58 protein-coding genes (2 of these 58 cut by a window edge) are annotated in these 57,671 nt (G+C 42.8%); 49 read left to right on the top strand and 9 right to left on the bottom strand.

Annotated features, from left to right (window positions below):
* The 18 genes from hisC to D1151_RS05465 all read left to right on the top strand — a co-directional run.
* A protein-coding gene (gene hisC, locus D1151_RS05550) for a histidinol-phosphate transaminase (protein ID WP_161908241.1) crosses the window boundary here: on the top strand, positions 1-372 show its 3' portion. 687 nt of this gene lie to the left of the window's left edge; 372 of the gene's 1,059 nt are visible here — the last part of the coding sequence; its start codon lies off the left edge, out of view; the stop codon is at positions 370-372.
* A 4-nt stretch (positions 373-376) separates the two neighbouring features.
* A complete protein-coding gene (gene hisB / locus D1151_RS05545; protein WP_161908240.1) occupies positions 377-964 on the top strand; it encodes an imidazoleglycerol-phosphate dehydratase HisB in 588 nt (195 codons plus the stop codon).
* Positions 965-1,582, top strand: coding sequence for an imidazole glycerol phosphate synthase subunit HisH (hisH, locus tag D1151_RS05540; protein WP_161908239.1), 618 nt, complete (start codon positions 965-967; stop codon positions 1,580-1,582).
* A gap of 22 nt (positions 1,583-1,604) precedes the next feature.
* A complete protein-coding gene (gene hisA / locus D1151_RS05535) occupies positions 1,605-2,372 on the top strand; it encodes a 1-(5-phosphoribosyl)-5-[(5-phosphoribosylamino)methylideneamino]imidazole-4-carboxamide isomerase (RefSeq protein ID WP_160202681.1) in 768 nt (255 codons plus the stop codon).
* Complete coding sequence (hisF, locus tag D1151_RS05530) at positions 2,369-3,127, top strand: imidazole glycerol phosphate synthase subunit HisF (RefSeq protein ID WP_160202680.1); 759 nt, start codon at positions 2,369-2,371, stop codon at positions 3,125-3,127. Before hisA ends, hisF begins: the two co-directional genes overlap by 4 nt.
* Before the next feature lie 340 nt (positions 3,128-3,467).
* Positions 3,468-4,124, top strand: a complete 657-nt coding sequence (gene hisIE, locus D1151_RS05525) for a bifunctional phosphoribosyl-AMP cyclohydrolase/phosphoribosyl-ATP diphosphatase HisIE (RefSeq protein ID WP_161908238.1) — start codon at positions 3,468-3,470, stop codon at positions 4,122-4,124.
* The gene (locus D1151_RS05520; RefSeq protein ID WP_161908237.1) at positions 4,121-4,909 is read left to right on the top strand and encodes a histidinol-phosphatase; all 789 of its coding nucleotides are present in this window, start codon (positions 4,121-4,123) and stop codon (positions 4,907-4,909) included. Before hisIE ends, D1151_RS05520 begins: the two co-directional genes overlap by 4 nt.
* An 88-nt stretch (positions 4,910-4,997) precedes the next feature.
* Positions 4,998-6,047, top strand: coding sequence for a BMP family ABC transporter substrate-binding protein (locus D1151_RS05515; RefSeq protein ID WP_161908236.1), 1,050 nt, complete (start codon positions 4,998-5,000; stop codon positions 6,045-6,047).
* Positions 6,048-6,137: 90 nt separating this feature from the next.
* A complete protein-coding gene (locus tag D1151_RS05510) occupies positions 6,138-7,679 on the top strand; it encodes an ABC transporter ATP-binding protein (protein WP_161908235.1) in 1,542 nt (513 codons plus the stop codon).
* On the top strand, positions 7,676-8,749 hold the full coding sequence (locus D1151_RS05505) for an ABC transporter permease (RefSeq protein WP_161908234.1): 1,074 nt from the start codon (positions 7,676-7,678) through the stop codon (positions 8,747-8,749). Before D1151_RS05510 ends, D1151_RS05505 begins: the two co-directional genes overlap by 4 nt.
* 1 nt (position 8,750) lies before the next feature.
* Positions 8,751-9,704 carry an ABC transporter permease gene (locus D1151_RS05500; protein ID WP_201759531.1) on the top strand — a complete coding sequence of 318 codons (954 nt, stop codon included), beginning with the start codon at positions 8,751-8,753 and terminating at the stop codon, positions 9,702-9,704.
* Between the two features lie 133 nt (positions 9,705-9,837).
* Positions 9,838-10,926, top strand: coding sequence for a trigger factor (gene tig, locus D1151_RS05495; protein ID WP_160201297.1), 1,089 nt, complete (start codon positions 9,838-9,840; stop codon positions 10,924-10,926).
* A 319-nt stretch (positions 10,927-11,245) separates the two neighbouring features.
* Positions 11,246-11,683, top strand: coding sequence for a hypothetical protein (locus D1151_RS05490; protein ID WP_160201296.1), 438 nt, complete (start codon positions 11,246-11,248; stop codon positions 11,681-11,683).
* Between the two features lie 137 nt (positions 11,684-11,820).
* Positions 11,821-12,063 carry a PRC-barrel domain-containing protein gene (locus D1151_RS05485; protein ID WP_160201295.1) on the top strand — a complete coding sequence of 81 codons (243 nt, stop codon included), beginning with the start codon at positions 11,821-11,823 and terminating at the stop codon, positions 12,061-12,063.
* Positions 12,064-12,241: 178 nt separating this feature from the next.
* Positions 12,242-12,697, top strand: coding sequence for a transcriptional regulator NrdR (gene nrdR, locus D1151_RS05480; RefSeq protein WP_160201294.1), 456 nt, complete (start codon positions 12,242-12,244; stop codon positions 12,695-12,697).
* Positions 12,698-12,713: 16 nt separating this feature from the next.
* Positions 12,714-13,367, top strand: a complete 654-nt coding sequence (gene cmk / locus D1151_RS05475; protein WP_160201293.1) for a (d)CMP kinase — start codon at positions 12,714-12,716, stop codon at positions 13,365-13,367.
* Complete coding sequence (locus tag D1151_RS05470; RefSeq protein WP_160201292.1) at positions 13,367-14,608, top strand: DUF1015 domain-containing protein; 1,242 nt, start codon at positions 13,367-13,369, stop codon at positions 14,606-14,608. Before cmk ends, D1151_RS05470 begins: the two co-directional genes overlap by 1 nt.
* A 74-nt stretch (positions 14,609-14,682) precedes the next feature.
* Entirely contained in the window at positions 14,683-16,269 is a 1,587-nt protein-coding gene (locus D1151_RS05465; protein WP_161908233.1) for a penicillin-binding protein 2, read from the top strand.
* Here D1151_RS05465 and sigK read toward each other — a convergent pair.
* Both sigK and D1151_RS05455 read right to left on the bottom strand, forming a co-directional pair.
* Entirely contained in the window at positions 16,263-16,889 is a 627-nt protein-coding gene (gene sigK, locus D1151_RS05460; RefSeq protein WP_160201290.1) for an RNA polymerase sporulation sigma factor SigK, read from the bottom strand. The genes D1151_RS05465 and sigK overlap by 7 nt on opposite strands.
* 99 nt (positions 16,890-16,988) lie before the next feature.
* Positions 16,989-17,153 carry a DUF1540 domain-containing protein gene (locus tag D1151_RS05455; protein WP_160201289.1) on the bottom strand — a complete coding sequence of 55 codons (165 nt, stop codon included), beginning with the start codon at positions 17,151-17,153 and terminating at the stop codon, positions 16,989-16,991.
* A gap of 181 nt (positions 17,154-17,334) precedes the next feature.
* On the opposite strand from D1151_RS05455, the gene radC reads away from it, so the two are divergent.
* The 7 genes from radC to D1151_RS05420 all read left to right on the top strand — a co-directional run bounded on the left by radC (position 17,335) and on the right by D1151_RS05420 (position 25,139).
* Positions 17,335-18,015, top strand: coding sequence for a DNA repair protein RadC (radC, locus tag D1151_RS05450; protein WP_160201288.1), 681 nt, complete (start codon positions 17,335-17,337; stop codon positions 18,013-18,015).
* Between the two features lie 28 nt (positions 18,016-18,043).
* Positions 18,044-19,087 carry a rod shape-determining protein gene (locus D1151_RS05445; RefSeq protein ID WP_160201287.1) on the top strand — a complete coding sequence of 348 codons (1,044 nt, stop codon included), beginning with the start codon at positions 18,044-18,046 and terminating at the stop codon, positions 19,085-19,087.
* Between the two features lie 12 nt (positions 19,088-19,099).
* Positions 19,100-19,918 (top strand): rod shape-determining protein MreC, encoded by an 819-nt coding sequence (gene mreC / locus D1151_RS05440; RefSeq protein ID WP_160201286.1) that lies wholly within the window; start codon positions 19,100-19,102, stop codon positions 19,916-19,918.
* Positions 19,915-20,415, top strand: a complete 501-nt coding sequence (mreD, locus tag D1151_RS05435) for a rod shape-determining protein MreD (protein WP_160201285.1) — start codon at positions 19,915-19,917, stop codon at positions 20,413-20,415. The genes mreC and mreD overlap by 4 nt, the downstream gene beginning before the upstream one ends.
* Positions 20,412-23,141, top strand: a complete 2,730-nt coding sequence (locus tag D1151_RS05430; protein ID WP_160201284.1) for a penicillin-binding transpeptidase domain-containing protein — start codon at positions 20,412-20,414, stop codon at positions 23,139-23,141. The genes mreD and D1151_RS05430 overlap by 4 nt, the downstream gene beginning before the upstream one ends.
* Before the next feature lie 23 nt (positions 23,142-23,164).
* Positions 23,165-23,902, top strand: coding sequence for a septum site-determining protein MinD (minD, locus tag D1151_RS05425; RefSeq protein ID WP_161908232.1), 738 nt, complete (start codon positions 23,165-23,167; stop codon positions 23,900-23,902).
* A 211-nt stretch (positions 23,903-24,113) separates the two neighbouring features.
* Positions 24,114-25,139 carry a uroporphyrinogen decarboxylase family protein gene (locus D1151_RS05420; protein ID WP_161908231.1) on the top strand — a complete coding sequence of 342 codons (1,026 nt, stop codon included), beginning with the start codon at positions 24,114-24,116 and terminating at the stop codon, positions 25,137-25,139.
* A gap of 176 nt (positions 25,140-25,315) precedes the next feature.
* Here D1151_RS05420 and D1151_RS05415 read toward each other — a convergent pair whose 3' ends face one another.
* Positions 25,316-26,419 (bottom strand): FtsW/RodA/SpoVE family cell cycle protein, encoded by a 1,104-nt coding sequence (locus tag D1151_RS05415; protein ID WP_161908230.1) that lies wholly within the window; start codon positions 26,417-26,419, stop codon positions 25,316-25,318.
* A gap of 173 nt (positions 26,420-26,592) precedes the next feature.
* On the opposite strand from D1151_RS05415, the gene rny reads away from it, so the two are divergent.
* The 11 genes from rny (at position 26,593) to D1151_RS05360 (ending at position 39,516) form a co-directional block, all read left to right on the top strand.
* A complete protein-coding gene (gene rny, locus D1151_RS05410; protein WP_160201280.1) occupies positions 26,593-28,134 on the top strand; it encodes a ribonuclease Y in 1,542 nt (513 codons plus the stop codon).
* Between the two features lie 130 nt (positions 28,135-28,264).
* Positions 28,265-29,614: an MATE family efflux transporter gene (locus tag D1151_RS05405; protein ID WP_161908229.1), complete on the top strand. Its 1,350-nt coding sequence runs from the start codon at positions 28,265-28,267 to the stop codon at positions 29,612-29,614.
* Between the two features lie 17 nt (positions 29,615-29,631).
* Entirely contained in the window at positions 29,632-30,768 is a 1,137-nt protein-coding gene (locus tag D1151_RS05400; protein ID WP_161908228.1) for a cysteine desulfurase family protein, read from the top strand.
* Positions 30,769-31,162: 394 nt separating this feature from the next.
* The gene (gene thiI / locus D1151_RS05395; RefSeq protein WP_161908227.1) at positions 31,163-32,347 is read left to right on the top strand and encodes a tRNA uracil 4-sulfurtransferase ThiI; all 1,185 of its coding nucleotides are present in this window, start codon (positions 31,163-31,165) and stop codon (positions 32,345-32,347) included.
* A 72-nt stretch (positions 32,348-32,419) separates the two neighbouring features.
* The gene (spoIIAA, locus tag D1151_RS05390) at positions 32,420-32,749 is read left to right on the top strand and encodes an anti-sigma F factor antagonist (protein ID WP_160201276.1); all 330 of its coding nucleotides are present in this window, start codon (positions 32,420-32,422) and stop codon (positions 32,747-32,749) included.
* A complete protein-coding gene (gene spoIIAB, locus D1151_RS05385) occupies positions 32,739-33,179 on the top strand; it encodes an anti-sigma F factor (protein ID WP_160201275.1) in 441 nt (146 codons plus the stop codon). The genes spoIIAA and spoIIAB overlap by 11 nt, the downstream gene beginning before the upstream one ends.
* Positions 33,169-33,903: a sigma-70 family RNA polymerase sigma factor gene (locus D1151_RS05380; RefSeq protein ID WP_160201274.1), complete on the top strand. Its 735-nt coding sequence runs from the start codon at positions 33,169-33,171 to the stop codon at positions 33,901-33,903. The genes spoIIAB and D1151_RS05380 overlap by 11 nt, the downstream gene beginning before the upstream one ends.
* 211 nt (positions 33,904-34,114) lie before the next feature.
* Positions 34,115-35,257 (top strand): acyl-CoA dehydrogenase, encoded by a 1,143-nt coding sequence (locus D1151_RS05375; RefSeq protein WP_161908226.1) that lies wholly within the window; start codon positions 34,115-34,117, stop codon positions 35,255-35,257.
* Between the two features lie 20 nt (positions 35,258-35,277).
* Entirely contained in the window at positions 35,278-36,084 is an 807-nt protein-coding gene (locus D1151_RS05370) for an electron transfer flavoprotein subunit beta/FixA family protein (protein WP_160201272.1), read from the top strand.
* An 18-nt stretch (positions 36,085-36,102) separates the two neighbouring features.
* On the top strand, positions 36,103-37,386 hold the full coding sequence (locus tag D1151_RS05365) for an electron transfer flavoprotein subunit alpha (RefSeq protein ID WP_160201271.1): 1,284 nt from the start codon (positions 36,103-36,105) through the stop codon (positions 37,384-37,386).
* 747 nt (positions 37,387-38,133) lie between these two features.
* Complete coding sequence (locus D1151_RS05360; protein ID WP_161908225.1) at positions 38,134-39,516, top strand: MATE family efflux transporter; 1,383 nt, start codon at positions 38,134-38,136, stop codon at positions 39,514-39,516.
* On the opposite strand, the gene D1151_RS05355 is transcribed toward D1151_RS05360, so the two are convergent.
* The gene (locus D1151_RS05355; RefSeq protein ID WP_161908224.1) at positions 39,513-40,091 is read right to left on the bottom strand and encodes a nucleoside triphosphate pyrophosphatase; all 579 of its coding nucleotides are present in this window, start codon (positions 40,089-40,091) and stop codon (positions 39,513-39,515) included. The two genes, D1151_RS05360 and D1151_RS05355, sit on opposite strands and share 4 nt — an antisense overlap.
* An 81-nt stretch (positions 40,092-40,172) precedes the next feature.
* On the opposite strand from D1151_RS05355, the gene spoVAC reads away from it, so the two are divergent.
* From spoVAC to spoVAE, 3 genes are read left to right on the top strand one after another with little or no spacing between them, the layout of a single operon-like run.
* Positions 40,173-40,649: a stage V sporulation protein AC gene (spoVAC, locus tag D1151_RS05350; protein WP_161908223.1), complete on the top strand. Its 477-nt coding sequence runs from the start codon at positions 40,173-40,175 to the stop codon at positions 40,647-40,649.
* 34 nt (positions 40,650-40,683) lie between these two features.
* Entirely contained in the window at positions 40,684-41,766 is a 1,083-nt protein-coding gene (gene spoVAD / locus D1151_RS05345; protein ID WP_161908222.1) for a stage V sporulation protein AD, read from the top strand.
* Between the two features lie 36 nt (positions 41,767-41,802).
* Entirely contained in the window at positions 41,803-42,156 is a 354-nt protein-coding gene (spoVAE, locus tag D1151_RS05340; protein ID WP_160201267.1) for a stage V sporulation protein AE, read from the top strand.
* A gap of 2 nt (positions 42,157-42,158) precedes the next feature.
* On the opposite strand, the gene D1151_RS05335 is transcribed toward spoVAE, so the two are convergent.
* On the bottom strand, positions 42,159-43,238 hold the full coding sequence (locus D1151_RS05335; protein WP_161908221.1) for a serine/threonine-protein kinase: 1,080 nt from the start codon (positions 43,236-43,238) through the stop codon (positions 42,159-42,161).
* Positions 43,239-43,324: 86 nt separating this feature from the next.
* Between D1151_RS05335 and D1151_RS05330 the strand changes: the two genes are divergently transcribed.
* On the top strand, positions 43,325-43,765 hold the full coding sequence (locus D1151_RS05330) for a helix-turn-helix transcriptional regulator (RefSeq protein WP_161908220.1): 441 nt from the start codon (positions 43,325-43,327) through the stop codon (positions 43,763-43,765).
* A 390-nt stretch (positions 43,766-44,155) separates the two neighbouring features.
* Here the strand turns inward: D1151_RS05330 and D1151_RS05325 are convergent, their stop codons facing one another.
* The gene (locus D1151_RS05325; RefSeq protein ID WP_160201264.1) at positions 44,156-44,386 is read right to left on the bottom strand and encodes a helix-turn-helix transcriptional regulator; all 231 of its coding nucleotides are present in this window, start codon (positions 44,384-44,386) and stop codon (positions 44,156-44,158) included.
* 105 nt (positions 44,387-44,491) lie between these two features.
* Here D1151_RS05325 and D1151_RS17325 point away from each other — a divergent pair, with 105 nt between their 5' ends.
* From D1151_RS17325 to D1151_RS05285, 8 genes are all read left to right on the top strand, one after another.
* A complete protein-coding gene (locus tag D1151_RS17325; RefSeq protein WP_202620386.1) occupies positions 44,492-44,866 on the top strand; it encodes a TM2 domain-containing protein in 375 nt (124 codons plus the stop codon).
* Between the two features lie 13 nt (positions 44,867-44,879).
* The gene (locus tag D1151_RS05315) at positions 44,880-45,863 is read left to right on the top strand and encodes an SPFH domain-containing protein (RefSeq protein ID WP_160201312.1); all 984 of its coding nucleotides are present in this window, start codon (positions 44,880-44,882) and stop codon (positions 45,861-45,863) included.
* A 35-nt stretch (positions 45,864-45,898) separates the two neighbouring features.
* Positions 45,899-46,477 carry an Ltp family lipoprotein gene (locus D1151_RS05310; protein ID WP_201759529.1) on the top strand — a complete coding sequence of 193 codons (579 nt, stop codon included), beginning with the start codon at positions 45,899-45,901 and terminating at the stop codon, positions 46,475-46,477.
* 580 nt (positions 46,478-47,057) lie between these two features.
* Complete coding sequence (locus D1151_RS05305) at positions 47,058-47,864, top strand: ABC transporter permease (protein ID WP_160201263.1); 807 nt, start codon at positions 47,058-47,060, stop codon at positions 47,862-47,864.
* A gap of 14 nt (positions 47,865-47,878) precedes the next feature.
* Positions 47,879-48,655, top strand: coding sequence for an ABC transporter ATP-binding protein (locus D1151_RS05300; RefSeq protein WP_160201262.1), 777 nt, complete (start codon positions 47,879-47,881; stop codon positions 48,653-48,655).
* 15 nt (positions 48,656-48,670) lie between these two features.
* Positions 48,671-49,987, top strand: a complete 1,317-nt coding sequence (locus tag D1151_RS05295) for an LCP family protein (RefSeq protein WP_161908219.1) — start codon at positions 48,671-48,673, stop codon at positions 49,985-49,987.
* 27 nt (positions 49,988-50,014) lie between these two features.
* Positions 50,015-51,760, top strand: a complete 1,746-nt coding sequence (gene thrS / locus D1151_RS05290) for a threonine--tRNA ligase (protein ID WP_161908218.1) — start codon at positions 50,015-50,017, stop codon at positions 51,758-51,760.
* Between the two features lie 2 nt (positions 51,761-51,762).
* Positions 51,763-52,038: a DUF2007 domain-containing protein gene (locus D1151_RS05285; RefSeq protein WP_161908217.1), complete on the top strand. Its 276-nt coding sequence runs from the start codon at positions 51,763-51,765 to the stop codon at positions 52,036-52,038.
* 71 nt (positions 52,039-52,109) lie between these two features.
* On the opposite strand, the gene D1151_RS17240 is transcribed toward D1151_RS05285, so the two are convergent.
* The 3 genes from D1151_RS17240 to D1151_RS05270 all read right to left on the bottom strand — a co-directional run bounded on the left by D1151_RS17240 (position 52,110) and on the right by D1151_RS05270 (position 56,529).
* Positions 52,110-52,496 carry a transposase gene (locus tag D1151_RS17240; RefSeq protein ID WP_334296734.1) on the bottom strand — a complete coding sequence of 129 codons (387 nt, stop codon included), beginning with the start codon at positions 52,494-52,496 and terminating at the stop codon, positions 52,110-52,112.
* 302 nt (positions 52,497-52,798) lie between these two features.
* Positions 52,799-55,285, bottom strand: coding sequence for a transglutaminase domain-containing protein (locus tag D1151_RS05275; protein ID WP_160201258.1), 2,487 nt, complete (start codon positions 55,283-55,285; stop codon positions 52,799-52,801).
* Positions 55,286-55,296: 11 nt separating this feature from the next.
* The gene (locus tag D1151_RS05270; protein ID WP_161908216.1) at positions 55,297-56,529 is read right to left on the bottom strand and encodes an aminoacetone oxidase family FAD-binding enzyme; all 1,233 of its coding nucleotides are present in this window, start codon (positions 56,527-56,529) and stop codon (positions 55,297-55,299) included.
* Positions 56,530-57,163: 634 nt separating this feature from the next.
* Here D1151_RS05270 and D1151_RS05265 point away from each other — a divergent pair.
* Positions 57,164-57,671, top strand: the 5' portion of a protein-coding gene (locus D1151_RS05265; RefSeq protein ID WP_161908215.1) for a hypothetical protein. Its footprint extends 122 nt past the window's final position; the window shows 508 of its 630 coding nt (coding positions 1-508); the start codon lies at positions 57,164-57,166; its stop codon lies off the right edge, out of view.

The following is a 57,671-nucleotide window of genomic DNA, read 5'->3' as shown; positions in this document are numbered from 1 at the left end:
GCGGATCTTGAAAAAATCAAGTTTTCCACTAATCCGTACAATGTCAATAGAATGACCAGCGCTGCTGGTATTGCAGCCCTTTCCGAAAATGAATACTATATGGAAAACTGCAGGCGTATTATGGAAACCAGAGCCTATACTGCAGAAAAGCTGATTGCTATGGGCTTTGAGGTGGTGCCGTCTAAGGCCAATTTTCTCTTTGCAAAATCTCCCGATGTGGACGGTGGGGTTCTTTATGAAAAGCTGCGGGAAAAAAGCATTTTGATTCGTCACTTTGACAAAGAGGCAATCAGCCAGTACAATAGAATTACCATTGGAACAAGAGAAGAGATGGATTGCTTTTTAGAAGCAGTATCAGAAATTTTGAGGTAAAAAGATGAGAACAAGTGAAATCAATCGAAATACAGCGGAAACCCAAATCAGTCTGAAGCTGAATATGGACGGCAGAGGGGAAAGCGCTGTTCATACAGGCTGTGGATTTTTAGACCATATGCTGACCCTCTTTGCAAGGCACGGCAGATTTGACCTTACAGTCAGCTGTCAGGGAGATACAGACGTGGATTACCACCACACCGTAGAAGACATTGGAATCGTACTGGGAAGCGCTTTTTCTGAGGCGCTCGCAGACATGCGGGGAATCTGCCGCTTTGGTGATATGATTCTGCCTATGGATGAGACTTTGATGATATGCGCAGTGGATATTTCCGGAAGAGATTATCTGGGCTTACAGGTAGAAATGCCATGTGAGAAAGTGGGAGATTTTGACACGGAACTGGTGAAAGAATTTTTTCTTGGTTTTGTAAGAAAGGCGCAGGTGACTTTGCACTTTAAGCAGCTTGCAGGGGAGAATACCCACCACATCATTGAAGCCATGTTCAAAGCTTTCGGCAGAGCTATGGCAAAAGCAGTAAAAATTGACGAGGAATATAAAGACGAAATTCCTTCCACGAAGGGAGTGCTGTAAATGATTGCCATCATAGATTACGGCGTAGGAAATATTTTTTCTCTGGAAAGTTCTTTCCGTTATATCGGACAGGAAGCGGTATTAACCAGCGATCCGGCGGTGATTGAAAAAGCAGATAAGCTGATACTTCCCGGTGTCGGCGCTTTTGGTGATGCGGCTTTAAAACTGCGGGAAAGCGGTATGGCTGAGGTGGTGCTTTCGGAAGTTTCCAAAGGAAAACCACTTCTTGGCATTTGTCTCGGTATGCAGCTGCTCTTTGAGAAAAGTTATGAATACGGTGAGCATGCAGGTCTGGGTTTAATCCCCGGTGAAATTGTCACCATGGAGGGTGTGGTGCCTTGCGGTTACAAGGTGCCTCATATTGGCTGGAATGGGCTTCATTTCCCCAAGGACAAAGAAAAAAGCCCGATATTCAAATATCTGGAAGAGGGCGATTTTGTGTATTTTGTCCATACCTATTATGGAAGTGAGTGCGAGGAAGCGACCATTGCAACGACAGAATACGGGGCAGAACTGACGGCGGCAGTTGCAAAGGATAACGTTTACGGCGTTCAATTTCACCCGGAAAAAAGCGGCGAAATCGGTATGAAGATTCTGCGTGCATTTTGCGAGCTATAAAAGAGAGAAAGGAAGTTTGGTTATGAAAATTTTTCCTGCCATCGATTTGCGTGATGGCAAGGTGGTACGCCTGCTAAAAGGCGACTACGACCAGATGACAGTATACGGAGACGACCCGGTAGCCTATGCCAAGGAGTTTGAGGCGAAGGGGGCAGAGTTTCTCCATGTGGTAGATTTAGACGGCGCAAAGGACGGCGATACCCCGAATTTTCAGGTGGTAAAACGCCTAGCGGCAGAAACCGGTCTGAAAGTAGAAATCGGCGGAGGAATCCGCAGCGAAGAGACCATCAAGCGGTATATTGACGCCGGTGTGTACCGGGTGATTCTCGGCACTGTTGCTGTAAAAGAGCCGGAATTTACTACAGAAATGATTAGGAAATATAAAGAAAAAATTGCGGTAGGCGTGGATATTTCGGAAAGGCATGTGGCAATTCATGGCTGGAAAGAAGTGTCTCAGATTACCGTAGATGAGATTTTTGAAAAGCTGGCAGATGACGGCGTCAGCTGCATTATCTGTACGGATATTTCAAAGGACGGCGCTATGCAGGGAACGAATCAGGCGCTTTACAAAGAGCTTTCAGAGAAGTATCCCGTCGATATTGTAGCTTCCGGCGGCGTGTCTTCTATGGCGGATGTGGCGGCGCTTCTTGATATGGGCGTTTACGGCGCTATCATCGGAAAAGCGATTTATAACGGCGCAATCGATCTGCAAAAAGCTATCGCTTTGGCGAAATCTATTGAGCAGGCAGACGTCTTTGCTGCCCTCTTTGATGAAGGAGGAGCAAAATGATTACCAAAAGAATTATTCCCTGTTTGGATGTGCGAAACGGCAGAGTGGTAAAGGGTGTGAATTTTGAAGGATTGTCAGACGTCTCTTCGCCGGTGGAGCTTGGCAAATATTACAGCGAAAACGGTGCGGATGAGTTGGTATTTTATGACATTACCGCTTCTTTTGAAGAGCGGGCGCTGTTTACGGAGATTCTGAAGGAAGTGGCTTCCAAAGTGTTCATTCCCCTGACTGTTGGCGGAGGTATCAACACCATTGCAGACTTTGACCGGGTGCTGAAATGCGGCGCGGATAAGGTTTCTGTCAACTCTGGCGCTATCAAAAATCCAGGACTTATTGCAGAGGCTGCCAAGAAATATGGTGATCAGTGCGTAGTGCTTTCTGTCGATGTGAAACGTGTTGACGGCAGTTTTCATGTTTTTGCAAAAGGCGGCAGAGAGGATACCGGGCTTGACGCATTGGAATGGATTAAGCAGGGTGAAGCCAGCGGCGCAGGTGAGATTGTAGTCAACAGTATTGACACTGACGGCGTAAAGAAAGGCTTTGATATTGAGCTTCTGCGCGCGGTAAACGATTTGGTGTCCGTGCCTGTGATTGCTTCAGGCGGTGCGGGCAGCATTTCTGATTTTATAGATTTATTCAGAGCGATTCCGGCCATTGATGCAGGATTGGCAGCATCTATTTTTCACTTTGGAGAAGTTGCGATTTCAGATTTGAAGAATCAGCTGGCAGCTGCCGGTATTCACGTGAGGAAGTAGATCGGTATGGATATTGGAATTTTCGTACCTATTCCGGATTTTTGTGAAAAAGGTACTAAGATTCGGAGTGATATTATGTTAATCGAAGTTTTTTTGAAGAAGTTATTTGGAATTTGACGGAGATTTATCACGTTTTTTTGCTTATGATACATTTATCCATGAATAATTCTTTCATTATGTGGGGATTTATTCTTTGATTTCCATATAATGCGTACGATGATTGGGGTGTGTTAGTACCTTTTTTACAAAAACAGCAGTTAGGTACTAAAACATGGTTTATGGCTTTCATGGGCTTGACACAAAAAGTAAAATATATTAAAGAAGACAGCAGGAGAAGATTATGGTAAAAATAGAAGAATTGAAATTTGATGAAAAGGGACTGATTCCTGCCATTGTGGTGGATGCACAGTCCAAGAAGGTGCTCACTCTTGCTTATATGAACAGAGAGAGCCTTGCAATCAGCATGGAGGAAAAGAGAACCTGCTTCTGGTCTCGTTCCAGACAGGAACTGTGGAGAAAGGGCGAAACCAGCGGCAATGTGCAGCATATCGTCAGCATTACGGCTGATTGCGACCGTGACGCACTGGTTGTCATGGTCAACAAAGAGGGACCTGCCTGCCATCTGGGCGGCGATTCCTGCTTTGAATTTCCTGTAATGGGAGAGCTGGAAATAGAAGAAACCGAGGGATTCTCTGTAAAAGGTCTCTACAAAATGCTGCAGGGCCGCAAGGAGGAAATGCCGGAGGGCTCCTACACTTCCTACCTCTTTGAAAAGGGAATGGACAAGATTTTGAAGAAGGTCGGCGAGGAGTCCACCGAAGTCATCATTGCAGGAAAAGCGGATGACAAGGCGGAGACGATTTACGAAATTGCAGACCTTGCGTATCATGTGATGGTACTTATGGTAGAAATGGGAATCACTGTAGATGACGTGATGAGTGAACTGGCTTCCCGTCATATTATAGACCATAAAGTGAAACAGGAGAAAATGAAATGATTGTGTTAAACCCAAAAGGGAATCTCAATTTGCATACCCATACCTGTTTTTGCGATGGAAAAGATGAGCCTGAGGAGATGGTAAAAAAAGCCATCGACCTCGGGTTTTGTGCCCTTGGGTTTTCCGGTCACGAGTATTCGGTCAACGATGAGGAGTTTTGCATGAGCAGGGCAAACACCTTGCGCTACAGAGAGGAAGTCCTGCGTCTAAAGGAGGCGTACCGGGGACAGATTGACATTTATCTGGGAGTCGAGCGAGATTACCTTGGAGAAGGAGACGATTATCCGTATGATTATATCATCGGCTCTGTTCATTATGCCCTTGCAAAGGATGGTACACCGGTATGTGTGGACAAGTCCGAGCAGGATATGGTAGCTGATGTACAGAAGTACTTCGGCGGTAACTACAGAGCTTATGTAGAGAGCTATTTTCAGTCTGTAGCTGACGTTGTAGATAAGACCGGCTGCGATATTTTAGGACATTTTGATCTGGTGACCAAGTTTAACGAAGGCTATAAATACTTCGATGAAGAGGCGGACTGGTACAAGGCGGCAGCCCTTTCGGCGCTGGACCAGGTGCTGGCTTCTGAAAAAAAGCCGATTATCGAAATCAATACCGGTGCTATGGCGAGAGGTTATCGCAGTGTGCCGTATCCGGCGGCCTTTATTTTGCGGGAGCTTGCAAAGAGCGACTGTTCTGTGATTCTGGGGAGTGACTGTCACGATAAGGAGCAGCTGAATTTTGGGTTTAAAAAGGCAGAAATGATTTTGTATACATTTGTTTAATCTGCGGAATTGTGTTGATAATATGAAATAGTTGTGGTAAAATCTAGTCAAAATATTTATTACAAATATGATAAAACGGAGGATGAAGATGAAGAAATTTATTTCATTAACCCTGGCTGCCGTAATGGTACTGTCCATGTCCTTATTTATGGCAAGCTGCGGCTCAAGCGATGATGGCGGAGATGCTGACGCGCCAGAAACAAAGGCTGTTAAAATTACTGGAGTTATTGCAACGCAGCTGGGCGACATGTCTTTCAACGACTCTGCAAATGCAGGTCTGAATGAGTTGAAGGAACAGGGTTTCGAGGTAAAAGTTACTGAATGTAATACTGACGAGACTTTATACGAGCAGAGCCTGAGAACTGCTGCAGAATCTTCTGATGTAGTAATCGGTGTAGGCTCCGAACTGCTTATGATTGGCACTGTAGCAAAAGAGTATCCGGATACTAAGTTTATTTGGGTTGACAATGTGGTTGATGATTATGCTGACATTCCTAACCTGACTTGTATCTCCTACAAGCAGAACGAGGGTTCTTATCTGGTAGGATATATCGCAGGTTCCATGACCGAAAGCAATGTAGTTGGCTTCATCGGTGGTGCTGACATTCCTGTTATCAACGACTTCTACGTTGGTTACAAGCAGGGCGCAGAGCAGGCTGGCAAAGACCTGAACAAGGATGTTAAGGTAATCAAGGGTTACACTGGCGACTGGTCCGACACGAACCTTGGCGCTGAACACGCACAGGATCAGGCATCCAAGGGTGCTGACATTATCTTCTGTGCAGCAGGCGGTTCCGGTAACGGCGCTATCATGAAAGCAAAAGAACTGGGCATTAAGTGCATCGGCGTTGACCAGGATCAGAGAATCACTATGTCCAAGTATGCAGACGAGATTCTGTGCTCCATGATTAAGAACGTACAGAAGTCTATCGTTGACTACGTAAAGGATTTCACTTCCGACGATTCCAAGTGGATTGGCGGACGGGTATTCTACGCTGGTTCCGATGGCGAATATGTAAAGGTTGCATATGGTCCGGAAGATGCGGATATGCTGGTTCCTGAAGATGTCATCAAAGCTTTGGATGAACAGATGGCTAAGATTACTGCAGGAGATATCGTAGTAGATACCGTATTCTAAATTTTAAAAGCAATAAACCATTTAGGGCGTGGCGTTTTAACGCCGCGCCTTATTTCATTTATGTAGACTAAGAAATGTGAGGAAACAATTTTGCAGGAGACGATTGTAAAGTTTGAAAATGTGACCATGCAGTTTCCGGGCGTACTGGCAAATGATAACGTTTCCTTTGATATCAGGAAGGGCGAAATTTTCGCGCTGGTTGGAGAAAATGGTGCAGGCAAGAGTACTCTGATGAATATTCTTTACGGTATTAACACACCGACCAGCGGCAATGTCTATATCAAAGGCAGCAAGATGGAAAAGCATACGCCGACAGAATCAATTGAACATGGCGTAGGCATGGTGCACCAGCACTTTATGCTGGTTCCCTCTTTTACTGTGGCGCAGAATATCGTGCTCAGTAAAGAACCGAGGAAGAACAGATTTTTTTATGACCTAAAAGGTGCCGAAAAGGCGGTATCGAATCTAGTGGAGGATTATGGTCTGGTAGTTGACCCAAAGGCTGTGGTTGAAGAAATTAGCGTAGGACTGCAGCAGAGAGTCGAAATTTTAAAAACGTTGTACAGGGGTGCTGATATTTTGATTCTGGACGAGCCCACGGCAGTACTGACCCCGCAGGAAACAGAGGAATTATTTGATGTAATCAGACGTATTGTCAAAGAAAAAGAAATGACCGTTATTATCATTACCCATAAGCTTAACGAGGTTATGGCTATTTCCGACAGAGTCGGGGTAATGCGTCAGGGTCAGCTGGTAGGCGTGGAGCAGACTAAAGATGTCAACGAAAAGATTTTGGCTTCCATGATGGTAGGTCGTGACGTACTCTTTGATAAACTGGAGAAGAAAGGAACGCCGGGCGATGTGATGATTGAAGTAGAGAATCTTCAGGTTGCAGATAATCGCGGTCTTCTTGCTGTTCGCGGCGTAGATTTGCAGGTACATGCAGGTGAGATTTTGGGCATTGCAGCAATTGAAGGTAATGGTCAGAGTGAGCTTCTTGAGGCGATTACAGGTATGCGCCATATTGAGGCAGGTACAGTAAAAGTATCAGGCACAGATATTGCTCGTCTGCGTCCGGGACAGGTTCGTGATTTAGGCCTTGCTCATATTCCGGAGGACAGAATTGCCACCGGTGTATCTACTAAGTCCACCATTACGGACAACCTGATTATCGGCAAGGAAACGTTGCCTGAGTTTTCCAAATATAAGATTCACCTAAAACGATCTTCCATTGTTAGGTATGCCAATGAGCTGTTTAGAAAGTTTGATATGAGAGGCGCTGGTGTTAACACAGAGGTTGGCTCTTTGTCCGGCGGCAATATGCAGAAAGTTGTCGTCGCCAGAGAATTTTCCTTTGATACGCCGATTGTTATCATTGCTCAGCCGACTAGAGGCGTGGATGTAGGCGCCATTGAATTCATTCATCAGTGTATCATCGACAAGCGTAACGAAGGTTGTGCAATTTTGCTGGTCAGTGCAGATTTGGACGAAGTATTCCGTCTCAGTGACCGGATTATCACCATGTACGAAGGTGAAATCACAGGAGAGTTCAAAGAAGGCGAAATTGATAAGATGGGTATCAGTTACTACATGACCGGACACCGAAATGAAGAAGCGGAGGTGCAGGCATGAATCAGCTAAAGGAAAAAATTAATGTAAGATATATCGGAACGTTGGCAGCCTGCATTATCGCAGCGCTGCTCATCGGCGCAGTGCTGATGGTACTGACAGGATTTAATCCTTTTGAAGCTTACGGAGCGATGATTGAAGGTGCTCTGGGAAGTCCCCGTTTTATCGGTAATACCTTAGAGCGCGCTATGCTGCTTTGCCTTTTGGGACTTGCTACGGCAATCGGTGCAAAGGGCGGACTTTTTAACGTCGGCGGTGAAGGGCAGCTGTTTTTTGGCGCTTTGACTTCGACCATGATTGGTCTTTGGTGCTCCAATCTCCCGACTATTGTAGTAGTGGTACTTTCATTTATTGGTGCCGTTGTAGTAGGCGGTTTTTATGCATGGATTCCGGCGCTTTTAAAAGTAAAGCTTGGTGTCAGCGAAGTCATTACGACTATTATGTTAAATACCGTGGCAATCAAGGTTTGTACATATCTTGTAAATGGACCATGGAATGCACCTAGTGCGGCTATTGCAAAGGGTACAGAGTATCTTCCGGATACGCTTCGCTTTACAAAGCTGATTCAGGCATCCAATTTGACCACTGGTTTTATCGGCGGTGCAGTAGTAGCATTTTTTATCTGGTATGTGATGAAGATGACCAGCACAGGTCTTCAGATTAAGGTAACCGGTGAGAATGAAAGATTTGCAAGATTTGCAGGACTTCCAAGCAGTAAGCTGATGATTGGGTCTATGGTTGCTTCTGGTGCAATCTGCGGATTTGTAGGTATGTTCCTGGTTTATGGATCTCAGGGCCACATGACCGAAGCTGTCAGCAACGAATTCTATTTCGACGGTATGCTGGTTGCTATGATTATGAACTATAACCCGATTGGTATTATCATCATGAGTTTCTTCTTTGCGATTATGAGCGTAGGCGCAGCTTATATGGATATGATGGTCGGCATTTCCACCCAGATTTACGATATCATTTTCTCCATTATCATCTTCCTGATGGCAGCAGAAAAGGGTATCAACGCATGGTTGGAACATAGAAAACTACAGAAAAAAGCAAGAAAGGAGCTGAAATAAAATGTGGGATCAAATTTTAGGATTATTCAGTGTTGGATTATTCCAAAACACCATTCGTAATGCAACTCCGGTACTTCTTGCTGCTCTGGGCGGGCTTTTTACTGAGCACGCCGGCATTATGAATATCGGCATGGAAGGCATGATTTTGATGGGGGCGTTCTTTGCTGTTGCATTCAGTTTTATGTTTGTCAGCGCACCGATGGGCATTCTCGCGGCGGTTCTTGTAGGAATTCTGGTGGGGCTATTCTTTGCGTTGTTTGTTGTAAAGCTGAAGAGTGATGAATTTATCATCGGTATGACGATTAACACCTTTGCAGGGGGTCTGACTATCTTCATGCTCCGTTCCGTGTTCGGAAAGGTTGGTACCTGGACTGACGCAAACATCAAGGGGCTTGACCCGATTGAAATTCCTCTGATTAAGGATATTCCTGTACTGGGAGATATTCTCAGCGGATACTCTCTGTTTGTCTATCTGTCTTGGCTCTTTGTGATTCTAGTATGGATTTTCCTTTATAGAACCCCTTACGGTTTCTGGCTGCGTGCGGCGGGAGAACATCCGGAAGCGCTGGAGACAGCAGGTATCAGTCCAGTTAAGATGAAAGTGATTTCCAGTATTTTATGCGGTATTTTCTGTGGTTTTGCAGGAGCACATCTGTCTCTAGGATTCCTTAACTGCTTCACAGAGGGTATGAGCGCAAGCCGCGGCTTTATCGCATTTGCATGTGTGGTATTCGGTATGGCAAATCCGCCGAAAGTATTCGGTGCTGCCTTGCTCTTTGGCTTCCTGCAGGCACTGGGTATCAGACTGCAGTCCGTGGGCGTGCCGAGTGATTTGACGGCGGCAGTTCCGTATCTGGCAACCGTCCTCATGTTGGTATATATTACAGTGTCCGCAACAGCAAGGAAGAGAAACAGAGCGAGAAAGGCGGTCGAAAGACTGGAAGCACAATCGTAATCTTTTGACCATGTGAAAAATTGTGTATTTTATGTGAATTCTCGTGATAACATTTGAAAACTGCTGATAGCCGTGTTAGAATGTGTATAGTCTGGTAACGGACAAAGTATTATAGATTAGAGGATGGAATGACATGAAGAAAAAACTATTATCAAGCAGTCTGATTGCAGTGCTTTGCCTGGCGTCAGTTTTTGCGATGACTTCCTGCGGTGAAAGTGAACCTTACAGCGATTACGATCTGTCTGAATACGTGACTGTAGGAGAATATAAAGGACTGGAATATGAGAAGGTTTCTGTTTCTGTATCCGACAAGGAAGTAGAAGAGGAAATTCAGAAGAGACTGGAAGCCCATAAGACTTCTGAAGACGTAACTGAGGGTACTGTAAAGGACGGAGATACTGTTAATATCGACTTTAAGGGCACCATGGATGGCAAGGCATTTGACGGCGGCAGCGCTGAGGGTCAGAGCTTGACTATTGGTTCCGGAAATATGATTCCGGGCTTTGAAAGCGAACTCATTGACAAGAAAGTTGGCGATACCGTAACTTTCGATATCACTTTTCCAGATCCTTATGAGAACAATCCGGATATAGCAGGCAAAGAAGCAACCTTTGAAGTAAAGATTAACAGCAAGAAGGTTGAGAACGTACCTGAATACAACATGGACTTTGTCAAGGAGTACTACAGCGATTATAAATCCCTGGACGAATTCGAAAAGGGAGTAAAGGCTGACTTGACTGAGACTAAGACTACAGAAGCTGAGAACCAGATGAAAAGTGGTCTGTGGCAGCAGATTGTGGAAGCTTCCGAAGTAAAACAGTACCCTGATGAAAAGGCTGAGAGGATTGAGAAAGAAAAGGAAAATCTCAAGAAAGTCGCAAGCGACTATAACATGGAATGGGAAGATTATTTAGAAACCATCGGTTATGAAGAGAAAGATTTAAACAAGACTATTGAGACTTATGCGGAATCTATCGTCAAAGAAGAGATGGTGCTTTACAGCATTGCTAAGACTGAGGGACTGGAAGTCAGCGACGATGAGTATGCGGAGTATCTGCAGAGCCTGCTGAAATCTGCTAATATGGACGAAGATGCATTTAAGAGTGCATATAACATGACCATAGAGGAGTGGGGCGAAGAAAACAACGTCCGTACTTCCCTCCTTTTAAATAAAGTCATGGATAAAGTCATCGAGTATGGCAAAGAGGTCAGCAAGAAATAACTGAATATTATTTGTGAATTTTGAGGGAACCGCCTGTATGAATGGAAAATAGCCGTTCATGAGGTGGTTCTTTTTTCTATATGTAAAATGTATTTTGCTAAAAATTTATAAATAAAATGATTTTAATATTATATATTATAAAAACAAATCATAAATTGACGAATTTGAGCAAATATGCTATCATATAGAAAAGTCAGAAAAGTTAACAATCCTACAGCAGGACCATATGCTTATAAATCGGGTTTTAAAGCAGAAGCGTTTCCGAAACATAATCCGTTTAATGATTAAGGGAAAATAGAATCGAAAGGGGTAAAGTCTTGTGAGTTACAAAAAAGTGTATTACATCTGGACTATGTTTATAGTAGCTATGCTGATATATGTATTGACTTTTCACCATGACATTGTTAGTGGACCGTCTTTTTTGTCGAAAGGTTTTTCGATAAATGAATGGGGTGAACTGCTACAGCAGTATCAGAATCAAAGGAATATCACGGGGCTGAGAACCTTAATCGAAGGAATTAGTAGAATTAATGTCTTTGTGATTATTGCAGTTTACTTCATTGTTTTTAAAAGCATAAAAGAAATTGTAATGAAAAAGAAAGTGAAAATGATTATTGCAAATGTGATATGCTGCGCTATTACAATTGTTTTCATGGCGTTTATGAAAGAGTCCTTCAAATTATATTTATCCATTGCAGCAATGATTCAATTTAATTTTTGCCAATGCTATATGCTTGGAATAATTGGCAATGATTAACCATATATAATATTGACTAAAATAAAAAGGTTAAAAGGCAAAACAAAGCGGTCCCTGAAGGGGATCGTTTTGCATATTCGGAAAACTTTTGCATATAGTGAATTATACGACTATGGTCAGATCAAAGGGGGAAAAATATGTTAAGTACGGACAAACTGAAGAATAAGGAAGTCATCAATATGCGGGACGGCAGGAGCCTTGGCTTTATCTATGATATAGAAGTAAATCTGGAGAAGGGAACGATTGATGGTGTGATTATACCGGCAGAGCGGGGGTTATTTCGATTTTTTGGAAACAGGGAGGATGATTTTGTCATAAAATGGGACAGGATTAGAACGATTGGAGACGATGTAGTGCTGGTAGATTTAGAGGGGTATTGAGTTGGACAAAACTAAGGGAAAGCTGTGCAGGGTGATAGTCACCGGCGGATGTTTTCTAAAATGGAAAATTACTAAATATAGGTGCAGTCTTCTGAAGAATTTTCTTTGCAAAAACTACAATATGTAGTAAAATGGAAAAGTAAACTGTTTCCAGAGAAAGATCAAGGAGGAATGCCAGATGAAATGCCCATACTGTGAGAATCCGGATACGAAGGTAATCGATTCCAGACCGACAGAGGAAGGACATGCAATTAGACGGAGAAGAGGCTGCGAAAAGTGCGGCAAGCGCTTTACAACTTACGAAAAAGTAGAAGAATCTATCATCATGATCATTAAAAAGGACGGACGCAGGGAGTCTTTTGATCGCAATAAAGTGATGAACGGCATTGTTAAGGCATGCGAGAAACGCCCGGTTTCTATGGCGGATATTGAACGAATCGTCAACGAAATTGAGCGGGGGCTGAACAATTTGATGGAGAAGGAAGTCGAAAGCACTTTTATCGGAGAACTGATTATGGAGCAGCTGAAAAAACTGGACGAGGTTGCTTATGTCAGATTTGCGTCAGTATACCGTCAGTTCACCGATGTGAATACATTCATCAAAGAAATTGAGAAACTCATTGGAAACAAGTAAAAAACAGGAGAAATACATGAAAGAAATCATTAGAATTGCGGTGGATGGACCTAGCGGTGCAGGAAAGAGCACCATCGCCAAAGCCATTGCAAAGAAACTTTGCATAGACTATATTGACACAGGCGCAATGTACAGAGCTGTGGGATATAAAATGCTGCAAAAGGGTATCGCTATGGATGATATTCCTGCGATTACCGAAATGTTAAAAGAAACCGAAATTGACTTCTCCAGTGGAAACATCTATTTGGATGGGGAAAATATCAACGACAGAATTAGAACAGAGGAAATTTCCAAGCAGGCTTCTGATTGCTCTGCCCTTGGCATTGTCAGAGCTAAGCTTACAGAACAGCAGCAGAAGATGGGTGAGAAAAAAAGCGTTATTATGGATGGCAGAGATATCGGTACAGTGGTATTTCCAGATGCGGAGTATAAGTTTTATATTACGGCGACAGCAGAAGAGCGTGCAAACAGACGATTTAAGGAGCTGATTGCAAAGGGCGAAGAGGTGACTTATGAGAAAGTTCTTGCAGATATCAAGCAGAGAGACCATAATGATTCTACCAGAGAAATAAATCCTCTTAGAAAAGCGGATGACGCATTGGAACTGGACACCACAGAGATGAAAATTGAAGAAGTAATAGATTTTATCAGCAAGGAGATGAACAAATAATGTCGATTGTCAGACCTTTTCGGGCTGTCAGACCTGCAAAAGAAAAAGCAGAACGCGTCATTGCACTTCCTTATGATGTAATGAACAGAGAAGAAGCGGCAGAAATGGCAAAGGGAAATCCGGATAGTTTTCTTCATATCAGCAGAGCCGAAATTGATTTGCCCGGGGAAATTGATCCCTATAGCAGAAGTGTTTACGAAAAAGGCAGAGATAATATCCAGGCATTTCTAAAGAGCGGAGTGCTGCTAGAGGAAGAAAAGCCTGCCCTTTATATCTACAGACAACAGATGGATGGCAGATTTCAGACCGGAATCGTAGGATGCTGCAGTATTGACGCCTATGCAAATAACGATATCAAGAAGCATGAACTGACCAGAGTTGAGAAAGAGCAGGACAGAATTAATCACTTTGATGTCTGCAGCGCCAATACGGAACCGATATTTTTGACTTATAGGGACAGCAGCGACATTGATGCTGTAATCGATGGTTATACGAAAAGCCATGAACCGGTGTACGATTTGACAACGGCAGAAGGTATTGGACATGCACTTTGGGTTGTTGAGGAAGAAGTTGTGATAGCAAAACTTTGCGAAGCCTTTGAAGAGGTACCTGCCCTTTACATCGCTGACGGACACCATAGAAGTGCATCTGCTTACAAGGTTGGAATGAAGCGGCGGCAGGATTGTCCTAATTATACTGGTGAAGAGGAATTCAATTACTTCATGGCGGTGATTTTTCCGGACAGTCAGCTGAAAATCTTTGACTATAATAGAGTCGTAAAAGACTTAAACGGTTATACAGAGAAAGAACTTCTTCAGAAAATTGAAGAAGCAGGTTTTGTGATTATAGAAAAGGGTGCGGAGAGCTATAGACCGCAGCATATTCACGAGTTTTCTATGTATTTGAGTGGCACGTGGTATGAACTGCGGGCGAAAGATGAGCTGGTGCCGGACGATGTAATTGGTGCGCTGGATGTTTCTATTTTGCAGAATCATCTCCTTGGACCAATCCTTGGAATTTCTGATCCGCGTACAGACAAGCGAATTGACTTTATCGGAGGAATCAGAGGACTTGAGGAACTGAAACGCCGTGCGGACAGTGATATGAAACTGGCATTTGCTGTATATCCGGTGACTATGGCAGAGCTGATGCATATTGCTGATTGTGGTCAAATTATGCCTCCGAAATCCACTTGGTTTGAGCCGAAGCTTGGGAGCGGTCTGTTCATGCATCGCATTTAAAACACTTGAAAATGTATAACGAGAGACTTTGCGGAAAAACTATCTGCAAAGTCTTTTTTATGGGAGGAAGCGACATGGTGAAGCGGTATGGAAAGCGGATTAGAATCATTGGGATTGTAGGATTGGCTTTATTTCTAGCGCTGATTGGCAGGCTGTATTATATTCAGATTTTGTGCGGGCAGGAACTGGCGGCAGGCGCTTTGGGGCAGCAGATTATAAAGGTGCAGTCTGTCAATAATCGCGGCACCATTTATGACAGGAATATGCTTCCCCTTACAGACAGCGGATGCAGTTATTATTATCTCGTGGCGGAAGAAAGGTGCGACGCGGGATTTACTCTTTTGATGAGGAAGGTGCAGGCAGAAGTGGCAGGCTCCAAAGGGGAGGGTTATACGGTATATAAGACTGCCGTGTACGATGAAGAGGTGAATGAAACGCTGCTTACCCGCTATGGCGCTTATGGATTCTGCCTTGGAAGCAGGTACGAAGATACGCAGACTGCTGCTCACTTAATCGGCTATCTCAGTGGGGAGGATAGAACCGGTGCAGCTGGTCTTGAAAAAATGTTCCAATATCGTCTCTCTGCTTCTTCTGCAAAGCTTCTGATGGTAGGCAATGGCATAGGGGCACCGGTTCCTGGAATTGGAGTAAGTCAGAGCCAGGACTGCACTGTGATTGATCCGGCAGCAGTGGTAACAACTGTTGACAGCAGTCTGCAAAAGAAAATTGAAGAAATTTTGAAAGAAAAAGAAATTTCTGGTGCGGTAGTGGTGATGAAACCGGGATCAGGACAGATTTTGGCAATGGCCAGTACGCCGGGGTTTAATCCCAATCAGGTGGAGAATTACCTTAACTCCGGACAGGGAGAGCTTGTCAACAAAGCGGTGCAGGGAGTATATCCGCCAGGTTCAGTGTTTAAAATTGTAGTGGCTGCCGCTGCTCTTGAAAGCGGTGCAGCTGATTTGACGGAAACATATAATTGTACTGGAAAGACAGAAGTTAACGGTGTAACACTGATTTGCGATGATCATCCGAGCGGACATGGGGAAGTGGATTTTGAAGAAGCTTTTGCGCTGTCCTGCAACGGCTTTTTTGCCCATTTAGCAGAAAAGACTGGATCCGAGACCATTGTTGAGATGGCACAGCGGATGGGTCTTGGAAAGACTGTCATTTCCGGCTTTCCTGATGAAGAGTCTGGAACTTTTCCGGAGGAAAGCGAGAGAAGGGATAGAGGGCTATCAAATTTTGCCATTGGTCAGGGAAGTCTCTTGGTTACACCGGTGCAAATCGCAAAAATGACCAATATTATCGCCTCTGGCGGAGTGGATTATCAGGCAACTCTTGTTATGAGTATAGAAGGCCAGTCACCGGAGGGAACTAGAGTAATGACTGAAGTGACTGCCAAGGAGATTGCCCACATGATGGAGGCGGTCTGTGAAAAGGGAACGGCTTCCAGTGCAAGTCTGCATAGGAAATCTGCAGGAAAAACCGGTTCTGCCGAGGCGGGGTCAGATGAAAGTTATACAGTGCATGGCTGGTTTACAGGATATTTTCCTGCGGAGAACCCTGAATATACAGTGACTATAATTGCTGAAAATGGAAAGACAGGAAGCCGTTCAGCACTTCCTGTCTTTGAAGAGATTGTAAATTTTCTCTACTGATGAAATCCGTCTCGCAGCTTTTCCAGCGCACGCTTTTCGATTCTGGAAACATAGGAACGGCTGATATTCATAGAAGATGCGATTTCCCTCTGAGTTTTTGCCTCTCTTCCCGAAAGTCCGTAGCGAAGACAGATGATTTCCTTTTCTCTGGGTGTCAGCACTTTTTCTATGATTTCGTAAAGTTCTTTGATTTGAAATTTCAGATTTAGATTGTCAACAATTTCATCGGGATCTGTGCCTAAGATGTCATTGAGACTGATTTCGTTTCCGTCTTTATCCGTGCCGATGGGAAGACTGATGGAGACTTCCTGTTTGTTTTTCTTTGATGCCCGGATGTTCATCAGAATTTCATTTTCGATACATCTTGCCGCATAGGTGGCAAGTCTTGCGGCCTTTTTGCTGGTGTAGGTATTGATTGCTTTTATCAGCCCAATAGATCCAATGGAAATTAAATCTTCTAAAGGGGTATTGGCGCCTGTATATTTTCTGGCAATATGGGCGACCAGACGAAGATTTCTTTCGATTAAAACGTCTTTCGCCAAGGGGTCGCCAGCTTCCATCATTTCAACGTACATTTTCTCTTCATTTTCTGAAAGTGGCAGTGGAAAGGAACTGCTCATATATGTAACCCCCTCTTCGAATAAAACTATATGCGAAAAGAGAGGGCAAAGTGCATGACTACCTTGAAATAGGCATGGTTCTAAATTTAGACGCCGCGCTTATTTTACCTGGAAGGACATGCAGTCTGTGCACTGGCACTGGGTCGGATTTGCCTCGTGAGTGCCGACGGTGATTGCTTCCAGAGAGCAGTGGGTGCCATCACCTGCGATGTGCTTGCACTGCGTTACAGTGCAGTTGATTTTCTGATTACAACAATGACTCATAATAAAACCTCCTCATCACGTTATCTCAGTAAATATTTTGCCCGCCTTTCACAAAAATATAAGGGCTTTTGCTTGTAAGGACTGACAAATAATGATATAATTCATAATGATATTTTGCGATTAATTTAAAATGGAATGGAAATTGTTACGGCAGATTTTATCAGCATAGAGAGGATATGATATGCAAATAAAATTATTGCCCGAGAATGAAAGACCTGTAGAAAAAGCCTGCAGTATCGGCATAGACAAGCTGTCCAGTGCGGAGCTGATTGCGCTGATTCTTCATACAGGCACCAAAAACAAGTCAGCAATTGGTCTGGGAGAAGATGTGCTTTCAGCATTTCCCGGCGGCATCTGTGATTTAGGTGGATGTACGCTGGAAGATCTTCTGCAGATTGATGGTATCGGACCTTCCAAAGCGTGCAGTATCTTGGGAGCCATAGAACTTGGTAAGCGTATTGCGGCAAGTATGCCAAAAGAGCGCAGTACTATTACAGGTTCTGAGGATGTTGCTAAGCTTTTTATGGAAGAACTTAGATATCGGAAAAAGGAACATTTCAAATCTGTACTGGTCAACACAAAAAGCGAAATCATTGCTGTTGATTCCGTGTCTGTGGGTGAATTGTCAAGCACCATCATCCACCCGAGAGAAGTTTTCCAGCTGGCAATTAGAAAGAGCGCTGCTGCTGTAATCTTTATCCACAATCATCCCAGCGGGGATCCGACACCCAGCGGCGAAGATATTGAAACTACGAAGCGACTGACAGAAGCAGGAAAGCTTCTTGGAATTCGGGTTCTTGATCATGTCATTATTGGTGATGGCAGGTATGCAAGTATGGGAGCAATGGGATTGATGGAGTAAACGTGATAGAATTTTTGGAGGTAACAGAATGTTTAACTTATTTTCGGCAAAAGATATGGGAATCGACTTAGGAACTGCCAACACCTTGATTTACATCAAGGACAAGGGAATTGTGCTTAACGAACCATCCGTCATTGCGATGGATAACAGAAGGGGCGTTACCCTTGCGGTAGGCTCACAGGCAAAGGACATGATTGGCAAGGCGCCAGCTAACATCAGTGTTATCAGACCCCTTGAAGACGGCGTTATTTCTGATTTTGACAGAACTGCAGATATGCTAAAAGCTTTCATTGAAAAGGCTGCGGCAACCAATAAGGTAAAGAATTTCCGTGTGGTAGTCGGTGTGCCGAGCGGTGTCACTGAGGTAGAGAAGAGAGCGGTAGAAGAGACTGTCAGAAATATGGGCGCTTCCGAAGTATATATTTTAGAAGAACCGATGGCAGCTGCAATTGGAGCAGGTCTTGATGTGGACAGTTCTACTGCTTGTATGATTGCTGATATTGGCGGCGGTACGACGGATATCGCCATTATTGCGCTAGGCGGCATAGTAGCAAGTTCCTCTATTCGCCATGCGGGAGATAAGTTTAACGACGCAATCATTCAGTACATGAGAAAAAGACATGCACTGCTGATTGGTGAAAAGACGGCTGAGTACCTGAAGATTCAGGTGGGAGCAGCATGTCTTGATCTTGATGAAAACGGTGATGAGATTATTACCACTGTTAATGCCAGCGGCAGAGATATCATCTCCGGTCTTCCAAAGATTCTGGAGGTAAGCAACAGAGATATTATGATGGCGCTGCAGGAATCTGTGGATATTATTGTCGATGGTGTAAAAGCTACTATTGAGAAGGCTCCGCCTGAAATTGCGGCAGATATTGCGGCGAACGGCATGCTTCTTTCCGGAGGCGGCGGTATGATTCACAATTTGGATCAAATGATTGAAAAGAGAACTGGCGTGAAGGCGAATATAGCCGAAAATGCCTTTGAAGCAGTGGCGATGGGTACAGGCATGAGTCTGAACAATATCGAAAAACTGAAAATCTATGCGACTAGCATTAATAGAAGATAGGATAGATAGGGTATGAAGTGGATTAAAAATCACAAGTTAATCAGTTTTCTTTTGGCAGTGATTCTGCTTAGTCTGCTGTTTCTGGCAGGCTCTGTGGCTGCCGGAGGAAGTGGCAATATCGTAACGGGAGTATTCAATCGTATTTATACAGCCATTGAGCGGCCTGTTACGGCTGTAGCAGGGGGGATTTCCGACAACGTTTCCGGAATTTTCTCCTATCAGCAGCTTCAGAAGGAAAATGAAGCGCTGAAGGAAGAAAATCAAAAGCTAAAAGAGCAGGTAACGGGGCTGACCCTTTCTGCCAATGAGCTCAAAGAGTTGAAGACTTTGTCTAAAGTTTTGAATTTCAAGGGCATCAGCGGAAGCGGAGATATCGTGTCGGCAGATGTAGTATCCATGGATGGTGCCAACTGGATGAATATTTTTACCATCAATGTGGGAACTGAAAGCGGGGTTTCGCCGGATAGTATTGTTATCTGCGGTGAAGGACTTGTAGGCAAGGTGCATTCAGCGGGTAAAGGCTGGGCGAAGGTAATATCCATGATCGATGAATCCAGCCGCATTACCTTTAAAGTTTCAGGCAATCTGAAGCTGATTGGTGTGGTGGAGGGTTCTTCTGACGGAACACTCAGCGGTTTTATGCTGGACAGCAATGCCAAGGTGGAAGAAGGCGACCGTCTGGTAACAAGCGGTATGGGACTGTTTCCTGCCGGCATTGAAATTGGCAGAATTACCAAGGTAAGATACGATAGCGATGAACAGCTGCAGAAGGTGGACATCAAGTCCTCTGTTGACTTTAAATCTTTGCAGAAAGTTGCGGTGATTCTATGAAGTATCGGCAGGGATTCCTTCTATATATAGCGGCATTTTTCCTGAAACCTTTTCTGCAGGATTTGATTCCTGCCTTTGGGAACAATGTGAATCTGCTTCTATGTCTGACGGTAGTGCTGACGTTTTTGTACGATGAGACTCTTCCGGGCATTCTCTGCGGATTTGTTTTCGGGCTGCTCCACGACATAGTATTCGGCATTTATATAGGACCGGGCGTTACCGCACTGGTCGTGACGGGCATTGCAGTTTTAGTGCTGCGAGAGTTTGTAAATATAGAAAATTTTTTTAATGCACTGATTGCAATGCTGTTTTCTACTTGGCTGTATACATCAGTGTACTGGGGCATTTATTTTGTACTGGGAAGTCCGTACAGCTACGGCTATGCGATGAAAACCGTGCCTTGGCAGCTTTTATTTAACTGTCTGGTTGCAGCAGTACTGTATTTGCCTCTCATTAAAAGGGTAAAAAAACACAGAAGAGATAGGTATTTTAAATGAATAAAGGGTTAAAACAGGCGCATGCAAGGTATCAGCAGATTGTAGTGGTACTCATTGTTCTGATGGTGATTTTGTCTTTTCGCTTGTTCATGGTAACAATTTTGCAGCATGAACAGTGGACTTCCAAGGCTTCAGACCAGAATACGAAGACCATCAGTACTTCTGCGCCACGGGGGAATATTTACGACAGAAACGGCGAAGCGCTCGCTATCAATAAGCAGGTATTTACCGTGAATTTTAATGTCAGCGCTTTGTCTACAGAAGAAATTAACAGTTCTGCATTGGAACTGATAAACACGCTGATTAAAAACGGCGATAAGTATACGGACAACTTTCCGATTAAAATCAACAGCAGCGGAAAATTTTATTACACTTATAAACAGCAGATTAAAAAATGGCTGTCAAAGCAGGGCTTTGATACAAATCTGACTGCGGCAGAGGCGTTCAGCAGACTTTGCAGCAGATACAATCTGGATGACAGCCAGGAGGCGAGATTTGCTTCTATGGCGATGCTGGAAGAAAAATACAACCTGAATATTCCAATCAACGAGGATAAGATGGTCTATACCTATGACCAGTCCTTGGAACTTTTCTTTGGAAAATTCAGTTCCTATGAAGATGAATTTAACGGCAAGATGACTGCAGAGGAATGCTTTGCAGCGCTTCGCAAGAAGTACGATATTGATCCGGAGCTTTCAGATAAGGAGGCACGGAAGATTTTTATTATTCGAAACGAAGTTGCGACCAATGGTTTTACTCGATATTTGCCGATTAAAGTTGCGTCGGATATCAGTACTAAAACCATTGCACATATTGAAGAATCTGGCATTCCCGGCGTGGAAGTTGCATCAGAAAGCGAGCGCGTTTATCCTAACAAAAATACGGCGTGTCATATTCTTGGTTATTTAGGTGCGATTTCCGAAAGTGAGACAGCGTACTATGTAGATGAGCGTGGGTACAGTTCCAGTGATCTTGTTGGAAAAGACGGTATAGAAGCGGCGCTGGAAGAAAAGCTTCACGGCACACCTGGCACGACCCAGATTCGTGTAAACAGTGCGGGTGAATACGTGGAGACTATCAGCACCAGCGAGCCGAAAAAAGGTTCTGATGTATATTTGACTATCGATTTGCGCCTGCAAAAGGCTGCAGAAAAATCTCTTGCCAAGGCGGCTGCGGGAAAGAGCGGTGCGGCAGTTGCAATCGATGCAGAGACAGGTGATGTTCTTGCTATGGCAAGTTATCCGACCTACAATCCGAATATTTTTGCTAATGGCATTTCTGATAGAGCCTGGGATTCAGTGCAGCAGGAAAATCCGAGAGATCCGTTTTCTCCTGCCCCGCTGTATAACAATGCAACGAAGGCAGCGATTCAGCCCGGATCTACCTTTAAACCTATTACGGCGGTGGCAGCTCTGGAAGCAGGACTGGATCCTAACCGAAGCATTTACGATGACGGTATGATTGAATATGGTGATAGAGAATGGGGTTGCTCCGCATGGAATGATTACGGAGGCAGACATGGCAGCCAGAATTTGGAATGGGGTATTGGAAACTCCTGCAACACCTATTTTTATAATATTGCTACCGGTAAGGACTGGGATTCAGGTGCTTCTTTAGGCTATACCATGACCGTGGAAGATTTGATGGATACTGCAAAGAAATTCGGTCTGGGTGTCAAGACCGGTATTGAAATTGACGAGGTTGTAGCAGAAACGCCGACGTCTCAGATGAAAATAGACAACACGAAAGTGGGAATCAGAGATTATCTGTACAATAACAGAAATACTTTCTTCCCGAAGTCGGTGGTGAACGACTACGACAAGCTGGTGGAGAACCTGAGCACTATTGCGGACTGGACAGAGGACAATCCGGAGTATGGAGATTTGATTGAGCTTTTGAAAGCGCATACTGATGTAAAAGAGAGTCAAATTGAAACGGTAGCCTCCCGTGTCAAGTTTGACTACTATATTCAGGCGCAGTGGGGTGTAGGCGACCAGTTCAACTTCTCAATCGGGCAGGGATATAATGCCTATACGCCTCTTGCAATGGCAAACTATGTAGCAACGCTTGGAAACGATGGTGTCAGAAATCAGGCGAGTCTGGTTTATGGCGTAGAAGGCGAAGGGCTTAATGTTAAAGATAAAGCGGTAGATTTGAAACTGAAAGACGGCACAGTAGACGAAGTAATCAAGGGTATGCGTCGTGTATGCACCAGTGGTACGCTTTCCGGCTTCTTTGGGAATTTTCCTGTAGCAGTTGCTGGAAAAACGGGTACAGCTGAGAACCAGACGCTGATTCAGCCGAAGAGTGAAGTTAATTATGTAAAAAATCATTTGGGACAGTTTAACTCTGCGGCAGGCACTGACATTTCCTGGTCTAAGGTTAAAAAGACCATGGAAGAGATGATGGAAAAGGATTCTGAACGCTATCCATCAGAAGAGGACACGGTAGATGATGCGCTGATTGAAGCAAGCGGTTACAAGATTACTCAGTCGATGATTAATTCCTATAAGCAGACTCATGATTATGTGGCTTGGACAATCGCTATGGCGCCTGCTGATAATCCGAAAATTGCGGTGGCTGTCATGATTATCGACGGTGGTTATTCTTCCAATGCAGCGCCGGTAGCCAAGGATATCTTAGAGGCTTATCTGGGGCTGGATGAGGCTGATAATAAAGTAAAAGTAAATAAAACCGATATGGACGGAAAAAATAGAGTACAGTAGTTTAGATTTAATTGGAGGACGAAATGGGCAAAGCATTTTTAATTGCATCAGGAAAGGGCGGAACCGGAAAATCTATGTTTGCCGTTAACTTTGGCGCGACACTGGCAAAGGGAGGGGCAAAAGTGGTGATTCTGGATCTGGATTTAGGACTCCGAAATCTTGACCTATATTTTGGCCTGGAGAACAACGTAGTGTATGATGTTTACGATGTTCTGACAGGAGTCTGCCGCATCAAACAGGCTTTGATTCGAGATAAGAGGTTTGATGATTTATATCTGATGGCTGCATCACCGACCAGAGATGATGGCACGCTGACACCGCTTCATATGAAGGTGCTTTGCGAAAAGTTAAAAAATACCTATGATTATGTGATTATTGATGCGCCTTCTGGTATTGACGATGGTCTGGTTCTGTCCTCTGCAGGTGCGGATACAGCTATTATCGTGACTACACCAGAGTATTCGGCTCTTCGAGATGCAGATGCAGTGGATCGTCAGCTTCTGAAGCTGGGAATAAAAGAGCGTTTTGTTATTCTTAATAAGGTAGTTGCAGAAATGATGAGCGCAGGTTATATGCCGCGACTTCGAGAGATTACCTCCATGCTGCAGCCTCCTTTTGCGGGTCTCATCCAGTTTGATGAAAATATTCAAATTTCTATGAATTTGGGGATTCCGATTGTATTAAAGGAAGATACCTATATCGAAGAAAATTTTGAACATATCGTAGAGAGAATTGAAAAGCAGCAGTCAGAACTTGTATGAGTAAAAAATAGCATGATAAAGTGCACAGGTGCGTTTGGGTACCTATGCACTTTTTTTATAGAAGAATTGAATTTACCATTATTTCTGTAAAATTTCTTAGAACAAGAGCGGCACTTATGATAGAATTGTTCCTGTAGTAGACATAGTCTTATAAAAGATATAGTCTTTACAAATGAAGCTCGATTATGTAGAATAGTAGGAGGGAAAGAGAATGGCAAAAAGAAATATGAAAGAATGGAAGGAAAGTGTAATTGCCAATCCTAGAAAGCAAGGTGCACCAGTACTTACCTTTCCATCCGTACAGCTGACAGGCGCAACAGTGAAACAGCTTGTTACAGATGCGCAGATTCAGGCAGATGGAATGAAATTCCTGACAGAAAGAACCCCGTCTTTAGTAGCAACTAGCATGATGGATTTGACAGTAGAGGCAGAAGCTTGTGGTGCTGAGGTCAGAGTACCAGAAAATGATGTTCCGGCAACTCTGGGTGAACTGATTAAGACAAAAGCTGACGCCGAAAATATGAAAGTGCCTGAAATTGGAGCAGGCCGCACACAGCTGTTTATTGATGCAACAAAGAAGGCTGCTGAGATGATTACTGACAGACCTGTGCTTGCGGGCATTGCTGGTCCATATACTATGGCTGGAAGATTGATTGGTATGACTGAGATGATGATGGCGTGTATGAAAGAGCCTGAAATGGTGACCATCGTAATGGAGAAGTGCACGGAATTCATTACTAAATATGCTCTTGCTTATAAGGAACAGACCAATGCAGGTGGATTTGTTATGGCTGAACCGATGATGGGACTGCTTTCACCAAAGCTAAGCAAGAAATTTGTAACACCTTACTGCAAGCAGATTGTAGAGGCTGTACAGGATGAAGAATTTGTAGTAATCTTCCATAATTGCGGCGGCAATGTTACGAAGATTGCCGACCAGCTGATTGATATTAATGCAGAGGGCTATCATTTTGGCAATGTTATCAATATGGCAGATATTTGCCCGCTGCTGCCCGCTGACAAGCTGGTAATGGGCAACATTGATCCGGCAAACCAGTTCTGTTTCGGTACGGCAGAATCAATGAAAGAAAACACGAAAGCTGTAATGGAGAGTTGTCATAAGTATCCTAACTTTGTAATTTCCTCAGGCTGTGATATCGGACCAAATGCAAGTTGGGAATGTATTGACGCATTCTATGAGGCAATCGACGAGTTCTATATGGAAAAAGGACTTTAAAAAATTTTGCAATCAGGTCAAATTTTATATACCTTCACATTACTAACAGAAGAGACACCCTAGCTTTGCCAACTTAAGGGTGTCTCTTTTACTGTCGGTTATAGTTAATCATAGAGAAAGACGATATAATCAAAGCGTGCAACTGAATCAATTTTGCTTTAGTTGTTCACGCTTGATTAAAAATTAATCCCCTTACTGCGCATACCCACATCTAATACCAGACCGATGGCGAACATATTACTCATGATGGATGAACCACCTGCGCTGAGCAACGGCAGGGTAATACCGGTTACTGGCATAAGCCCCATGGTCATGGCGATGTTTTCAAAGATTTGGAATGCAAACATGCCGATGACACCGGCAACCACCAGGGCGCCGTAAAAGTCTAAAGCGTCTCTGACAATACCTGCCATGCGAACCATTAAAATTGTAAATAATCCGATAACAGCAAGTCCTCCAATCAGTCCCAGTTCTTCGCCGATTACAGAGAAGATAAAGTCAGAGGTCTGTACTGGGATAAAATCCAGTTCTTTCTGCGTACCATTGAAAAGACCTTTTCCGAAGACACCACCAGAACCGATAGCAACTTTGGACTGCCATACCTGCCAGTTGCCGGACAGATTCAGATTATCCGGGTGAAGAAAGGCTTCGATACGCTCTTTCTGATAGTCTGCCATAAAGACATAGGCAACAGGAACGGCCGCAAGAACCAGAGCAAAAAACTTTCCGAAGACTTTCAGATTGATACCTGCAAAGAAAATCATGGCTACCCAGGTGAAAGAGAATACTAAGGCGCTTCCTAAATCCTCTTTCAGCACGATAATGATAATAGGCGCAGCCACAATGCCAGCCTTCAGAAGACCTTTGAAGTTATATAAGTCATCTTTGTGCTCGTTGAGATAGCCTGCCATAATAAGAATAAATAAAAGCTTAACAAATTCTGACGGCTGGATGGTAGTTACCCCCAGGTTAATCCAGGAACGAGCGCCGAACTGCTCCATACCAAGTCCCGGTATGTATACTGAGAGAAGAAGTAGCAGCGACAGCACGTAGAGATACTTTTCCATCCCAGCGAACATATTATAGTTAAAGTTTAAAATTATGACAACACCTATAAATCCAATGAAGTAGGCAATGCACTGTACCACCACTTCTCGGGATATAAATCCACTGCTGATTTGGGTACTTCCAATCATCAAAATGCTGAGTCCGGCAAGCAGAACAACAACTCCGATGATGACTTTATCGATATTTTTAATTAAATTTGAAAAATAGTTCATAGTTTTCCCCTCTTGTTCTTGACATTATGCCGATTACAACATTATAATATATGTTGTGCGAATATATCAAGATTTAATTACGTAATGCGAAATTTTTTATTGAAAACCTTGAAAATATAAGACGACTTTAGAAGAGACTTGAAGAAAAATTAAAAAAAGAAGGAGGTGCTTTAATGTCTCCAATTATATGGATTATTATCTGTGTAGCAGTACTTGCGCTCGGAATATTAGTAGGCTATATCCTGAGAAAAAATATCGGGGAAAAGGCCATCGGCAGTGCAGAACAGAAAGCAAGAAATTTGATTCTGGACGCTGAGAATAAATCCGAAACGATTAAGAAAGAGATTACATTAGAAGCAAAAGAAGAAGCTCATCGCATGCGAACAGACATTGAGCGAGAGGCAAAAGAGAGAAGAGCTGAGATACAGCGCTCTGAAAGAAGGTTGATTCAGAAAGAAGAGTCAGTTGACAGAAAACTGGAAAACATCGAAAAAAGAGAAGAAAGCATTACTAAACACGAGAAAGAAATCTTAGAAAAGAAACAAGAGTTAGAAGGTTTTGTAGCAAGACAGATTGAGGAATTAGAAAAGATTTCCGGTCTGACTGCTGAAGAAGCGAAAGCTTTGCTTTTGGACGAAATTGAGAAGGATGTCAGACATGACGCTTCTTTGATGATTAAGGATATCGAGTCTAAGGCAAAGGAAGATGCGGACAAGAAAGCCAAAGAAATCATTACTGGAGCAATTCAAAGATGTGCGGCAGATCATGTTGCAGAAAGTACAGTTTCTGTAGTTTCTCTGCCAAACGACGAAATGAAGGGCAGAATTATCGGTCGTGAAGGAAGAAACATCAGAGCGATCGAAACACTGACCGGTGTAGATTTGATTATTGACGATACACCGGAGGCAGTTATCATTTCCGGATTTGATCCAGTAAGACGTGAGATTGCAAGAATCGCACTGGAAAAGCTCATCGTCGATGGTCGAATTCATCCTGCCAGAATTGAAGAAATGGTGGACAAAGCTGAGAGAGAAGTCAATTCAATCATCAAAGAAGAAGGTGAACAGGCAACCTTTGAAGTTGGAATTCACAACCTCCATGGAGAACTTGTGAAGCTTCTGGGAAGACTGAAATACAGAACTTCTTATGGGCAGAATGTGTTAAAACATTCTGTGGAAGTTGCACATTTGGCGGGGCTCATGGCAGGAGAGCTTGGTCTTGATCCAAAGCTGGCCAAGCGTGCAGGATTGCTTCACGACATAGGCAAATCTCTTGACCACGAGTATGAAGGCACCCATGTCGATATCGGCATTCAGATTTTAAAGAAATATAAGGAGTCTGAGGCGGTAATCAACGGCATGGCTGCTCATCACGGGGATTATGAACCTAAGAGTATGGAAGCAGTATTGATTGCTGCTGCTGATGCGCTTTCTGCAGCAAGACCTGGTGCGAGAAGAGAAACCTTAGACGCATATATCAAACGTCTTGAAAAGCTGGAAGAAATCGCGAATACTACGCCTGGTGTAGACAAGTCTTTTGCAATTCAGGCGGGCAGAGAAATCCGTATTATTGCAAAACCGGAAGAAATGAACGATGATGATATTGTCTTGCTGGCCAGGGAAGTTTCCAAGAAGATTGAATCTGAACTGGAATATCCAGGGCAGATTAAAGTCAATGTGGTTAGAGAAACAAGAGCAATCGACTACGCTAAGTAATATCGCAAGTATAACTCCCCATTTCCGATGGGGAGTTCTTTCATGAGAAGGTTTTATGCATAGGTGATAATTTTCTCATAGGATGGCATGCATAGTTATACTTTTGCGAGGAAAGAAGGACAAAAAATAAATGATAAAACAAACGGAACCCAATTACTATAAACGACTTTTGCTGCTGGCAATGCCAATTGTGCTGCAGCAAATTATTTCCGTAAGCTTGAATTTAGTGGACAATATTATGATTGGAAAACTGGGGCCGTTACCGCTTGCGGCGGTAGGTTCTGCGAATCAGGTCTTTGGAATTTATTCTATGATTCTATTTGGGCTGTTTAGCGGGGCGGCAGTGCCACTGGCGCAGTATTTCGGCGTTAGGGACTTTAAGAGTATTCGAGGGATTGTCGGCATGGATGTAATTCTTTGTTTGGTAATGGGTATTCCTACGGTGATTGCAGTGGTTGTCGCAGCACCTGAGGTTATCTCTTTTTTCGCAGATGATCCGCAGGTAATTGCTCTTGGCACCCAGTACATCAGAATTACGGCATTGACCTATTTGACGGTAGGCGTCAGCTATGCTATTGCGTTTAACTCCAGATCGGTTCAGTCACTAAAGGTTCCGACTATCATTAATGTGTGCAGTATTTTGACCAATACTGTGCTCAACTATCTGATGATTTACGGTCATGGTGGTTTTAGTGCCATGGGAGTAAAGGGGGCAGCTCTTGCTACACTGATTGCGAGAGTTTTTGAGCTGACTGCGTTAATTACATATCTGTGTGTGGATAAGAATCACCCGTTTCATGGGCGAATTAAGGACTTTACCAGCTTTACCATGGATTTTGTAAAGTCGGTGATGAAGACGGCACTGCCAGTAGTCATCAGTGAAGGAGGCTGGTCTCTTGGGGTCAGCTTGACCTTTGCGGCATACGGCAAAATTAGTGCGCAGGCGTTGGCGGTCATTCAGGTCAGTCAGGTTCTCTGCAATCTTTGTCAGTGTGCATCTTTTGGTGTGGGTAATGCAAATGCAGCGCTGATAGGTGCAACGCTTGGGCAAGGGAAAGGGGAAGAAGCCTATGAAAATTCTAAGAAATATATGGTAATCCAGTGGGGACTTAACGCAATCATGTGCGTGCTGATTTTGCTGCTGCGAAGACCGATTGCTGTAATTTACGATTTTGACGCAGAGACAACACAGATGTTAATGCTTTCTTTGGGAGTCTTTGCATTTACTTTGATACCAAGAATGGCGTCCTATGCGGTACAGTCCGGTATTTTGCGCGCCGGAGGAGATACCTTTTTCTGTATGGTGGTAGAGCTTGTCTGCAATTTAGGCATTGAGGTGGCGTTGGCGTATATCAGCGTACTGGTATTTAAACTGCCGCTGCATCTCTGCATTCTGGTAGCATCCGGCGGAAATCTGGTAAAGGCAATTGTCGAATACAAGCGATATCTTGGAAAAAAATGGATTAATACAATCATTTGAGCATATAGGAGAAAAGAATGTTTGTTTATTTGGATAACAGTGCGACCACTCGTCAGTATGAACGGGTGACGGAAGTGATGAAAACTTCCATGGAAGAAAACTATGGGAATCCGTCTTCCCTGCATAAACTGGGACTTGCGGCAGAAAAGCAGATGCGACAAAGCCGCAAAACGGTAGCGGATTCACTGGGGGCAAAGGAAGACGAAGTATTTTTTACATCGGGAGGAACAGAAAGTGATAACACCGCACTTTTTGGTGTTGCTCGCGCAAGAAAACGGACAGGCAAAAAAATCATTACAACTAAGGTGGAACATCCTGCCGTGATGGAAAGCTGTAAGGCGCTTGAAGCAGAGGGCTTTCAGGTGGAATACATCGGCGTGGACGATAAGTGCCGTTTGAATATGGAAGAACTGCATGCTGCCATCAACGAGGACACGATTCTGATTTCGATTATGGCAGTCAACAATGAAACAGGAACGATTATGCCCATAGAGGAAATCGCAAAGATAAAGGAAAATGCGTTGCTGCACACAGACGCAGTGCAGGCCTATGGGAAAATTTCTCTGGAACATACTGGCGCTGATTTGATTTCTGTCAGCGGACACAAAATTCATGGCCCAAAGGGGATTGGCGCGCTTTATGTGCGGAAAGGGATTCGAGTGCCGGCTTTTGTTGTAGGCGGTGGTCAGGAAAGGCATATGCGTTCGGGAACAGAAAATGTGCCCGCCATACTGGGATTTGGCGAGGCCGTGGAGATTTCTCAGAAAACATTTGCTGAACGTGTTAGAACTATGGGAAAAGCCAGAGAACACCTGCTTGCAGGGCTTTTAGATCAGGTGCCTGATATCAAAATTAACAGCCCGGATGATGGCGCGGTAAGCGTGCTGAACATTTCATTTCTGGGAACCCGGGGCGAAGTTTTGCTGCACACACTGGAGCAGGACGATATCTATGTATCCACAGGGTCAGCCTGTTCTTCCAATAAAAAAGGGCGCAGTCATGTGCTTTCTGCTATGGGTCTTACGGATAAAGAAATTGAAGGTGCGATTCGTTTCAGTTTCAATGAATTTAACACCATAGAAGAAATGGACTACGTAATTGATAAAGTGAAAAACGCTGTAAGCCGCTTTAGGAGACTGGGCAGTTTTAGATAATAGTTTGCTGCGAAGAATTAGTAAAGTTTGCAGTTTTAATGGAAGGTTGTGCCAAAAGGACTATTCGAAAGGTATTTGCACAACTTTGCGGATACAGTTGAATGAAAGCTGTGTAAATCAGCGCGAAATAGGTCAATCTGCACAACAAGGTTGTGCAAAATAGGAAATTTGAAGTGTGTGTGCACAACCTTGTGAAGACAGAAATTAGGTGGGTTGTGCAAACTGAAGCAGGACGCAGCTAATCTACACAACTAAGTTGTGCAAGACATGGTAATCAAATGATGTCTGCACAACCCTGCGTATATAACAGGTTCCAGAGTTGTGCAAATCGATGGAGAAGCAATTAATCTGCACAACAGCGTAATGAATTATGAGATAGTAGAAGGGAAAGAAAATGAACGAACAGAATATTTTTATTGTCCGTTGCGGTGAAGTGGCTTTAAAAGGTATGAATAAGCCGTATTTTGAGCGAATGCTGGTAGATCGGATTCGAAAAAATCTAAAGGAATTTGATGCGGTAGATGTGAGACGACATGAAGGTCTAATCTTCGTCAGAGCAGATAAAAAATACGACAAGGAACAACTGATCAAACAGATTTCAAAGGTTTTCGGTGTGGCATCTATCAGCCCGGCTGTGGAGGCACCGAGCAATCTTGATGCAATCGGTGAAGAGGCTGTCAAATACATGATGGAACTGATTGAGACCAAAGGCGTCAAGACCTTTAAAGTAGAGGCTAAACGTGCAGATAAAAATTTCCCGGTCAAGTCGCCGGATATCGGCAGAATCATCGGTGCAAAGGTGCTGATTGGCTGCAGGGTGCTAAAAGTAGATGTGCACAATCCGGACGTTCATCTTTTTGTTGATGTACGTCATGATAAATCTTATATTTATCAGCAGAAAATCGCTGGCTTTGGAGGGCTTCCTCTTGGCACTAACGGCAAAGGCATGGTGCTGCTTTCCGGCGGAATTGACAGCCCGGTAGCGGCGTGGATGATGGCAAAGCGAGGCATGGTCATCGAGGCGGTGCATTTCCATTCCTATCCGTACACCAGCCAGCGTGCCCAGGAAAAAGTAGAAGATCTGGCGCGCATTGTGGCATCCTACTGCGGAAATTTTAAAATGCATGTGATTAATCTGCTACCGATTCAGGAGCAGATTGTACAGAACTGTCCGGAAGAAGAAACCACTATTTTGGTGCGTCGCTTTATGATGCGCATTGCTGAAAAGATTGCCGAAAAGAATCGCGCCATGATGCTGATTACTGGCGAAAATCTGGGGCAGGTGGCAAGCCAGACTGCAGAGGCGCTGGTGGTGACCGATGCCTGCGTGAAGATGCCAGTGATGAGACCGCTCATAGCCATGGACAAAGTTGATATCATGGATAAAGCCGAAGAAATTGGCACCTTTGAAACATCCATTCAGCCATATGAAGACTGCTGTACCGTATTCCTGCCTAAGCATCCGACAACAAAACCAAAACTGGAACGTATTTTGGAATCGGAAAGTCATCTGGATGTAGACGCATTGGTTGATGCGGCAGTGGCATCAGCCGAAGTTGTACAGATTCGACAAAATTAGTAAGATTCCCCCTTTTTCTCTTAAAGACAAGACGCTAAGTCAGAATTATAATAGAGGAAAGGGGGTTTTTATATGGATACAATGTTTCATTTAAAAGACAGTATGCTGGTGGCAGAACTTTGCGGAGAAATTGACCACCATGTCTGTGATAAAATTAGAGAAGATATAGATAAAGAGCTGGAACTGTACGAAGTAAAGCATCTGGTTTTTGACTTTAAAGGTGTAACTTTTATGGACAGTTCCGGAATCGGCGTGGTGCTGGGGCGATATAAAAAACTGAAAAAAAATGGAGGGACTGTAACCATTCGCAGTGCAAACAAGCTGGTAAAGCAAATTCTCGACATGTCGGGAATTTTTACATTGATGGAATATAAGGAAGAGGAGGAAGAAGATGGAGAGTAATTTTGTAACGATAGAGTTTGAGGCAATGCCGCAAAATCAGGGTTTTGCCAGAGCGATTGCAGCTTCCTATGCGGCGCAGCTTGATCCTACCGTAGAAGAGCTGACAGAGATTAAAACTGCAGTATCTGAAGCCGTAAGCAATGCAGTGATTCACGGATATCAGCGAAAGGGCGAGGGAAAGATTGTCATGGAATTTAAGACTATCGACCGAGATAAAATTTTTATTAAAATTGCTGATTTTGGTAAAGGAATACCCGATGTAAAAAAAGCTATGGAACCGATGTTTTCTACAGAGGAAGAAAAGGAAATGAGTGGTATGGGCTTTACCGTGATGGAAAGTTTTACGGACAAAGTTTTTGTAGAGTCAGAGCCGGGCAAGGGAACAGCGGTGACTTTGATTAAGTATCTGGACGTTTACCATGGCATATAAATACGTGCCGATTCCAAAAGCCGATACATATGAACTGATTAAAAAAGCGCAGAATGGTGACGAAGAAGCTTTGAGTTTGCTGTGCGAGCAAAATACAGGGCTTGTAAAAAAGATGGCGCTGAAGTTTACGACCTCTGAGTACGAAGCAGAGGATCTGATTCAAATCGGGTATATTGGGCTTTTAAAGGCAGTCAATAAATTTCAGCCGGAGTTTAACGTGATGTTTTCTACCTACGCTGTTCCAATCATCATGGGGGAATTGAAACGTTTTTTTCGGGACAATGGGAGAATTAAGGCAAGTCGGAGCTTGAAGTCGGAAATCTATGCGCTAAAAAAAGCACAGGAAACTCTTTGTGGTAAAGACGGAAAACAGCCGAAACTGAGCCAGATTGCTGAATTTATGGGGGTTTCCACAGAACGGGTCTTAGAAGTTATGGAGGCTGCAACAGCACTTTCTAATGTGGTCAGCCTTGACAGTCAGCCGGTAGAGGAAGAATATAACACATATTACAGACAGAGTTCGCCGGAAAACAACTTGGATAGCATTATGATTAAGAAAGAAATCGAACATCTGCCCATGCGTGAACGACAGGTGCTCGTACTGCGGTATTATAAGGATATGACGCAGCAGGAAATTGCAAGAATTATGGGGATTTCACAGGTGCAGGTTTCAAGAATTGAAAAGAGAGCCCTGACAGAGATAAGACAAAAAATGGCAGAGTAAAAATTTGCAAGTGAGTCGAAAATAACTCACCTTTTTCTTTCGACAATTTGTCGCAATAAATGCGAAAAACGCTTGCAAAAATCGCTGAAAAGTGGTTTACTATATATGTATGCTGTTATTTTTATAACAAACAAAAACAGCATAGTCTGATACGGTTAAATACTCCTTCCGAAAGGGAAGGACCGTTATTATAATTTAAGGAGGCATTTACATGAACTTTCAACTAACGAAGGAACAAGAATTCGTAAGAAAAATGGTAAGAGAATTCGCCACTAACGAAGTTGAACCATTAGCTGCAGAAATTGACCAGGAACACAGATTCCCAGTGGAAACTGTAGAAAAAATGGCAAAGTACGGCATGCTGGGCGTTCCATTCCCAACTGAGTACGGTGGAGCAGGCGGAGATCACATCTCCTATGCAATCACTGTAGAAGAATTATCCAGAGTTTGTGCATCCACAGGCGTTATCTGTTCTGCACATACTTCTCTGTGCTGCTGGCCGATTTTTAACTGGGGTAACGAAGACCAGAAGAGAAAATACCTGCCAGACCTGTTATCCGGCAAGAAGTTAGGCGCTTTCGGTCTGACAGAACCTAACGCAGGTACAGACGCATCCGGACAGCAGACTAGAGCTGAACTGGTTGATGGTAAATGGATTTTAAACGGTGCGAAAGTATTCATCACCAATGGTGGATATGCTGACGTTTTCGTTGTAATGGCTATGACCGACAAGAAAAAAGGAAACCACGGTATTTCTGCATTCATCGTTGAAAAAGGCGACGAAGGTTTCTCCATCGGTAAGACTGAAGACAAGATGGGTATCTGCGCATCTTCCACTACTGAACTTATTTTCCAGAACTGCGTAATTCCTGAAGACAGACTGCTGGGTCAGGTTGGCGAAGGATTCAAAGTTGCAATGTCCACACTGGACGGCGGTCGTATCGGTATCGCTTCCCAGGCTCTGGGTATCGCACAGGGCGCATTCGACGTTACAGTTGAATACATGAACGCAAGAAAGCAGTTCGGCAAGAAGCTGTCTCAGATGCAGGCACTGCAGTTTGCTATGGCTGATTTGAAGACTAAGATTGAAGCTGCAAGACTGTTAATCTACAGAGCTGCTGACATGAAGGATAAGCACATGGCATACGGAGAAGCTGCTGCAATGGCTAAGTTGTTCGCTGCTGAAACTGCCATGGAAGTAACTACTAAGTGTGTACAGTACCACGGCGGATACGGATACACCAAGGATTATCCGGTAGAAAGAATGATGAGAGACGCGAAGATTACTGAAATCTACGAAGGAACTTCTGAAGTTCAGAGAATGGTAATCGCTGCGAACACTTTCAAGAAATAAGATAGTAGGAGGAAATAGAAATGGCATTTAAGATTATCGTATGCGCAAAGCAGGTACCAGATACTAATGTTATCAAAATTAACCCTAAAACTGGTACTCTTATCAGAGACGGCGTTCCAAGCATCTTAAACCACGACGATGCTAACGCTTTAGAAGAAGCATTAAAGATTAAGGATAAATATGACGATGTAACAATCACCGTAGTATCCATGGGACCTCCTCAGGCTTCTGACCTTCTGTTTGAATGTATTGCAAAAGGTGCTGACGAAGGTATTCTGGTTTCCGACAGAGCAGTTGGCGGTTCCGATACATGGGCTACTTCCAACACGCTGGAAGCTGCAATCAAAAAATGGGAAAAAGAAAACGGTCCTGCTGACCTGATTTTTGCTGGTCGTCAGGCTATCGACGGAGATACCGCACAGGTAGGTCCTCAGATTGCCGAAAAATTAGACCTGCCGCAGGTTACATATGTTGAAGAATTTGAAATCGCTGACAACATGAAAGACATCACAGTAAAGAGACAGATGGAAGATGGTTATGAACTGATCGGCATTAAGACTCCTTGCATGCTGACAGCGATTAAAGAACTGAACGAGCCAAGATACATGAACATGGCTGGTATCTTCGCAGAGAAAGATATCAAAGTTTGGAATGCAAAGGACATCGAAGTTGACCTGACTAAAGTTGGTCTGGAAGCTTCCCCTACTAACGTATTCAGATCCTTCACACCGGCTCCGAAGGCTCCTGGCCAGATCGTTAACGGAGATTCCGAAAACGAACAGGCAAAGAACCTGCTGATCCAGCTGAAGGGTAAGCACATCATCTAATCTGAAGGAGGAATAATAATGGCTATTAAAATCATTAATGATAAATGTAAAGGATGTTCCCTTTGCGCAAAAGCTTGTCCGTTTGACGCTCTGAAGATCGTTGACAGAATTGCTGTTGTAGACGAAGGAAAGTGCACAAACTGTAACGCTTGTATCGCTAAATGTAACTTCGACGCGATTGAAGCTGCTCCTGAAGCTGAAAAGGTTGACCTTTCCGCTTACAAGCACATCTGGGTATTTGCTGAACAGAGACAGGGCAAAATTCAGAACGTGGCACTGGAATTACTGGGCGAAGGTAAGAAATTAGCAAAAGACATCAGCGAAGATACACAGATCTGTGCTGTACTGATTGGTAACAACATCGACCACCTGGCACAGGAATGTTTCGAATACGGCGCTGAAAAAGTATATATGGTTCAGGACCCACTTCTTGAAAACTTCACAACTGACGGTTACACTAAGGTTATGAAGCAGTTAATCGATGAATACAAACCGGAAATCGTTCTGTACGGCGCTACTCACATTGGTCGTGACTTTGCACCTCGTATTGCTGCAAGATGCAACACTGGTCTGACTGCTGACTGTACACACTTGGACGTTAAAGTTTCCAAGTACATCGAATTTGCAAAAGCTAATACTACATTAGATACTTCCACTCTGGATCCTAACGATCCATCCACTGGAATCAAGCAGACTCGTCCGGCATTCGGCGGTAACCTGATGGCTACCATCATCTGCCCTAAGACCAGACCGCAGATGTCCACAGTAAGACCTGGCGTAATGCAGAAGCAGGAAAGACAGGCTGGTGCTACTGGTGAAATCGTAAACGTTAAACCAGAAATTAGCAAGGAAGATGTCAGAATCGAAATCAAAGATATCGTTAAATCCATGAAGGAAATGGTATCTCTGACTGATGCTAAGATTATCTGCTCCGGCGGACGTGGTCTGGGTGATGCTTCTGGTTTTGAACTGATGAAGCAGTTCGCTGACAAAGTTGGCGGTGTTGTTGGCTCTTCCCGTGCTGCTGTAGATGCTGGCTGGATTGACCACTCCCACCAGGTAGGTCAGACTGGTACTACAGTTAAACCTGAAATTTACTTTGCTTGCGGTATTTCCGGCGCCATCCAGCACCTTGCTGGTATGCAGACTTCCGGCTGTATCGTAGCAATCAACAAGGATCCAGACGCTCCGATCATGGAAGTTGCTGACTACGCAATCGTAGGCGACCTGTACAAAGTAATCCCAGAAATCATTGCTGAATGGGAAAACGCAGAAGCGCTGTACGACGCAACTACGAAATAGGGAGACCTAACCCAAATTGCATAAAAAGAGGACGCAAATGCGTCCTCTTTTTGAATGCAATTTGCTGGTAGATTTCTGAGAAGTCGAGTCGATAGTGTAAATGTTTAAACCATTATTCTGAATGGTACTTTTGTAGTTTTATGGTTGTGCAGCTACATGGACTTACTTCGTGTTTGCACAACTTGACTTATGGAAAGTTATGTGGATGAGATTTGGATTTAAGGATTTGCACAACTTCTTTGGAGTAGTGGGATTATAGATGAAATAACTATCACATTTACGTTTAAAATGTTGTGCAAGGTTGAATTGTTTGGGCAGTATTGCACAACGATAATCAGTGATAGGTAGAGTGCAGCGCGTTTATCCCTTAGTAGTTGTGCAAAGGAATGTTGTTTATTAGGTTATGCACAACTCCTTATAGAAGAAGTTGTGCATAATGTAGGTGTGGAAGTGGGGAATTGCACAATAAACCTCAAACAGCGCAAGAATTCAAAATAAAGACGTGAAGTTGGCATCTACCGTTGGCTAGGTTTGCACTAAAACATATCGAAACATTTTATGACTTTTCACTTTGCCTTCTCTTTTCATGGGTCACCAGGATTATTATAGGATTAAGGGCTCCTACAAAAACTTTCTCCCAATGGATTGGATTTTCAATTGTAATGTGATATAATGATGATTGCCCTAAGCTGGCAGAGGTATAGCCCCTTGCAAGTAGAGGGCAATTTTCATAGAGGAGGAAGGGTTATGACAGAATTGACGGTGCAGACAGCGCAGAAACGATTTTATCGAAAAATGCTCATAATCGGGATTCCGGTGGTATTTCAAAACTTAATCAGCTTGGGCCTTAACTTAATCGACACGCTGATGATTGGAATGCTAGGGGAACAGGAACTGGCTGCTGTAGGTGCTGCTAATCAGGTTTATTTTGTATATACAGTTACGCTTTTTGGTCTTTACAGCGGAGCGGCAGTTTACACTGCGCAGTACTGGGGAGCTAAGGATATTGCCGGTGTACGGCGGATGCTGGGGATTGACTATGCGGTAGGTTTCATTTTTGCACTCGTAGTGAGTGTAGCAGCATTTGTTTTTGCACCAAATGTGATACAGATGTTTTCTGAAGATGAAATGGTGATTAAACTTGGCGTGGATTATCTTAGAATCGCTTGCTTTTCGTATGTATTTTCGGGTATGTCATCTGCCATATCCTATAATTCCAGAGCGATTCAGGATTTAAAAGTGCCGACAATAATCAATGCAGTTGCCTTGTGCATCAATGCGGTACTGAATTACGTTTTGATTTTCGGAGTCTGCGGATTTCCGGAACTCGGTGTAAAGGGTGCTGCTGTAGCAACTTTAATTGCAAGAATTTTTGAGTTTACAGCGCTGGTCACCTTTGTCTATACGAGAAAATCTCATCCGTTTAAGACAAACTTGAAAACACTGCTCAATTTTGAAAAATCTCATTTTATGCGTGTTATGAAAACAGCTGTTCCGGTAGTTTTTACAGAGTGTAGTTGGGCGGCTTCCGTAACGCTGATTTTTGCCGCTTACGGAAAACTGGGGACAGCAGCTCTTGCTGTGGCGCAGGTTGCCAATGTAATCTGTGAACTGCTCCAGTCAGCATATTTTGGCGTCGGTAATGCAACGGCAATGCTAATAGGAGAAACTTTGGGGCAGGGTAATAAAGAAGAAGCCTTCCAAAATGGAAAGCGTGCCGTTAAAGTAGTTATGATACTTAACGTTTTTATGACGATTTTGATGATACTCGTTGCAAGGCCGGTGACAGGCATTTATCACTTCAATGGTGAAACCAACGATTTGTTGGTGCATTCGCTGATTGCGATGGCAATTACTCTGACACCGAAGATGCTAGGGTATATTTTTATCGTGGGAACTCTACGAGCTGGAGGAGATACCTTGTTCTGCATGAAAGTTGAGATTATCTGTAACTTGCTGGTGCAGGTGCCTCTCGCGTTTTTCTCGGTTTTGGTGCTGAAGGTTAGCCTACCTATTGCAATGCTCATTGTTGCCATTGGCGATGTTGGAAGAGTAATTGTATCACTGCCAAGATTCAAAAATCGTAAATGGATTAATATTGTGGCGGATATCCCGCAAGAGAACGACTAATTTTCGCTAGTAAGGAGTTCTTTAAGCTTTAGCTGAATCAATTCCCAGGGAAATCCGACTACGGTGTCAAATGAGCCGTTCCAGTGATCGATGTGTTTTGCAAAGATTCCCTGAATGGCATAGGCTCCGGCTTTGTCGTAAGGCTCATCAGTATCAAGATAGGCGGAAAGCTCATCGTCGTTAAAATCCTTGCAAAAGACTTCCGTTATATCATAAAATACGTTTCTAGTAGATTCACCGGCTATTAGAATCGCAACGCCTGTTGCGACCTGATGGCTGGTGTTTTTTATTTTTCTGAGCATGCGGGCAGCATCGCTTCTGTTTTCCGGTTTTCCTAAAATTCCATCCTTATAAACCACCGTGTCTGCGGCGATGATGATACTGCCTGGCGCAGCTTTTTGCTCTACGTAAAGGGCTTTTTTGAGTGCTAGAAACATGACTGCATCTTTAGCAGAAATGTTTTTTGGCAGAGTTTCGTCTATGTCAGCAGGCATGATAGTAGGATTATAGCCGTGTTTGTGCATCATTTCGATTCTTCTTGGCGATGATGAAGCTAAAATAATTGTTTTTTTCATGGTTTTACCTCCGAATAATATTATGGCATAAAATTTGGATTTTGCCAAATACTAATGAAAGATTTATGGGAGGTGACCGAAATGGCACAGAACACAGAGAAAAAAGAAGTACAAAAGAAAGATGTAGCGAAAGCATATGAAAAATATTCTAAGCAGTTCACACCGAAACCAACTTATTTTGCCAATTGTATGCGGGCATTTATTGTCGGCGGACTAGTTTGCACAGCAGGTTCTTATATCAGCAATCTGCTAGTAAGCAAGGGGCTTTCGGAAAAAGATGCAGGCACCTATGTGACCATCGGAATTGTGGCGCTGGCGCAGCTTTTAACGGGCTTTGGCATCTTTGACAGTATCGCAAAGTTTGCTGGCGCAGGCGTTATTGTACCCATTAGTGGTTTTGCCAATTCTATGGTCGCACCGGCAATCGAGTATAAAAAAGAAGGACTTGTACTGGGCGTCGGCGCAAAACTTTTCAGTGTAGCAGGACCTGTGCTGGTAAGCGGGATTACGGCGGCGACAGTGGTCGGGGTAATTTACTGGATGATAGGATTGTTTTAAAGATTGTTTGAAAAACGGTTGTGAGGAGGCAGAAATGGCAGAAAAGAAAATTGGAAAGCAGACGGTGACATTTGATACCTGTCCTTATATCATAGGTTCGGCGGCAGTGGTCGGAAAAAAAGAGGGTGAAGGACCTTTGCGCGATTCATTTGATATGATTTTAGAAGATGATATGTTTGGCGAAAAGACCTGGGAAAAGGCGGAAAGCAAGATGCTGAAAGAGGCAATGCTTGCGGCTCTGCAAAAATCGGGAAAAGAGAAAAAGGATATCGATCTGGTACTCAGCGGCGATCTTCTCAATCAGCTGATGTCTTCATCTTTTATGGCAAGGGATTTACATTTGCCGTTTTTAGGACTTTACGGCGCCTGTTCAACGATGACGGAGTCTCTGCTTCTTGGAGCAATGCTCACCGACGGCGGTTTTGCCCATAATATTATCGTGGGTGCGTCCAGTCACTTTTGCACGGCGGAGCGGCAGTTTCGTATGCCAGTAGAGCACGGCAATCAGAGACCACCTTCAGCGCAGTGGACTGCTACTGCAGCAGGGGCAATGGTGGTATCCGAAAAGATGGCGGACCTGTCGCAAGTCGGCGCTTTGGACGGGAAGAAAGCTGCGGAGCCGGTTTCTCTGAAAAACATAAAGGTTGACTGCGGTACCATTGGTAAAATTATCGATGCAGGGGTAAAGGACGCCAATCAGATGGGAAGCGCCATGGCGCCGGCTGCGGTAGACACGATTCTCAATCATCTGGAAGATACAGGCAGGAAGCTGGATTATTATGATTTAGTTTTGACTGGCGATTTGGGATATATCGGAAAGGATATCGCGGCGGATTTACTGAAAGACGCGGGTCTTGACCCGGCAGCTGTGAATCAGCGGTATGATGATTGCGGCACGATGCTTTTCTATCGGGAAGAGCAGGATGTCCATGGCGGCGGAAGCGGCTGCGGCTGCTCGGCTTCGGTTTTCAGCGGAAACATTTTGCGAAGAATGCGCTGCGGGGAGCTTTCCAGGGTGCTGCTGATTTCAACGGGAGCGATGCTTTCCACCATCAGTCCTTTTCAGGGCGAAAGCATTCCGGGGATTGCTCACGCGGTATCTTTGGCGACATGTTAAAGATCTAAGATTTGCAGGATTAGAGAGGATGAGATTATGGATTATATATATACGTTTTTAATCGGCGGCGCGATTTGTGTCATCGGACAGATTCTCATGGATACTACAAAGTTGACTACGCCGAGAATTTTAGTCATCTTTGTAGTGGCAGGTGTACTGCTTGAGGCAGTTCATCTGTACGAACCCCTTGTGCAGCTTGCCAGCCAGGGCGCAACAACACCGTTGCCGGGATTTGGCTATGCACTTGCAAAGGGCGCCATGGAAGGCGCAAAGGATGGATTTCTGGGTGCTGTCACCGGTGCAGTAAAGGCGACTTCCGCAGGAATTGCGGTGGCGATTGCCTTCGGATATATCGTAGCGGTGCTGTTTAATCCGAAGTCGCCGAAGTAAAGTTATTCAAGGAAGAGGACGAAAACGACCGGAATCAGAAAACAAAGGAATCCTCCCAGGAGCAGGCGACCGGCTTCACGTATGCCGGAGGATTTCTTTTTCCAAGGATATCGGTTCCGCAAATTGAAATAATTGGTGTAGTATATGAGGCACAGCAGCAGGGCGATGGCAGAACCGATTCGATTTACCCAGAGGGAATATCCTGTAAAAGGCTGATTATTCTCTTGGGTAAATTCTGTGGTCATGCTGACATAGGTAAAGAATACACCTGTGAGAAAGACGAGAGAATGCTGCAGGGGTGTTTTTTTCTTGGGAGCCGGTTCAACTGCGGCATTTGAGGTATTTACAGGAACAGCCGCAGCAGGCGGCACGATGCTGTTTTTTAATGCCTGCGCCAGCTGATCGCAGCTTGCGTAGCGATCGTCAGGATTTAATGCGGTGCAGGTCTGGATGATTTTTCCAAGACGGCCGGCAGCCAGAGTTTCGGAAGGGAGACTTCCGGTCAGCATTTTGTTCATTAAAATGCCGATGGAGTAGATATCCGTTCTTTGGTCGGACTGCAGAAAGCCGTATTGTTCCGGAGCAGCATAATCCACCGTACCCATCAGTACGGTGTCCTTTGTTTTGTTGGGATTGTATGTCTTTGCTGCGTCAAAATCAATTAAATACAGATGACCGTGTTTTTCCAAAATAAGATTGGAAGGTTTAATATCACGATGAATGATTTTAGGAAAATGGTCGTGAAAGGGCTTTAAAATTTTACACAAGTCGATGATGATATGTGCGGTTTCCTCTTCAGAAAACAGACGCTTCTCTAAAATTTGTTCCAGATTTTTTCCGTGGATGTATTCCTCGATAATCGTCAGGGAATCGGCATCGGGAATCAGCTCAATGATTTCGGGAACCGATGGAAATGCAGATTTTTGAAGCGTATCGTAAACGGGAAAGCATTCTATTGACGCATGCTTTTTGATGTAGATTTCTCCGGATTCAACATGCTGGACAAGATGTACATCGTGGTCTTTGCTGATTACGGCAATTTCCTTGTAAAAGGAAAGTGTCAGTTGGTTTTCTGGGGTCATGCTATTTCTCCTGCTTGCATTTAATCTAATTGTATTGTAACATATTTGAAAAGAATATCATATAGCATTTTCGGGAGTAAAAGTTTATGAGTGAGAAGACGACGAGAGGCTTATCGAAGATATTAGAACAAGTGAAAGACTGCAGCGAGGCGGATCAATTCATCGATGCCTATAAGGAACGGGAGTTTACATATTTTTATGAATACCTGAACTGGATGATTGGAGTAAAGGGTCTGACTACGTCAGAAGTAGTTGCCGCCAGCGGAATCAGTCGCAACTATGTGTATAACATTTTAAATGGTGACAAGAAAAATCCCGGCAGGGATAAGGTGATAGCTCTTTGTATTGGTGCAGAGATGAACTACAGTCAGACGCAGCGGGGTCTTGAGATTGCAAAAGCCGCGCCGTTGTATCCCAAAGATGAACGGGACGTGCGGATTGCTGTGGCAATTAACAAAGGAATCCGCAGTGTGACGGAAGTGAACCTGCTGCTGGATCAGTGCGGTGTAGAGCCTTTGAAGGTCTGAGACTACTATAGAAGGGGCGTGTGCATATATCCGGAAAAAAAGCCAAAAATATGCATAGCGTATTGAAGAAATCTGCATATTTCTGATGGTTTTGCTCCACATATGCATTTTTATTTTGAAAAAACTCTGAAATAGCAATTAGATTATTCGTTCACAGTGGCAAATATGCATATATAACGTAAAAACCCCGAAAATATGTAGACTGATGTGCATATTTTTGGGGTTTTCTTTAAAAATATGTATTTCACCGTGGGGAAGGCAGTGCAGAATCAAGAGCGTTAAAGTCTGCGACAGACCTCTTCGCTCATATTTTTCGTGCTGTCAGCACAACATCCCCTAACGTTTTTGTGTAAACTATAGGTAAAGGCGTATCTTCGAGGCAATACAGCTTTATTCTTTTGTTGGAGGAACGAACTCCAGTAAATCCTCAATTTTGCAGTCTAAGGCAGTACATAAGCGGGCCAGCACATCGATATCAAGTCTGCTAATTTGATTGTTGCAGTATTTGTTCAGCTGCGTACGCTGCATATCGGCTCTATGGCTCAATTTGTTTTTACTGAGATTTCGTTCTTTTATCAAATCGTTCACTTTAATGTGAATTGTTCCAAATTCGTAATCCATAGAAACCACCTTTCCGGATTATAAAAAATAGTTGACATGTATAGTGTAACCGTATTAGAATAGCTTTATAAGCTGTAAGAAATCTTGTGTAAGAAATTACACAAGATGGATGGAATATTAAGAGAGGTTAGAATTATGAATGAAAATTGTCCGCTATGCGGAGCTCCGATGGAGTCAGATACATGTGATTATTGCGGACATACGAAAGATAAGGTACAGTCGACACTGGCGCAATTATTGGAAATAAATTATACGCAAAATTATGCTTACAGAACCTGTAGTAATAAAGATATAAGGATAGCGCTACTTCTTTGTGTTTTTTTTGGAATACTTGGCGTCCATAGATTTTATGTTGGTGATATCAAGATAGGGCTTCTTTATCTGTTCACCGGTGGCATTCTCTGTCTCGGATGGTTTTATGATATTGTGAAGATTCTACGGGGTTCGTTTCGGGATAAATATGGATTTAGATTGCAATGATGAGAGAAATTAAATGAGATTATTCGATATTGTAAAGGATCAATTTCTTGATGTAATTGAGTATGTAGACGAAAGTAACAAACTTGTCGTTATAAAGTTTCAAAGAAAAAGTGGAAACAATGAGTTAAAGCAAGGTTCAAAAGTTATTGTGCGAGAAGGGCAGATTGCAGTTTTTCTGAAAGGTGGACAGCTAGCTGATATTTTGCCGCCGGGGACATATTCTCTTAATACGGGAAATATGCCGGTGTTGTCAACCCTAGAAGGATTTCCGTATCTATTTACGTCTCCTGTAATTGCGGATTTATATTTTTTAAGTACCAGACAGTTCATTGATAATAAGTGGGCGACAAAGACCCCGATTATGAAGCGAGATAATGACTTTAATATGGTACGCATCCGCGCATTTGGAAAATTTGCTTTTAGAATTATAGATGTCAGCAAGTTTATGCGTGAAATATTTGGCGCTATGGGAATGACCAAAACCTATGATATTGTAGGATATTTGTCCTCTATGGTAACAGAGACTTTTTCAGTTGTAATTGGGGAAACAACAATGTCTGCCCTTGACTTAGCAGTAGAATATAGGAAACTTTCGGCTGTGATTCAGGAGAAATTGAATGAAAGAACAGAGTCTTTGGGAATTCAATTTAGCAACATCATTATAGAAAGCGCTTCTCTTCCGGAGGAAGTAGAAAAAATGATTGACGAGCAGTCCGGAATAGGTATGGCTCAAAAGGATATGAGTACGTTTACTCAGTATCAAACGGCACGAGCCATTCGGGATGCTTCTAAACAAGAAGGTGGACTTGCCGGCCTTGGAACTGGTATTGCACTAGGTAACCAGATGATGAATACGGTGCAGAGCACATTACCGGAATCGAATCAGCGTAAAACCGGAAAGGCTGATATGCTTCGTGAATTGAAAGCTTTATTTGACGAAGGAATTTTAACGCAGGAAGAGTTTGAGGCAGAGAAGAAACAGATTTTGAAACAATAACTCGGTAATTTAAACATGATGAGAAGGAGAAAGAAATGAGGAAAGAGAAAATGATGAAATGCAGCCATTGCGGAGCAGATATCGCAGCGGCAGCAAAAGTGTGCCCAGTATGCGGAGGAAAAAATAAGAAGCCGATTTATAAAAAACCTTGGTTTATTGTTCTGATTATTGTTTTGCTTCTTGGAATTGGCGGTGCTGCCGGTGGCGGCGATTCTACCGACAGTACTCAGAATAATTCTAACCAGGCGGTAGAAGAAAAAGAGCCTGTAGAGCCTATTCAGGAAGAGGCAGAAAAGGAACCTGAAGTCTCTAAAGAATTCCAAAATGCTCTTGCAAAGGCTGAATCTTACTCTGAAATAATGCATATGTCTAAAAAAGCAATTTATGATCAGCTCGTTTCCGAATATGGCGAGCAGTTTTCTGAGGATGCCGCAGAATATGCAATGGAAAATTTAAAAGCTGATTGGAAAGCAAATGCTCTTGCTAAAGCAAGGGAATATCAGGATATGATGAGTATGTCGAAAGATGCGATTTACGACCAATTAGTTTCTGAGTATGGAGAGCAATTTACTGCAAAACAGGCACAATATGCAATTGACCATTTAGATGATTAATTGAAAAAATATGAATCAAAAAACAGGTCGAGGAGTCCTGTGCAATACACGGGGCTCAGCCTTCCGGCTACATAAAACTAGTGAGGCAGCCAGTGGGGAACATGGCGTAGCTTTTACTGGCAAAAGTGTGGAGATTACAGTAGAATAAGATGGTTCATGAGATGAAGAGGGCAGATGACAGGCTCTCTTCATTTATTTCATGTGTGCAACCTGTGAAATCTACCTGTGATTATTTACAAAGGTGGACAATTGTGGTAAACTAATACGGAATATCAGTAGTGGGATTATGATTTTTAGCTGAAAAAATGGAACTGTTTTCAATATATGACGGGTTGATTAGCGATTACTTCACAATTATCATAGCGAGTTAAATAAAAAGATGTACTATTATCCGCTCAATTACAGAGAATATGTAGAGAAAATAACATCAACGTCAGTTTATTTGACTTCATGGTGTGTTGTGCATGTTTAGAGCAAGGCAACTGATGTAAAATTTGCAGAGCGTTGTTTTGTTTGCATGATGATACAAAAAAATTTGGAGTGAGGAATTGTAATCAATCAATTGATGAGAGGTTAATTTGTGAATACGATAAAAGAGATAATAAAAGACCATTATGATTACCGGAAGCAATTATTCAAACTTGCCAAAGCGGAAATTATTAAGACTTATAAGGGTGCAGCTCTCGGCTGGTCGTGGGCAATGATACGACCAGCAATTCAAATCTTTGTGTTTTGGTTTGCGTTTTCTATCGGCCTCAGAAAAGGAAATCCGGTAGAAGGGTATCCTTTCTTTTTATGGCTTATTGCAGGCATGATACCATGGTTTTATATGAAAGATATGATTCAGGGCGGTTCGGCTTGTCTTAGGCGTCATACGCATCTGATTACAAAAATTAAATTTCCCATATCTACGATACCGACCTTTGTAAGCATATCTCTGTTTGTGGTTCATATTGGACTGCTTATTATAGTAATTTTAATTTATATGGCTTTTGGATATATGCCAGATATTTACTATTTTCAGTTGCCCTTCTATATGGCATTGATGTTTGTTTTCTTTACAGCATGGGGACTTTTTGCCGGAGTACTATCAGCTATGAGCAGAGATTTTCTAAATCTGGTTAAGGCGCTTACAACGGCACTATTCTGGATGAGCGGAATTCTATATGATGTTAATACAATTGAAATTAGCTGGCTTAGAACAGTTTTGCTCTACAATCCGATTACTTTAATTGATAATGGATTCCGGAATTGTTTTATCTATAAAAGGTGGTTTTGGGAAACACCGCAGGAGATGTTAAATTTTGTAATTGCTTATACGGTTATGGGATTCTTTGCAATCTGGGCATACAAAAAGCTGCGCAAAGATATTCCGGATGTATTGTAGGGGAAGTGGTTAATATGAGTAAAGTAACGATAGAGTTTAAGAGTGTTACAAAACAATATAAATTATATAAAAACGACAAGCAGCGTTTCAAGGCCATTTTTTTTAAGAAAATTAAGCCGAAGATAAAAAACGCAATTGATGATGTTTCGTTTACTATTGAAAAGGGAGAAAGTGTAGCTCTGTTTGGACGTAATGGTGCGGGAAAATCTACCCTTTTAAAGATGATTACGGGTGTTACCTACCCGACAAGAGGAGAAATCGTTGTAGATGGTAGAGTTAGCGCATTGCTGGAACTGACAGCGGGTTTTGACCCTGATTTTACTGGCAGAGAGAACATCTTTTTTCGAGGTCAGCTGCTTGGAATGGAGGATGCAGAGTTAAGGGAGTTGGAACCGGAAATCGTTAGATTTGCAGATCTGGGGGATTATATTGATCAGCCTGTCAGAACTTATTCCAGTGGTATGAAAGCCAGGCTGGGATTTGCTATCAATGCAAACATAAAGCCAGAAATATTGATTGTTGATGAGGCATTGAGCGTAGGTGATAAAGATTTTAGGTTGAAATGTAATCGAAAAATAAAAGAAATTCTTGGAGAAGGTGAGTCCACTTTCTTATTTGTAACCCACTCCACAAAGGTAGCGAAGAGTTTTTGCGAACGAGGAATTGTGCTGAAACAGGGTAAAATCCTGTTTGACGGAGAAATTCAGGATGCCATAGATTTTTATGAAACGCTTCCTGAACAGGCGCAGAAAATACAAAAACGCAAGGAGAATAAAAAAGTTTTAGATTAAAAGGAGTGATGGAACATGGCAAGACGCAAAAATGAAATATTTTCGCATAACAACAAATACGAAGGAAATATTTTTAAAAAGTTCGGAAGATGGTTTGGAAGGCTAAAGGGTTGGCAGAAAGCGATTTTTATCGCATTAATCGTGATACTTGTTACTGTATCATGTGTAGCCGGCTATGTCGTCTCAAAGCTGGACAAAATTGACCGCATAAAACTTGATGAGAAAGAATTGTCCTGCGTAGATGTGGATGGCTACATCAACATTCTGCTGTTGGGAGTCGACAGCCGGGATATGGAAGATATTCAAGGCTCTGGCGCGGATGCGATTATGATTCTCAGCATAAAGGAAGAAACTGGTGAAGTTAAACTGATGAGTGTATATCGTGATACTTACCTGAAGTTTGGCAATACAGATACTTATGGGAAAATTACAGACGCCAACAGAATCGGCGGACCTGCTATGATGATTCAGTCGCTGAATCAGGCTATGGATATGAATATCAGCAAGTTTGTTGTCGTGAACTTTAAGGCTGTATCCGACCTTGTGAATGCTGTGGGAGGTATTACCGTAGATGTGCAGGAAGAGGAAATTCAGCAGCTCAATAAATACACTATACAGACTGCTAACAATATTGGTCAGAAGACCTATAAACTGGTGGAAAGCGCTGGTGAGCAGACCATTGAAGGGGTGCAGGCTGTTTCTTACGGAAGAATACGTAAAGGTGTGGGTGATGACTATAAGCGTACAGAACGCATGAGAATTGTTCTGACCAAAGTCTTTGAGAAATTAAAGACAATGAATATCGGCAAACTTGACGATCTTTTGGATATGATGCTGCCGCAGGTGCAGACCAATCTTTCCAACAACGATATGTTGGGACTTGCTATGCGTCTTGCAAACTTTAACATCAAAAGTGGTGCGGGATGGCCATATAATGTGACGGGCGGATTGCTGAACGGTATATCCTATGTTTTCCCGGATAATCTGGCGGAAAATACCACAAAGCTGCATCAGGAGATGTTCAATCAGCAGGATTATGTACCGTCAGATACAGTAGAGAATATCAGTGCTACAATTATCAGCAATATCAGTTCATCTGTAACCAACCAGAAACCGATTGATACAGGCGGTGCTTCACAGGAACCGGATCCAGAACCTGCGACAACGCCGAATCCAAAGCCGTCACAGAAACCGAAACCAGATCCAGAGCCGGAACCGACACCGGATCCTGAGCCAACGCCAGAGCCGGAACCGACACCGGATCCTGAGCCAACGCCAGAACCAGAGCCGACGCCGACGCCGGATCCGGGTACAGACAGTTCACAATCATAAATGATATATAGAAAGAAGGATAGAGAAATGGCAAAAGAGAAAATTAATTTTGAAGACGAAGAGATCAAGCTTCGGTATAGACATACGACATCTCACATCATGGCACAGGCAGTGAAAAAACTATGGCCTGATGCAAAGCTGGCAATTGGACCTGCTATTGACAATGGATTTTACTATGACTTTGATATGGAACATAAACTCAATGATCAAGATCTTTTAAAAATCCAAAAAGAGATGAAAAAAGTCATTCAGGCTAACTACAAGCTGGAAAGATTTGAGCTTCCTAGAGAAGAAGCTATCAAGTATATGGCAGATAGAGATGAGGACTACAAGGTAGAACTGATTCAGGATTTACCGGAAGATGAGGTAATCTCCTTCTATCAGCAGGGCGACTTTGTCGACCTTTGTGCAGGACCACATATGGAGTCCACCGGTCAGATCAAAGCTGTGAAGCTGATGAGCGTGGCAGGTGCCTACTGGCGAGGTGATGAGCACAACAAAATGCTGCAGAGAATTTACGGAACTTGTTTCCCGACGCAGGAAGAACTGGACGAATACATCAACAGACTGGAAGAGGCAAAGAAGAGAGACCATAGAAAAATTGGAAAAGAGATGGATTTATTCGCCCTCTTTGAGGAAGGTCCGGGATTTCCGTTCTTCATGCCAAAAGGCATGATCATCAGAAACGAGCTGGAAAATTTCTGGCGTGCAGAACATCGCAAGAGAGGCTATGTAGAAATCAAGACACCGCTGATCTTAAATGAACAGCTGTGGAGAACTTCCGGTCACTGGGATCACTATAAAGATAATATGTACTTTACTAAGATTGATGAGCAGGATTATGCGATTAAGCCGATGAACTGTCCGGGTTCCTTGCTTTGCTATAAGAGAAAAATGTGGTCCTACAGAGATTTCCCGATTAGAATGGGAGAACTGGGTCAGGTGCACAGACACGAACTTTCCGGTGCGCTGCACGGATTGATGCGCGTACGTACCTTTACACAGGACGATTCCCACATTTTCATGCTGCCAGAACAGGTAAAGGATGAAATCGTAGGCGTTGCAAAGTTTATTGATGATATTTACAGTATGTTCGGTTTCAAATATCACGTAGAATTATCTACTCGTCCCGAGGATTCTATGGGAACCGATGAGGAATGGGCGACTGCGGAAGATGCGCTTCGTGAGGCGATTGCAGAGGTTGGCGTGCCATACGTAGTCAATGAAGGAGACGGTGCATTTTATGGTCCGAAGTTGGATTTCCATCTGGAAGATTCAATTGGAAGAACCTGGCAGTGCGGTACTATTCAGTTAGATATGCAGCTGCCGCAGAGATTCGACCTGACTTACGTAGGTTCCGACAATGAAAAACACAGACCGATTATGATACACAGAGTCATCTTTGGCTCTATCGAGCGTTTCATCGGTATTCTGACTGAACACTTTGCTGGAAAATTCCCGCTGTGGCTTGCGCCAGTGCAGGTAAAACTTTTGACAGTAGCAGAAGCCTTTTCTGATTATGCAAAAGAAATCGCTGTAAAGTGTGAGGAAGCGGGTCTGCGTGTAGAACTCGATCTCAGAAACGAAAAAATTGGCTATAAGCTGAGAGAAGCCAGAAACGAGAGAGTTTCCTATATCTGCGTCATTGGCGAGAGAGAAGCAGAAGCTGGCAGCTTATCTGTTCGCTCCACCAAGGTGGGTGATCTGGGCGAGATGGCCGCTGATGAATTTGTTGCAAAGCTGGTAGAAGAAATTAAAACGAAGGCGATTTAATCATGTATAAAAAAGATATAAGCGATACATGGAGAGGCGGCGTATATCTTTGCACCGCTGAGGATAATCTGGAAGCAGACCTTCTGGAGTCCAAGCTTCGCAGTGAAGAGATAGTTTGCATTCGCAGGTATGAAGGCGGTGGAAACTACGTGGAGATTGTCATGGGTATTAACAGTGCACGTGGTATTGACCTTTACGTAGCCGAAGAACACCTTGAAGATGCTTCGAATATTATAGTTCCAATCGATTTAGATGACTGCGAAGAAATAGAAGGATAGTGTAAAATAAAAAAGAAGCCTATATGTATTTAGCTTTGCGAGTGTGTGAAAAAAAGTTTGTAAAATGCCTACTATGGTAATTTAGCTATGATAAAACATTGAAAATTCAATGAAATTTGACTGTAATTAATATAATCTATGATGAGCAGTATGTCAAGGACTCCTTCGCAAGAGGGAGCCCTTATACCATATATGAATAGATTTCTAAATAGGCATTCGATCCTTGTATATGATGGTAAACCCACCATATATCTTGCCCCAGTTCCTAAGTGGATGTGTCCATTTCTTCGTCGCCTGAAGAGTCGCAAGTACAGTGTTTTTAGCAGCGCTTTGTCATTAGGAAATACGCTCCTTTGCTGGTTCAGCTTCTTGTACATGCTGTTTAGGCTCTCAATGACATTGGTCGTGTAAGTGACCTTGCGTACATCAGATGAAAACTTGAATATCGGTGTCAGCACGTCCCAATTTTGTACCTAGCTTTTCATTTTCAGCTTACATCATGGAGTTGATAATTCCTCCAGGAAGGTCTTTGAGTGCTTCCTGGATACCGTCAGCTGTTTTGATGTCATATCCATCAATCAAAGCGGCTATGATATTTTTCTTGTTTTCATTCAGTGATTTTATCTGGTGTACATCTTTTTGTTTGCCATAAAAAATCCTCCTATGGCTACTTTGATTTTACTATAGAAGGATTTTCTTTTGCGTTTTTTACGGACTTTTTTCAAACTCTCGACTATTCAGTTATTTTGGTTTCCAGAACCTAAACTTTTTCTCCATCGGGGTTTGAAGGTGTTGCTGGCTTACTAATCTTAGATAATATTTTAATGTCTAAATATTCCCACTGGGTATGGTAGTCTTTGCCATTAATGTCTTTGAGACCTCGAATCTTGTAATAATATCTGTACCCCTTTTTCAGGTTGGAGGCATTAATGAATCTGCACTTTTCGGTAGAACCAAGCTTGCGGTAGCCAGAGTCAAATTTGGTAGATTTCCAGATCTGATAGCTGTCTGGTTTTATGTTAATCGGCTTTTTCAGTTGCCAAGTTAAAACAACCTTATCTTTTTTGCCTTTAACTTGTGCGATTTCGCCAATAATATGCTGATTGTGGATCGCCTTAATCTGTTCCATGATTTTATCAGTCGGCATTTTTTTAGCGCTGATATTAAATAGAACACGCCAAGTATTAATACCGATTTTTCCAGTGGTTGTAATTCCATTGACATGTTGGAAGTTTTCTACTGCTTCGGTTAGAGCAGCACTATAAATGCCATCAATGGAGCCGTTGTAGTAATCTAGTTCTTTAAGGCGTTTTTGTACTGCTTGAATGTATGAAAAGTATATGGCATCGTTTCTACCCTCATATAAATAATAGCAATAGCTGTTTGGATTCAACTCAAATCTGATTTCATAATTATGAAAATCAGGATTCGTACAGTAGCCAGATGAATTTGAGGTTAGCTTTTTGCCACCTCCGTTATAAATTCCGCTGGCTTTATATCCGATGTCAGCCTTGAAAATCACTTCTAATTTTTTTGTATTTTTAGCATCATACTTTAGCTGAAAGGCACCGTTGTTGCCAGCATAAATATGAATATTTTTGTGATTTGCATATAATCGAGCATCTTTGAGCCTGTTATCTGTTGTAATATTGGCAGTTTTCAACTGTTTTGTATTTTCTAGGCTTATAGATTTGAGATTGTTGTTATAAAGTCGTATAGTTTCAAGATTCGGACAGTTGCTTAAATCTACATGCTCCAGTTTATTATGATGCATGGAAAATAGTTTTAGCTCTTTGAAACCAGAGAAATCAGCGCTTCCCTGAAAACCTTTATTACTCCATTGAATTTGAGATGTTTTTCCGTAGGCGTTGGTCATGAAATTGGCTTTAAAACCATCTCCCCAAGTAGTTTTATCCCACTGTGTATAGTTACTGTTCATGATTTTCCCATTCGATAGATTACCGGTTTTTGCATTCAAAAATGCAGCAAGTTTACTAATTTCATATTGATCGGTAATCAGATATCCAAATCGTTTCTCGGGATAGATGTTGTGATAAATATGAGAAACTGCAATCTGCTCATCGGAGGGATCAAAAAAAGTATAGCTACATAATCCATAATACTGCCATTCTCCGGTGTTTTTGTTGTACTTGTTACTTGTGCCGATAGTTGGGTCGATGAAAATCCATCTACCGTCTACATATGACTCTACCCACCAATGATCTTTTTTTCCAATGTTCTGTTCAGTTTCCCAGTTATTGAGAGGAGAGGAAGCTCTGTGACCAAAAACGAATCTAGTCGGAATGCCTTGTGCTCTTGCCAGAGAAAGGAAGATGGCAGCATATCCTTGACAGGTGGTGGCTACACGCCCCTGATTGTCACTGTTTGCACTAGGAATTTTGTTGACATGATTATATAAATTGTCATAAGGATTTGCATATTGGAACGAATGTGTGATATAAGCAATAGTATCATAGTAGAATTCTCCTGCCACATATTCGTAAATTTTCAGCAGTTTGTCATAATCGCTGATGGCATCTGCGGTGATCAGATCCGACATTTCGCGCATAAAATGAATTTTGTATGGCGTCATTTCCTTATAGACGTTGGTTGATGGGATTTTTAGTGTAAACCTGATATCTGACAGAGTTTCATCTAAGTACCAGTCTGTCTGATAGGAGGCACCGATATCTTTTATACGTTGATTTTCGACCATAATATCATCGTATCTATAAATCTCAGGCGTTCCCTTGGTTAGATTAAAAACCAGATTTCTATATAAACCGCCATTGTTCGGATGCCTTTCATAAACGTCGTTTTCATCTTGAATGCGGGAGATATATAGGAAATATTGTCCATCTTTAATTTTCTTTTTAGAAAAGTCGATGGTTTGTGTAAAACCATAAATAGGTTGACCACTTGCTGTTTGATCCACATTTTGGGCTGCAGTGAAGGTATCCAAATTTGTAAAACATCTTTTAGGAACGACCCCATAAAGTGCGATGCGAAATTGTACTGCAGGCAGCATGGTTTTGAATTCTATAATCATTTTTTTCCCTTTGACCGTTGCTTTACAGTAATCATTTTCCATAGTGGCGCTGGATTGAAAGGATTTTGAGGTATGTGGCTTTTCTACAGTGTCTTTTGCTGCGGCGAATCCACTGGTTGGGAAAAGGAAGGTTAGAATTAGTGAAAATATTAAAATGACAATGAGTAAAAAAGGTTGTTTTTTCTTAAATGTTTTCAATTTTTCCTCCTTTAAATCTTATTAAGCTTTAATAGCTGATTTTCCAGGGTGTAATTGATTGTATTAGAAGCGGCGCAGGCGGAGGAATAAGCGAATTGTAAGTTGTAGCCTCCTGTTGCACCGTCGATATCAAGGACTTCACCTATGATAAAAAGACCTGGATAACGGCTACATTCCATGGTTTTACAGTTTATTTCTGAAAGGGCAATGCCACCTGCTGTAACCATGGCTTTTTGGTAACCTCCCGGTGAGGTGACTGTAAAAGTGTCTGCAGTAAGCTTTTCTGCAATGGCTTTGGGTTTCTCACAGGTCACAGCGATGACCTCTTTCAAAAAACTTTTTGGCAGCTTTAGTTCATTTGCAAGCAAATGAATAAGCTGTTTGTTGCGGTTTTGCATTACATAATTTATTTTATCCAGAATCTCAGTTTTTTCACTTGGATATAAATAGTTTAACACAATTTTGTCGTTTTTTGTGATAACTTTGGAAAAATTTAAAATTAAAGGACCGGAAAAATTTTCATGAGTGAAAAGCAGCGGTCCGTTTCCACGCGTACAGAGCTTTCCATTTCGCCAGATGGAAAGACCAGCATTTTTAAAGGAAATTCCAGATAAATTGCTGTAGGGATAGGAAGCGACATTGACCGGTGTCAGAGCAGGGCGCAAGGGTGCTAAATCAAGACGCGGCTGATCTTCTTTTTGGTTTTCTGTCAACACTTTAAATATGGATCCATCAGAGCCGGTTTGAGGGAAAGAGCAACCACCGGCAGCAATTACCAGATTTTTACACAGGTAAGAATCTGCATTTGTGCAGACCTGCCATAAACTGTTATGCTGTACAATAGAAGTAACCGATGAATTGTACAGGATAGAAAATCCGTTTTCACGGCCTTTGCGAAGCAGCATATCGCGAATGTCTTTTGCGCTCATAGATTTTGGAAAGATTTTTCCATCTTCCCGTTCCCAGGTGGGCACATCGTTTTTACACAAAAAATCCTGCAGATGCAGGTTATTGTATTTATAAAGGCAGCTTCTGATTTTGCTGCCGTTTTTTCCGTACATGGAAATAAAGTTTTTGATGGAGCCGCTATGGGTAATGTTGCACTGACCAGCGCCGCTCATCAACAGTTTGGTGCCGGGCTTTTTTGTCTTTTCTAAAATCAGGCCGTTTATTTCAGTGGGAAAAGCGGCACTGCAGAACAGGCCTGATGCGCCAGCTCCGACAATAATACAATCGTAAATCATGAAGGGAAGTATCCTTTCTCTTCTAGTCTAACAGAAATTATAACGTAGTTTGGGGTATGCGTCAACAAGCGGAATGTGATAATGATAAAAAATATGTAAAATATGTAAAAAAATGGTTGAAAAATATGTCGGAATTCTTTATAATGAAAATAGAGTTGCATACATTTTCGAAATTAAAAATCGTTTTACAGAAAAAAGTAAAATAAGAATCAAAAAAAGGAAAATCGATATGTTAAATTGACTAATAACTGATTTATATCGGGATTTTTCTTTTAAGAAGACGAGAACTTCGTCCTTTCTTGGCAAAAAGTAGAAGTGGTCAAAGCTCAGGAGCAGTATTTATCATTTGAGAAAGGAATTTTAAGAAGTTAAGGAGTTTGTATTACATTTTTTTCTAAAATAAAGGGAGGAGTTCTGCAAAAATATTTTTTCTTTGAAAGAGAGGTGTTGTAATGTGTTGTTTAATAGTCAGGAATGTGTGAAGCGAGATTTGAATTTACAAAAAAATACATTGAAGCGGTATAAAGAGCAATTGAAAAAATTGCCGAAGGGCTCTTTATATGCCAGTGAGAAAAACGGAGTAAAGTATTATACGAAGGTTATTAACTTCCGCGGAAAAAAGAGAAGTGTGTACTTGGGAAAGGAAATTAATCCACAGGTGCAGCTTCTACAGAAGAAGTATTACCTGCGTAAAGCGATTCAGGCGATGGAGTCTAATATTTCCTTGATGGAAAAGTTTTTAAATGGTTATCAGTCCATTGACCCCAATGTTTTGCAGAAACAGTTTCCGAAGGCATATCAAAGTTTGCCACAGTCTTGCTTTGATACAGCGGGGGTATTTAACTTGGATAGATGGGGAAGTGAGTTTTACGTAAAGTCAACAAGCAGGTCGGAGAACCTTTTGAATTCTACAAAAAAAGGCGATAAAGTGCGCTCTAAATCAGAGGTTATTATTGCCAATGCAGTAGCAGCACGAGGCCTGCAGTATCGCTATGAAGAAGTTACATATATTAATGGGTATAAGAAAGCACCAGACTTTAAAGTTATAGACCCGAGAACAGGAAGAATCATCTACTGGGAACACCTTGGACTGATTACAGATATGGAGTATCTAAAACAGGCGCTTTTTCGTATTGCAGACT

Origin of the sequence: Emergencia sp. 1XD21-10 (assembly GCF_009936045.1) — a bacterium.
In the GTDB taxonomy this organism is placed as follows: Bacteria; Bacillota; Clostridia; order Peptostreptococcales; family Anaerovoracaceae; genus Senimuribacter; species Senimuribacter intestinalis.
The sequence above is the reverse complement of the archived record's forward strand: the minus strand, read 5'-3'. Positions and strand labels throughout refer to the sequence as shown.

Coding starts and splice junctions, on each gene's coding strand:
- D1151_RS05400 (WP_161908228.1), top strand. CDS start 29,632: ATGTTTGTTTATTTGGATAACAGTGCGACCACTCGTCAGTATGAACGG.
- D1151_RS05445 (WP_160201287.1), top strand. CDS start 18,044: ATGTTTAACTTATTTTCGGCAAAAGATATGGGAATCGACTTAGGAACT.
- rny (WP_160201280.1), top strand. CDS start 26,593: ATGTCTCCAATTATATGGATTATTATCTGTGTAGCAGTACTTGCGCTC.
- tig (WP_160201297.1), top strand. CDS start 9,838: ATGAAGAAAAAACTATTATCAAGCAGTCTGATTGCAGTGCTTTGCCTG.
- thiI (WP_161908227.1), top strand. CDS start 31,163: ATGAACGAACAGAATATTTTTATTGTCCGTTGCGGTGAAGTGGCTTTA.
- D1151_RS05365 (WP_160201271.1), top strand. CDS start 36,103: ATGGCTATTAAAATCATTAATGATAAATGTAAAGGATGTTCCCTTTGC.
- D1151_RS05515 (WP_161908236.1), top strand. CDS start 4,998: ATGAAGAAATTTATTTCATTAACCCTGGCTGCCGTAATGGTACTGTCC.
- D1151_RS05405 (WP_161908229.1), top strand. CDS start 28,265: ATGATAAAACAAACGGAACCCAATTACTATAAACGACTTTTGCTGCTG.
- D1151_RS05500 (WP_201759531.1), top strand. CDS start 8,751: ATGTGGGATCAAATTTTAGGATTATTCAGTGTTGGATTATTCCAAAAC.
- D1151_RS05285 (WP_161908217.1), top strand. CDS start 51,763: ATGTATAAAAAAGATATAAGCGATACATGGAGAGGCGGCGTATATCTT.
- sigK (WP_160201290.1), bottom strand. CDS start 16,889: ATGAGCAGTTCCTTTCCACTGCCACTTTCAGAAAATGAAGAGAAAATG.
- D1151_RS05380 (WP_160201274.1), top strand. CDS start 33,169: ATGGCATATAAATACGTGCCGATTCCAAAAGCCGATACATATGAACTG.
- D1151_RS05310 (WP_201759529.1), top strand. CDS start 45,899: ATGAGGAAAGAGAAAATGATGAAATGCAGCCATTGCGGAGCAGATATC.
- hisF (WP_160202680.1), top strand. CDS start 2,369: ATGATTACCAAAAGAATTATTCCCTGTTTGGATGTGCGAAACGGCAGA.
- mreD (WP_160201285.1), top strand. CDS start 19,915: ATGAAGTATCGGCAGGGATTCCTTCTATATATAGCGGCATTTTTCCTG.
- D1151_RS05360 (WP_161908225.1), top strand. CDS start 38,134: ATGACAGAATTGACGGTGCAGACAGCGCAGAAACGATTTTATCGAAAA.
- D1151_RS05330 (WP_161908220.1), top strand. CDS start 43,325: ATGAGTGAGAAGACGACGAGAGGCTTATCGAAGATATTAGAACAAGTG.
- nrdR (WP_160201294.1), top strand. CDS start 12,242: ATGAAATGCCCATACTGTGAGAATCCGGATACGAAGGTAATCGATTCC.
- D1151_RS05355 (WP_161908224.1), bottom strand. CDS start 40,091: ATGAAAAAAACAATTATTTTAGCTTCATCATCGCCAAGAAGAATCGAA.
- D1151_RS05430 (WP_160201284.1), top strand. CDS start 20,412: ATGAATAAAGGGTTAAAACAGGCGCATGCAAGGTATCAGCAGATTGTA.
- D1151_RS05465 (WP_161908233.1), top strand. CDS start 14,683: ATGGTGAAGCGGTATGGAAAGCGGATTAGAATCATTGGGATTGTAGGA.
- spoIIAA (WP_160201276.1), top strand. CDS start 32,420: ATGGATACAATGTTTCATTTAAAAGACAGTATGCTGGTGGCAGAACTT.
- hisIE (WP_161908238.1), top strand. CDS start 3,468: ATGGTAAAAATAGAAGAATTGAAATTTGATGAAAAGGGACTGATTCCT.
- hisH (WP_161908239.1), top strand. CDS start 965: ATGATTGCCATCATAGATTACGGCGTAGGAAATATTTTTTCTCTGGAA.
- D1151_RS05315 (WP_160201312.1), top strand. CDS start 44,880: ATGAGATTATTCGATATTGTAAAGGATCAATTTCTTGATGTAATTGAG.
- minD (WP_161908232.1), top strand. CDS start 23,165: ATGGGCAAAGCATTTTTAATTGCATCAGGAAAGGGCGGAACCGGAAAA.
- D1151_RS05470 (WP_160201292.1), top strand. CDS start 13,367: ATGTCGATTGTCAGACCTTTTCGGGCTGTCAGACCTGCAAAAGAAAAA.
- D1151_RS05455 (WP_160201289.1), bottom strand. CDS start 17,153: ATGAGTCATTGTTGTAATCAGAAAATCAACTGCACTGTAACGCAGTGC.
- thrS (WP_161908218.1), top strand. CDS start 50,015: ATGGCAAAAGAGAAAATTAATTTTGAAGACGAAGAGATCAAGCTTCGG.
- D1151_RS05415 (WP_161908230.1), bottom strand. CDS start 26,419: ATGAACTATTTTTCAAATTTAATTAAAAATATCGATAAAGTCATCATC.
- cmk (WP_160201293.1), top strand. CDS start 12,714: ATGAAAGAAATCATTAGAATTGCGGTGGATGGACCTAGCGGTGCAGGA.
- D1151_RS05325 (WP_160201264.1), bottom strand. CDS start 44,386: ATGGATTACGAATTTGGAACAATTCACATTAAAGTGAACGATTTGATA.
- D1151_RS05520 (WP_161908237.1), top strand. CDS start 4,121: ATGATTGTGTTAAACCCAAAAGGGAATCTCAATTTGCATACCCATACC.
- radC (WP_160201288.1), top strand. CDS start 17,335: ATGCAAATAAAATTATTGCCCGAGAATGAAAGACCTGTAGAAAAAGCC.
- spoIIAB (WP_160201275.1), top strand. CDS start 32,739: ATGGAGAGTAATTTTGTAACGATAGAGTTTGAGGCAATGCCGCAAAAT.
- D1151_RS05505 (WP_161908234.1), top strand. CDS start 7,676: ATGAATCAGCTAAAGGAAAAAATTAATGTAAGATATATCGGAACGTTG.
- D1151_RS05335 (WP_161908221.1), bottom strand. CDS start 43,238: ATGACCCCAGAAAACCAACTGACACTTTCCTTTTACAAGGAAATTGCC.
- spoVAD (WP_161908222.1), top strand. CDS start 40,684: ATGGCAGAAAAGAAAATTGGAAAGCAGACGGTGACATTTGATACCTGT.
- D1151_RS05375 (WP_161908226.1), top strand. CDS start 34,115: ATGAACTTTCAACTAACGAAGGAACAAGAATTCGTAAGAAAAATGGTA.
- D1151_RS05300 (WP_160201262.1), top strand. CDS start 47,879: ATGAGTAAAGTAACGATAGAGTTTAAGAGTGTTACAAAACAATATAAA.
- hisA (WP_160202681.1), top strand. CDS start 1,605: ATGAAAATTTTTCCTGCCATCGATTTGCGTGATGGCAAGGTGGTACGC.
- mreC (WP_160201286.1), top strand. CDS start 19,100: ATGAAGTGGATTAAAAATCACAAGTTAATCAGTTTTCTTTTGGCAGTG.
- spoVAE (WP_160201267.1), top strand. CDS start 41,803: ATGGATTATATATATACGTTTTTAATCGGCGGCGCGATTTGTGTCATC.
- D1151_RS05485 (WP_160201295.1), top strand. CDS start 11,821: ATGTTAAGTACGGACAAACTGAAGAATAAGGAAGTCATCAATATGCGG.
- D1151_RS05370 (WP_160201272.1), top strand. CDS start 35,278: ATGGCATTTAAGATTATCGTATGCGCAAAGCAGGTACCAGATACTAAT.
- D1151_RS05295 (WP_161908219.1), top strand. CDS start 48,671: ATGGCAAGACGCAAAAATGAAATATTTTCGCATAACAACAAATACGAA.
- D1151_RS05420 (WP_161908231.1), top strand. CDS start 24,114: ATGGCAAAAAGAAATATGAAAGAATGGAAGGAAAGTGTAATTGCCAAT.
- D1151_RS17325 (WP_202620386.1), top strand. CDS start 44,492: ATGGATGGAATATTAAGAGAGGTTAGAATTATGAATGAAAATTGTCCG.
- D1151_RS05270 (WP_161908216.1), bottom strand. CDS start 56,529: ATGATTTACGATTGTATTATTGTCGGAGCTGGCGCATCAGGCCTGTTC.
- hisB (WP_161908240.1), top strand. CDS start 377: ATGAGAACAAGTGAAATCAATCGAAATACAGCGGAAACCCAAATCAGT.
- spoVAC (WP_161908223.1), top strand. CDS start 40,173: ATGGCACAGAACACAGAGAAAAAAGAAGTACAAAAGAAAGATGTAGCG.